32 protein-coding genes, 6 pseudogenes and 1 other annotated feature (1 of these 39 cut by a window edge) are annotated in these 45337 nt (G+C 59.2%); of the genes and pseudogenes, 23 read left to right on the top strand and 15 right to left on the bottom strand.

What is annotated here, in order from left to right; all coding sequences use genetic code 11:
- The 3 genes from AC0L2J_RS16200 to tnpC all read left to right on the top strand — a co-directional run.
- On the top strand, positions 1-299 hold a 299-nt coding region (locus tag AC0L2J_RS16200), incomplete at its 5' end, for a hypothetical protein (protein ID WP_473391857.1).
- Between the two features lie 23 nt (positions 300-322).
- Positions 323-643 (top strand): IS66 family insertion sequence element accessory protein TnpB, encoded by a 321-nt coding sequence (tnpB, locus tag AC0L2J_RS16195; protein WP_425304745.1) that lies wholly within the window; start codon positions 323-325, stop codon positions 641-643.
- A 45-nt stretch (positions 644-688) separates the two neighbouring features.
- Complete coding sequence (gene tnpC, locus AC0L2J_RS16190; protein ID WP_473391854.1) at positions 689-2353, top strand: IS66 family transposase; 1665 nt, start codon at positions 689-691, stop codon at positions 2351-2353.
- A 340-nt stretch (positions 2354-2693) separates the two neighbouring features.
- Here the strand turns inward: tnpC and ectB are convergent, their stop codons facing one another.
- The 4 genes from ectB to AC0L2J_RS16170 all read right to left on the bottom strand — a co-directional run bounded on the left by ectB (position 2694) and on the right by AC0L2J_RS16170 (position 6088).
- Complete coding sequence (ectB, locus tag AC0L2J_RS16185) at positions 2694-3956, bottom strand: diaminobutyrate--2-oxoglutarate transaminase (protein ID WP_473391851.1); 1263 nt, start codon at positions 3954-3956, stop codon at positions 2694-2696.
- Between the two features lie 366 nt (positions 3957-4322).
- Positions 4323-4463 carry a hypothetical protein gene (locus AC0L2J_RS16180; RefSeq protein WP_158091512.1) on the bottom strand — a complete coding sequence of 47 codons (141 nt, stop codon included), beginning with the start codon at positions 4461-4463 and terminating at the stop codon, positions 4323-4325.
- Positions 4464-4984: 521 nt separating this feature from the next.
- Complete coding sequence (locus tag AC0L2J_RS16175) at positions 4985-5374, bottom strand: response regulator transcription factor (protein ID WP_085348748.1); 390 nt, start codon at positions 5372-5374, stop codon at positions 4985-4987.
- A gap of 84 nt (positions 5375-5458) precedes the next feature.
- Positions 5459-6088: a response regulator transcription factor gene (locus AC0L2J_RS16170; RefSeq protein WP_088941395.1), complete on the bottom strand. Its 630-nt coding sequence runs from the start codon at positions 6086-6088 to the stop codon at positions 5459-5461.
- A 1975-nt stretch (positions 6089-8063) separates the two neighbouring features.
- On the opposite strand from AC0L2J_RS16170, the pseudogene AC0L2J_RS16165 reads away from it, so the two are divergent.
- The 5 genes and pseudogenes from AC0L2J_RS16165 to AC0L2J_RS16145 all read left to right on the top strand — a co-directional run bounded on the left by AC0L2J_RS16165 (position 8064) and on the right by AC0L2J_RS16145 (position 16076).
- Positions 8064-9409: pseudogene (locus tag AC0L2J_RS16165) on the top strand (IS5 family transposase).
- Between the two features lie 59 nt (positions 9410-9468).
- A complete protein-coding gene (locus tag AC0L2J_RS16160) occupies positions 9469-9615 on the top strand; it encodes a HipA N-terminal domain-containing protein (RefSeq protein ID WP_473391847.1) in 147 nt (48 codons plus the stop codon).
- A 126-nt stretch (positions 9616-9741) separates the two neighbouring features.
- Positions 9742-10041 (top strand): HipA domain-containing protein, encoded by a 300-nt coding sequence (locus AC0L2J_RS16155; protein WP_246648954.1) that lies wholly within the window; start codon positions 9742-9744, stop codon positions 10039-10041.
- Complete coding sequence (locus AC0L2J_RS16150; RefSeq protein ID WP_473391845.1) at positions 10038-10361, top strand: hypothetical protein; 324 nt, start codon at positions 10038-10040, stop codon at positions 10359-10361. The genes AC0L2J_RS16155 and AC0L2J_RS16150 overlap by 4 nt, the downstream gene beginning before the upstream one ends.
- Positions 10362-10511: 150 nt before the next feature.
- Complete coding sequence (locus AC0L2J_RS16145) at positions 10512-16076, top strand: trifunctional serine/threonine-protein kinase/ATP-binding protein/sensor histidine kinase (RefSeq protein ID WP_473391842.1); 5565 nt, start codon at positions 10512-10514, stop codon at positions 16074-16076.
- Positions 16077-16495: 419 nt separating this feature from the next.
- Here AC0L2J_RS16145 and AC0L2J_RS16140 read toward each other — a convergent pair.
- Both AC0L2J_RS16140 and AC0L2J_RS16135 read right to left on the bottom strand, forming a co-directional pair.
- Positions 16496-17121 (bottom strand): annotated as a pseudogene (locus AC0L2J_RS16140) (FMN-binding negative transcriptional regulator).
- Between the two features lie 993 nt (positions 17122-18114).
- Positions 18115-18483 carry a hypothetical protein gene (locus AC0L2J_RS16135; protein WP_473391840.1) on the bottom strand — a complete coding sequence of 123 codons (369 nt, stop codon included), beginning with the start codon at positions 18481-18483 and terminating at the stop codon, positions 18115-18117.
- Between the two features lie 817 nt (positions 18484-19300).
- Here AC0L2J_RS16135 and AC0L2J_RS16130 point away from each other — a divergent pair.
- Positions 19301-20230, top strand: coding sequence for a TauD/TfdA dioxygenase family protein (locus AC0L2J_RS16130; protein WP_473391887.1), 930 nt, complete (start codon positions 19301-19303; stop codon positions 20228-20230).
- A gap of 733 nt (positions 20231-20963) precedes the next feature.
- Here AC0L2J_RS16130 and AC0L2J_RS16125 read toward each other — a convergent pair.
- The 4 genes from AC0L2J_RS16125 to AC0L2J_RS16110 form a co-directional block, all read right to left on the bottom strand.
- Positions 20964-22223 (bottom strand): carbohydrate porin, encoded by a 1260-nt coding sequence (locus AC0L2J_RS16125; protein WP_473391837.1) that lies wholly within the window; start codon positions 22221-22223, stop codon positions 20964-20966.
- Positions 22224-23607: 1384 nt separating this feature from the next.
- Positions 23608-23838, bottom strand: coding sequence for a hypothetical protein (locus tag AC0L2J_RS16120; protein WP_157158633.1), 231 nt, complete (start codon positions 23836-23838; stop codon positions 23608-23610).
- 91 nt (positions 23839-23929) lie between these two features.
- The gene (gene hemN / locus AC0L2J_RS16115) at positions 23930-25294 is read right to left on the bottom strand and encodes an oxygen-independent coproporphyrinogen III oxidase (protein ID WP_473391834.1); all 1365 of its coding nucleotides are present in this window, start codon (positions 25292-25294) and stop codon (positions 23930-23932) included.
- A 1508-nt stretch (positions 25295-26802) separates the two neighbouring features.
- Positions 26803-27051, bottom strand: coding sequence for a GcrA family cell cycle regulator (locus tag AC0L2J_RS16110; protein ID WP_231190940.1), 249 nt, complete (start codon positions 27049-27051; stop codon positions 26803-26805).
- 408 nt (positions 27052-27459) lie between these two features.
- Between AC0L2J_RS16110 and AC0L2J_RS16105 the strand changes: the two genes are divergently transcribed.
- The 4 genes and pseudogenes from AC0L2J_RS16105 to AC0L2J_RS16090 all read left to right on the top strand — a co-directional run bounded on the left by AC0L2J_RS16105 (position 27460) and on the right by AC0L2J_RS16090 (position 30592).
- Positions 27460-28698 carry a cytochrome P450 gene (locus AC0L2J_RS16105; protein ID WP_473391831.1) on the top strand — a complete coding sequence of 413 codons (1239 nt, stop codon included), beginning with the start codon at positions 27460-27462 and terminating at the stop codon, positions 28696-28698.
- Positions 28699-29423: 725 nt separating this feature from the next.
- Positions 29424-29842 (top strand): annotated as a pseudogene (locus AC0L2J_RS16100) (IS3 family transposase); the annotation flags it as partial.
- Positions 29721-29833, top strand: a sequence feature (AL1L pseudoknot). Its footprint overlaps the pseudogene before it by 113 nt.
- 3 nt (positions 29843-29845) lie before the next feature.
- Positions 29846-30058, top strand: a pseudogene (locus AC0L2J_RS16095) (helix-turn-helix domain-containing protein); the annotation flags it as partial.
- A gap of 318 nt (positions 30059-30376) precedes the next feature.
- Positions 30377-30592 carry a hypothetical protein gene (locus tag AC0L2J_RS16090; RefSeq protein ID WP_085348737.1) on the top strand — a complete coding sequence of 72 codons (216 nt, stop codon included), beginning with the start codon at positions 30377-30379 and terminating at the stop codon, positions 30590-30592.
- Between the two features lie 523 nt (positions 30593-31115).
- On the opposite strand, the pseudogene AC0L2J_RS16085 reads toward AC0L2J_RS16090, so the two are convergent.
- Positions 31116-32281 (bottom strand): annotated as a pseudogene (locus tag AC0L2J_RS16085) (diaminopropionate ammonia-lyase).
- Between the two features lie 689 nt (positions 32282-32970).
- Complete coding sequence (locus AC0L2J_RS16080; protein ID WP_473391827.1) at positions 32971-33456, bottom strand: LysE family translocator; 486 nt, start codon at positions 33454-33456, stop codon at positions 32971-32973.
- 486 nt (positions 33457-33942) lie between these two features.
- Here AC0L2J_RS16080 and AC0L2J_RS16075 point away from each other — a divergent pair, with 486 nt between their 5' ends.
- Together AC0L2J_RS16075 and AC0L2J_RS16070 are read left to right on the top strand one after the other, a co-directional pair.
- On the top strand, positions 33943-34161 hold the full coding sequence (locus tag AC0L2J_RS16075; RefSeq protein WP_007600162.1) for a rubredoxin: 219 nt from the start codon (positions 33943-33945) through the stop codon (positions 34159-34161).
- 62 nt (positions 34162-34223) lie between these two features.
- The gene (locus AC0L2J_RS16070; protein ID WP_473391823.1) at positions 34224-34868 is read left to right on the top strand and encodes an FMN-binding negative transcriptional regulator; all 645 of its coding nucleotides are present in this window, start codon (positions 34224-34226) and stop codon (positions 34866-34868) included.
- Positions 34869-35149: 281 nt separating this feature from the next.
- Here the strand turns inward: AC0L2J_RS16070 and pdxR are convergent, their stop codons facing one another.
- The gene (gene pdxR, locus AC0L2J_RS16065) at positions 35150-36682 is read right to left on the bottom strand and encodes a MocR-like pyridoxine biosynthesis transcription factor PdxR (protein ID WP_473391819.1); all 1533 of its coding nucleotides are present in this window, start codon (positions 36680-36682) and stop codon (positions 35150-35152) included.
- Between the two features lie 682 nt (positions 36683-37364).
- Between pdxR and AC0L2J_RS16060 the strand changes: the two genes are divergently transcribed.
- Both AC0L2J_RS16060 and AC0L2J_RS16055 read left to right on the top strand, forming a co-directional pair.
- Positions 37365-37607: a GntR family transcriptional regulator gene (locus AC0L2J_RS16060; protein WP_473391881.1), complete on the top strand. Its 243-nt coding sequence runs from the start codon at positions 37365-37367 to the stop codon at positions 37605-37607.
- A 56-nt stretch (positions 37608-37663) separates the two neighbouring features.
- Positions 37664-37966: an aminotransferase class I/II-fold pyridoxal phosphate-dependent enzyme gene (locus AC0L2J_RS16055; protein ID WP_473391814.1), complete on the top strand. Its 303-nt coding sequence runs from the start codon at positions 37664-37666 to the stop codon at positions 37964-37966.
- Between the two features lie 810 nt (positions 37967-38776).
- Here AC0L2J_RS16055 and AC0L2J_RS16050 read toward each other — a convergent pair.
- On the bottom strand, positions 38777-39505 hold the full coding sequence (locus AC0L2J_RS16050; RefSeq protein WP_473391810.1) for a TetR/AcrR family transcriptional regulator: 729 nt from the start codon (positions 39503-39505) through the stop codon (positions 38777-38779).
- Positions 39506-39652: 147 nt separating this feature from the next.
- Here AC0L2J_RS16050 and AC0L2J_RS16045 point away from each other — a divergent pair, with 147 nt between their 5' ends.
- Positions 39653-40852 carry a cytochrome P450 gene (locus tag AC0L2J_RS16045; RefSeq protein ID WP_473391806.1) on the top strand — a complete coding sequence of 400 codons (1200 nt, stop codon included), beginning with the start codon at positions 39653-39655 and terminating at the stop codon, positions 40850-40852.
- 241 nt (positions 40853-41093) lie between these two features.
- Here the strand turns inward: AC0L2J_RS16045 and AC0L2J_RS16040 are convergent, their stop codons facing one another.
- Positions 41094-41234 (bottom strand): hypothetical protein, encoded by a 141-nt coding sequence (locus tag AC0L2J_RS16040; RefSeq protein WP_231189001.1) that lies wholly within the window; start codon positions 41232-41234, stop codon positions 41094-41096.
- A 288-nt stretch (positions 41235-41522) separates the two neighbouring features.
- On the opposite strand from AC0L2J_RS16040, the gene AC0L2J_RS16035 reads away from it, so the two are divergent.
- From AC0L2J_RS16035 to AC0L2J_RS16015, 5 genes and pseudogenes are all read left to right on the top strand, one after another.
- Positions 41523-42725 carry a cytochrome P450 gene (locus AC0L2J_RS16035; RefSeq protein WP_473391802.1) on the top strand — a complete coding sequence of 401 codons (1203 nt, stop codon included), beginning with the start codon at positions 41523-41525 and terminating at the stop codon, positions 42723-42725.
- A 94-nt stretch (positions 42726-42819) separates the two neighbouring features.
- Positions 42820-44109 carry a cytochrome P450 gene (locus AC0L2J_RS16030; RefSeq protein ID WP_473391799.1) on the top strand — a complete coding sequence of 430 codons (1290 nt, stop codon included), beginning with the start codon at positions 42820-42822 and terminating at the stop codon, positions 44107-44109.
- Position 44110: 1 nt separating this feature from the next.
- A pseudogene (locus AC0L2J_RS16025) lies at positions 44111-44418 on the top strand (ferredoxin).
- Complete coding sequence (locus AC0L2J_RS16020; RefSeq protein WP_473391876.1) at positions 44405-45250, top strand: SDR family oxidoreductase; 846 nt, start codon at positions 44405-44407, stop codon at positions 45248-45250. Before AC0L2J_RS16025 ends, AC0L2J_RS16020 begins: the two are co-directional and overlap by 14 nt.
- Positions 45250-45337: the start of a cytochrome P450 gene (locus AC0L2J_RS16015; protein WP_473391795.1), read on the top strand. Its footprint extends 1256 nt past the window's final position; only the first 88 of its 1344 coding nucleotides appear in the window; the start codon lies at positions 45250-45252; its stop codon lies beyond the right edge, outside the window. The genes AC0L2J_RS16020 and AC0L2J_RS16015 overlap by 1 nt, the downstream gene beginning before the upstream one ends.

The raw sequence follows: 45337 nt of genomic DNA, 5'->3' as shown, positions 1-45337 counted from the left end.
ACCTTCACCCAACCGATCATAGAGCTCGCTCTGCCCGCGCGCATGCGTCAATCTGGCGGTCTTCATCGTATGCGTACGTTGTACCATCTTTTACGCCGATGCAGATCGCCGCCGTAGCGGCCTCGACTGAAGAAACTGCGAAGCTTTTGCCTACGGTTGATGGCCGAGTTCGCTCGGCGGCAGCCGCGCGTACTGGATTGATAGAGATCGATCTCGGCAACCGACGGTGCATCCGGGTGGATGCGCACGTCGATCCGGAGGCGCTGGCGCGGGTCCTCGATGTGCTTGGACGCCGATGATTGCTGTACCAGGGAATGTGCGAGTGTGGCTGGCGACAGGCTACACGGATATGCGCAGAGGCTTTCCGTCGCTGGCCCTCCAAGTGCAGGAGGTGCTGCACAAAGAACCGCTCAGCGGTCATTTGTTTGTCTTCCGCGGTCGCCGCAGCGATCTTGTGAAGGTGATCTGGCACGATGGTCAGGGAGCCTGCTTGTTCACAAAAAAACTCGAGAGAGGAAAGTTTATCTGGCCATCGGTTGCCGGTGAAGCGGTAACGATCTCGCTGGCGCAGTTGAGCTATCTGCTGTCCGGGATCGATTGGCGCAATCCGCAAGAAACCCAGCGGCCGACGCGGGTCGGATAATCGTTTTGGGTTTGAATCTGATGCTCGATCTGATTCAATGGCGTCATGACATCGAAGCCGGACGATCTTCCGTCGGATCTCGCGAGAGCCTACCTTGCTCTGCTGGCCGAGCGCGAGGCGTTGCAGGCTGAACGCGATGTGGCAGTCGCGGATGCCGCCAACGCTCGGGCGGAGCTGTCGGACAGCGAGGTGCTGATCGCTCATCTTGAGCTACGGATCGAGAAGCTCAAACGCGAACTGCACGGGCAGCGCTCCGAGCGCACGGCGCGGTTACTCGAGCAGTTGGAATTGGAGCTCGAAGAACTCGCCACCACGGCGACCGAGAATGAGCTTGCCGCGCAGGCCGCAGCAGCGAAGACGCAGAACGTTCGCCCCTTCATGCGCAAGCGGCCGGTTCGTCAGCCATGGCCGGACGACATCGAACACGAGCGCGTCGTCATTGAGGCTCCAACGAGCTGCGCCTGCTGCGGTGGATCTCGGCTGGCGAAGATCGGAGAGGATGTAACCAAGACGCTGGAGGAGATCCCGCGTCGCTTCAAGGTGATCGAGACGGTACGCGAGAAGTTCACTTGCCGCGATTGCGAGAAGATCAGCCAGCCGCCGGCACCGTTCCATGCCACGCCGCGCGGCTTCATCGGTCCGCAATTGCTGGCGACAATGCTGTTCGACAAGTTCGGCATGCATATCCCGCTCAATCGCCAGAGCGTGCGCTTCAAGGCTGAGCGGATCGACCTGCCGCTGTCGACGCTGGCCGACCAGGTCGGCCACGGAACCTTCGCCGTCATGCCGCTGTTCCAGCTGATCGAGCGTCATGTGCTCGCGGCCGAGCGCCTTCATGGCGACGACACCACCATCCGCGTCCTGGCGAAAGGCAGGTGCACGACCGGCCGGATATGGACCTATGTGCGGGATGACCGGCCGTTCGCCGGGCCTGCGCCGCCGGCGGCGGTCTATTATGCCTCGGGCAACCGACGGGGCGAACATCCTCAGAAGCATCTGGCCGCCTTCGCCGGCATTCTGCAGGCGGATTGCTATGGCGGCTTCGAGCCGTTGTTCGACCCAAAAAGGAAAGCAATGCCGATCACGCCGGCATTTTGCCTGGCCCATGCGCGGCGGGGATTCTTCGAGCTGGCTGACATCGAAAAAGCCGCCCGGGAAGGCCGCAAGGGCAAACCGGTCTCCCCGATCGCGCTGGACGCGGTCAGACGCCTGGATGCGTTGTTCGAGATCGAGCGCGCCATCAACGGCCGTAGTGCCGACGAGCGGCGGGCCGTGCGCCAGGAGCGGAGCAAGCCGCTGCTCGACGACATGCACGACTGGCTGCTCCGCGAGCGAGAAAGCCTCTCGCGCTCCGCTGAGGTCCTGAAGCCCATGAACTACATGCTCAAGCGCTGGGACGACTTCGTCCGCTTCCTCGACGATGGCAGGATCTGCTTGACCAACAATTGCGCTGAGCGTGCATTGAGAGGCATTGCCTTCGGAAGGCGCAACTGGACCTTCGCTGGTAGCCAACGTGGCGCCGACCGTGCCGCGATCATGCTGACGATGATCACGACTTGCCGCCTCAACGACGTCGACCCAAAGGCCTGGCTCGCTGAAGTCCTCGCCCGGATCGCCGATCTTCCCGCGTCGCGGCCGCGCGAACTGCTGCCCTGGGAATGGAAGCTCCTGCACCAAGCCGGCAAGTCCGCCGATCAGCAAGCCGCCTGACCTTCCCGCAAGCCATCATATGGCTCGCCGTGCCCGCGCGCACGCGTCAATCAGGCGGTCTTCGTCGTATGCGTACCGCGCAGCACTTTGAAGGCCTACTACACCATTCGACTCCGCTCCGCCAACGAGGTCGCCTTCAGCGGACCTAGGGGGCTCCACACTCACGTGTTGCGGACCAAGCATGGAGCAAGGCGTTCTTCGCGCACCAGCGACTCAGCGGATCACAAACAGCGCTGGCGTTCAGGCGTTAGTGACCGTTTCGGCGCGAAGCAAGGGCCGACGCCAGTGTCGTTGGCGGCGATGCTGTCGCTAGGACCAGTGTCTCTCGTGTGCCGGCAGGTTAGCTTGGTCGGGTCAACTTCAAGGTTTCAGTCAATGAATCCTCGAATATATCGAGCCCTTGTTCCAACGTTTCTTCGGCGATCGTAAGTGCAGGCAAGAACTTGACAACCTGATCCGTCGGTCCGCATCGCTCGATAATCAATCCCTTCACAAATGCTCTCCGTGACGTCGCCTCTGCGATCTCGCTCGTTTTGCAATCGAAGCCGCATACCATGCCGCGTCCACGAACGGCAAACTCGTTTCCGTGCTGATGCGCGATAGCATCGAGTCGACGCCGCATAAATGCACCCAAGCGTTGGATCTGTTGCGAGAACGTCTGGTTGCGCCAATACAGATCCAATGCCGCCTTGCCAGAAACGAGTGCAAGGTTGTTTCCGCGAAATGTTCCCGTATGCTCGCCTGGTTCCCATGCGTCGATCGCTTCCTTGATCAAGAGCATCGACAATGGCAAGCCGTAACCACTCAGCGATTTCGACATCACGACAATGTCTGGCGACAACGCAGCGAACTCGAAGCTGAAGAACTCACCTGTGCGACCACAGCCCATTTGGATATCATCAACTATGAAAATAGCTCCGACCTCTTTTGCCAAAGCCTGCATTGACTGCAGCCATTCCTTGCCGGCGACGTTAATGCCTCCCTCTCCTTGCACGGTTTCGACGAGAATGGCGGCTGGAAGATCAGTACCACTGCTCTCGTCCATTAACACCTTTCGAACGTAATCCGCCGGACTGTACGAGGAGCCAAGATACCCATCATAGGGCATGAAAGTTGTGCCGGATAAGGGAATCCCGCTGGCTTTACGGTAAAAGCGGTTACCGCTCGCGGCTGTGGCTCCCAAGCTTTGGCCGTGATATCCGTTCGTGAAAGAAATGACGTTGTGACGCCCTGTGATTTTACGCGAGAGCTTTAGAGCTGCTTCAACGGCGTTAGCTCCTGTAGGCCCGGTGAATTGAAAGCGATAGGAAAGATTCCGTTCCCGAAGAATAACAGAGCTAAAGGTCTCCATGAATTCGACTTTTGCTGGAGTGGCCATGTCCAAGCCGTGGACGACCCCGTCCGACTCCAGATAGTCGCTGATTGCTGCTTTGATCTGCTGATTGTTGTGGCCATAGTTTAGCGTTCCAGCGCCAGACAGAAAGTCTATGACCTTTCGGCCGCCCTCTGTGAACATAATTGAACCGCGCGCCCCATTGAAGACAGCAGGAAAGGAACGTGAGTACGCACGCACATTGGACTCTAGCGTTTCAATTGTCTTCATTCGGCTCCCCTGTGTACTCCAACCATGCGGTCGTCGCGTCGACCAGACAATCTGCCCGATGAAACAACGCGGGCCAACATCGTGCAGGACTGGCAGGCCATGACCGCGGGTTCCGCGCCTCTCGGCATCGTTTGGGTTGCGCGTAGCGCATCTAAAAATCAGCTCCAACGGGTTACCTGAGAACCAGGCGGAACAAAGCTACCATCTCTAGTAGCTTCGTCCCCATCCAGCGACGGCCCCCGTGTTAAGTCATCTTTCGCGAACAGGTTTACCTAGCCGCGCGGGAAGACGTTGCGCATGCGTGCGGTACCTTGCGTCAGGATACCGCGAGCCGGAAGCGACATGCTCAGGCCACGGTCTCAGGGACTAGAAGGACACGCCCGCCGCCCGACCGGTTTTGGCCTTGCGCTTGGTCGACACAATCGCCGGGCAGTCGTCGGCGTGGATGCGTTCGGCAGCAAAGGCATGGCTTGAGATCGAATCTGCCAGCGGCACTTGTGTTGCCATTCCAACGGATGCGTAAGCTTCCGGTGCTTCAGTCCGAAGAGTTGCTGGGATCGAACCGAATTTAGCGGATCTGGCGGTGCAAACCGTTCGATCCGCCAACATTCGATCTGCCAACATACGTCTTTGCGGCTTCTCGGAATTCCGCAGCGAACGTCTTGACAAACTCCGTGATATTGGCCGCGATCGCCGCCTCCTTTTCCCCCCACTCGGCGGCCGGACCCGTGGCGCTTTCGCGCCGAACTCAGCAATGGTTGTCGCACTCAAGATCGCGCGCTCCTGGGTTAACGCGACGAGCGCTTCGGCCTCGTCGGATTACGCGATCATACGAGAGGCATATTGTCAGCGGCCCGAACTAGCAAGTGCTTCAACCAGACGTCGAAAGTGGACAACAGCGACAGGAGTACGGCTACATGGAAAGGTGATGGTTGCCACTGGCACGTGGTAAGCACGAGCAATCGCGCGTTGATCGACATCGTGAGTGCCGCGCGGGCGCGGCTTGGTCCAGATTGCTTGCCCCGCTTTCAGGCGTTTGTTCCGGGACGGTGCTCGCGGAGTACTTCATCGACGCAGGCCATCAACTCCAGAGCGGGAAACGGTTTAGCGAAAAAGCCGGTCACGCCGGCGCTCAAAGCGCGGGCTCGCGTGCGATCATCCGCGAAGGCAGTAATCAAAATGAATGGCGCAGCGTGGCCTTGGGCCCGCATCTGTTCTAAAAGTTCAAAGCCGCTCATCGTGGGCATCTGCACGTCTGCAATTACACAGGACGTGCCGTTCAATTGAGACGACTCCAGGAATTCCTCAGCCGAAGCAAACGTATGAACGATGTGGCCCTGTGATTTCAAGAGGTTGTTCAGCGCGACACGAATTGAAGGATCATCGTCGACAACGGAAATAGTGTTAGACAAGACCACCCGTCCTGGTTGGGCGAAGGCACTGGCCGAAGCATGGCGGCCAGCTGAAGGGTGCGCGTGTACGAAGAAATTGTAAAATCATACTTAGGTTTGTACTCTGAAACGGTCGGTCCCAATTCCCAGCCTCTCCGCCATTCTAATCAAATCGGCTAGTGATCGAGCACCCATCTTCTTCATCACGTGCCCCCGGTAGATTTTGACTGTAATCTCGGCAAGCCCGAGTTCCGCGGCTACCTGTTTGTTCAAGAGGCCCGTGGCGACCAGTCTCAAGACATCCTGCTCTCGTGGACTTAGAGCCTCGAACAAGGACTGCAGCTTCGTGACAACCTTGTCTATAGCTCGTCTCTTGCGATCCTGTTCGATCGCTGCGACCACTCCATCGAGCAGTTCCTGATCGCGAAACGGCTTGCCGAGAAAATCGATTGCTCCATTCTTCATCGCTTTGACGGTCATCGGAATATCGCCATGAGCGGTGATGAAAATAATGGGAATGTGAACCTTCAGTTTGGCTAATTCAATCTGGAGCTCCAGCCCGCTCAAGCCCGGCAGTCTGATATCAAGCACAAGGCAGCTGGGAACATCAGGAAGCTCGCTCTGGAGCAGTTCTTGGGCCGATCCGAAAGCAACAACGTCTAGACCGATCGAACGAAACAGGTTGACGAGCGATTCGCGCATTGAGAGGTCGTCGTCGACGACCAACACGCTCGGTCTCACCTCCGGCCCTTCGACAGTTGCGGCTTGCTTCCGCGGTTCAGAGCGCTTGGTCACGATAAAAGCCTCACTTTTGAAATCGTGGTAGAAGTTCAGTGGGGCCACGACCAAAGGTTGCTCGTGGCGGCCTTCTCAGGAGCTTTCGCGCAGTGCAAATCTCTGAGATCTTCCAGGTATGCGAACGGCCAGCCGTTTGCGTGCGTAAGACATTATCACGAAAGTCTAGCAAAAAGGGCCCGAGTGGTCGAGAACTGGCTTCCGTCTGTCCGCCGTCCCGTTGGAACGGCCCGGCGGCATTGATCAAATCAATCAGCAGCCAAGTTGAGGCGCTCGCTCTAGCTGGCGGCGGATGCCGCTTGGCATCCCCGTTCAGGCGCATGAGGCGTCGGCGGACTCTCGTTAAACGGCAGGATCAAAATGCCCGCCGCCTCGGTAGCTGCACGCGGGGGCGCGAGCTCAGCGAATTGGGGCCAATGTGCCTGTGCATGCGCCGATCCCGCCGGCGTTGTTGAGATCGGCATGCGGCGTAGACTATCGCACCCGCAGTAAAGAAAATGGACATCAGAACGAGTAGCAGCTGCATAAGCACATAAATTCTTTTTTGCGTCGTCAGAGCGCCTGTGAGTTGCGTCTTTAGCGAGCTTGGGAAAGCACCTTGCATCGGTTTCGTACAACCTGACGCATGGTGCGATTCAAGTCCTTTCGGTCGTGCTTTGTAGGAAATGTAATCATCTCGAGCTGCGGGGCCGCCCACGTTCGTGCGTCCTGCCGATTGCTTCGCTGCTCGTATCCGAGGATGATGTGTGTAATTCAAATGGAGAGGGCGCATTCGCGGGATTGGCGGGCACCATAGGTGCGTATCGAGCACGCTGATTCGAAGCTTAGCTCCTCAATGCCGCAGTATAGGGCTCAAACTGGCTCGAGCGGTCCGCTTGGAGCAGCCGCCAACCGCCCACTAGCTCATCAATCTTCCGACGCAACTCATTAAGGCGGCCCGGCGCACTCCTTTGAGAAGAAGTGTGCCGGGTTCGCCCCACATCGCCAGTACATCCGTGGTGATGGTGTCCCAGATGATGTGACCCGCGTGGCAAAACTGAGACTCGTTTAGCAGCCAAAGTAGATGGTGACTCCCTGCTACTTCACACAGACGGGAAAGGCTTGAATCGTACGTAGGGTCACGATGTACATGTCTTGTAGATTGATCGAGTTAGCATCTCTCGAGCCGACTAGGTGGAGTTCGTAGTTGGCAAGTTAGATCTGTCGCAGCGCGACTGGGACGAGAAGGCGTTCCGCTGTTCTCCAGTGGCTGGGATCTCCAGTCGGAGGGTTTCGGAAGCTTCATGCGGTGTTTGGAGTCGTCCGTTGGCCTGCGTCCTGGCCCCGGGTGGTCGAGCGTGAACGAGACCGTCTTAACGGCCCACTGTCATGCTGACATTGCGGGGTTGTTCGCCAATCCAAGGCTGGTGGCCGGCCTTGGTCAGGGCAAGGAACACGTCGTTCAGGATCGCAGCCGTCTCCGTTCGAAAGGGCTATCGAAGAAGGGCTCGCTGGAACCCAGCTTGTAAGGAGCGTCGCTGGGTTTTAGGCAGCGCACCCATCTTCGTCGAGGAGATGACGGATCAAAGTATGTGCCGATCCGAGATTGCCCACAAAGCGAACCTTGTGCTCTCCTCATCCGAAGCCGGTGAACGCGCATTGCAGAACACGATTCGTCGGCGCAATCGACTTTCAGTACGATCCGTCCTGGCTTGCCTGGGAGCATGCGCTGCCCGTGTCGCTATTTCTGCTCTGCGTGAGGGACCGCTATATCGTCGTCCGTGAACAAGGCTCTAAGCGATTGAGCAGGAGTCAGTTTTCCGGTTGCGGCGGCATTTGAGATTGCAGGGATTGGGGGCTTGAGGCCCCCAAATCTTGCAATTGTCGTTTGTGGATTCCCTTTCGCTGCGGACCATGATTCTGTGGTGCATCGGAGGGGCCGATGCGACCGAAGAAGCACAGGACGACGGGATCGAACGATCTGTTCCGGGCGCGGCTGGACCAGATCATCAACATGAAGCACGAGCTGGTTCAGCTCGCCGGCAAGATCGATTGGGACTGGATCGACGGCGAGGTCGCGCCGCTCTACAGCGAGAATGGCCGGCCCGGGATCGAGACCCGGTTCATGATCGGGCTGCTGTTGCTCAAGCACACTTACGGGCTGTCCGATGAGGGCGTTTGCGAGCGCTGGGTTCACGACCCGTATTTCCAGTTCTTCACCGGGCAAGAGTTCTTTCAGCATGCCTTGCCGCACGAGCGCTCGGACCTGAGCCATTGGCGCAAGCGGCTCGGCGACAAGTTGGAGCTGCTGCTGGCGGAGAGCCTGCGGGTGGCGCACGAGGCCGGCGCGTTACGCGGCCAGGACCTCAAGCGCGTCACGGTCGACACCACGGTGCAGCCGAAGGCCATCACCTTCCCGACCGACGCCAAGCTGCTTCATGCGGCCATCCAGGGCCTCAACCGCCTGGCGAGAAGGCACAGCGTCAGGCTCCGGCAATCCTATTCTCGCGTGGCCAAGGCCGCTGCGATGATGGCGGGCCGCTACGCCCATGCCAAACAGTTCGGGCGGCATCAGCGGCAGTTGCGCATTCTGCGCAGCCGGCTCGGCCGCATCATCCGCGACATCCGCCGCAAGATCGAGGGCCAGCCGGCACTGGAGGAGGCATTCGCCCTCCCGCTTGGCCGGGCCGTGCAAATCCGCTCGCAGCAGCAGCGCCAGCGCGGCTGGAAGCTTTATTCCTTCCATGCCCCGGAGGTGGAATGCATCGGCAAAGGCAAGGCCGCAGCCCCTTACGAGTTCGGCGTGAAGGCCTCCATCGTCTCCAACAACCGCCGGGCGCCCGGTGGCCTGTTCGTACTGCACGCCAGGTCGCTGCCCGATAATCCCTACGACGGTCATATCCTGCGGGACGTCATCGACCGCACCCAGGCGCTCACCGGCTGTCCGATCGAGCGGGCCTATGTCGACAAGGGATATCGCGGCCACGACACGAAAAATCCCCGTCGCGTCTTCATTTCGGGCCAGAAGCGCGGCGTGTTCGGCACCATCAAGCGCGAGCTCCGGCGCCGCTCCGCCATCGAGCCCATCATCGGACATCTGAAGGCCGAAGGTCACCTTGGCCGCTACTATCTCAAAGCCGCGCCGGCGACGCCGCCAACGTCGTGCTCTCAGCAGTCGGCCACAACTTACGCCGTATCCTCGCCTGGCTCAGAGAACTCTTGTGCCTCTTCCTGATCCAGCTATCGCATACGCTTGCCTGTCCGCTCCCGCTCAATTCGGCTTCTTAACGGACGACTATATCGGTGCCGCTGTCGTCGCCGTTTCCGACAATCTCCTGCCCGACAGCATGCCCATCCGCCATCGTATGGCGGAGCGAGTCCACGCTCAGGGCATCGACGCTTACGACCTACTCACTGGTGTCGGACGGGACTGCGTCGGCCCATTGCAATTCCTGCCGGACGGCATCGAACCCGGGCGCTGCCGCGGCTGTTGACGGCAGACCCGTTGACGACGAGAATCGCCCGGCTTCTCGGCGACCTTTGCATCGGCTCTCCTTGAGCTTGGTGAGGACGAGGACTTTCGGATCTCGATCGCCGGCGCCCAGGAAAAGACCGCGCTCTTGTTCTGGAAAGGGCGTTGGTACAAGCCGCTGGCGACTACAGCCACGACGCACATTCTCAAACCGCGGATTGACCGACTACCGAACGGCCTCAATCTTTCCTACAGCGTCGAGAATGAGTTCTTCTGCCAGCTGACAGCAGCTCTCGGACTTCCGAGCGCCGCCATCGCGATCGAGGAGTTTGAAGGCAACCGTGTGCTCGTGGTTGAGAGGTTCGATCGCCGCTGGACCGGCGACAACCGTCCCCTACATTTGCCTCAAGAGGATTGCTGCCAGGCTTTGTCCGTGCCGCCGCCTTGAAATACGAATCAGAGGGCGGCCCAGTATTCCAGCTATCTTTAACCTTTTCGTGGCAACCCAGCGGCACCACGCAGTTTCGGGCGCTCCAGCCGGGCGAGTTGTTCCTCTTCAAAGTAGACGTGCCAAACAACTTCATTGTTAGTGGCGGCATTTTCGGCCTCACGTCAATCGAGCCGCTGTCCTTGGCGTGGGAAGCCTTCGGCTTGAGTCGCTCTATCGCGAAGGACTCCTTCCGCGCCGGCGCGCTGCGTAGTCCGGAGCCGCCGCCCGGGCTCGAGCTGCGCGCAGGGCTGCGCTCGATCGACACGATCGGGCTCTAACATACAGCTTGCGTCCGTTATATTGTGCTTGCTGCGGGCTCTCTTTGGCGGCCATGATCCGGACCCTGCAGCGAATTTTGTGAAGTTCCTTCACAATGGCGCCTCTTATGTGTCAGATTTGGCGCGCGTCTTCTTAGTCTGGTCAGGCAAATGCCGCGCGCCCCTCCCAGCCGAAATGTGTTCGGCTCAAATCTCGACAACGACATCCAGCCCCTGTGGAGGGACGGAGGTCGTGTGTTCTGCCGTGCGTGCCGGCAAATCAACGGCAGCAAGGCTGTCGTGCTTCTCGTGCGGCCCACCGGGGAACACCCCGCCACGATCGAGTGCCTCGCCCACGAGTATGAGCTGAGAGACGAGCTAGATGAGGCATGGGCGGTGCGGCCTCTGGAACTCATCCGGGAAGCTGGTCGTACCATGCTGGTCCTGGAGGATCCATGCGGCGAGCCGCTGCTAAACTTAGTTGGAGTCGGCATGGAGCCTCAGCGCTTCCTGCGCCTTGCTATTGGTGTCACGAGGTCCGTGGGCAAGCTCCACCGCCGCGGCTTAATCCACAAGGACCTGAAACCCGGTCACATTCTGGTCAATTGTCCTGACGAACAAGTGCGACTCACCGGATTCGGGCTGGCGTCCCGGCTTTCCCGCGAGCGGGTGCCGCTTGAGCCTGCCGAGTTCATCGCCGGCTCGCTGCCCTACATGGCGCCCGAGCAGACCGGACGAATGAATCGCTCGGTCGACTCTCGCAGTGATCTCTATTCACTTGGGGTGATATTCTACCAGATGCTGACCGGCGCGCTGCCGTTCACGGGCTCAGACCCGTTGGAGTGGATTCATTGTCATATTGCAAGAAAAGCAACACCGCCCCTCGAGAAATCGCAAAATGTCCCGGAGCCAATCTCTCAAATTGCGATGAAACTCCTCGCGAAAACCGCCGAGGAACGCTACCAGACTGCCGCTGGCCTTGAACACGATCTGCAACACTGTCTGGCAGCATGGGCCAACCATGGTCGCATCGAGCCTTTTGAACTTGGCGCAGACGACACACCTGATCGGTTGATCGTCCCCGAGAAGCTCTATGGGAGAGCCCGCGAGATCGAGATCTTGCTTGGCTCTTTCGATCGAGCGGTGAAGAGCGGCGCGCCGAGGTTGGTGCTGGTTGCCGGTTATTCCGGCATCGGTAAGTCTTCGCTCGTCCAGGAGCTACACAAAGTACTCGTGCCCTATCGCGGGCTCTTGGCATCAGGCAAATTCGACCAAGTGAAGCGCGATGTGCCATATGCGACACTAGTGCAGACCTTTCAGAGCCTTGTGCGTCCTCTTCTCAGCAAAAGTGAGGGCGAACTCGCGACTTGGCGGCAGGCGTTCCGGGAGGCGCTCGGTGGGAATGGACGGCTGATGGTCGAATTGATCCCCGATTTGAGCCTTGTTATCGGCGAGCAGCCCGCGGTTGCTGAGCTTCCAGCCCGCCAAGCGCAAATCCGTTTCCAGCTCGTGTTTCGTCGCTTTATTGGCGTGTTCGCCCGGCGAACCCATCCATTGGTGCTCTTCCTCGATGATTTGCAGTGGTATGACGCCGCAACACTCGACCTGATCGAGGATCTGCTGACCCAGCCGGATCTGCACCTGCTGCTTATTGGAGCTTACCGCAGCAACGAAGTTGATGCAGATCATCCGCTCAAACGCAAGCTCGAGTCCATCGGGAGAGCCGGCCTAAATCTACAGGAGATCACGCTATCGCCGCTCAGCGCAGACGACGTCGGGCAGTTGGTCGCGCATACCCTTCGCTGCGGACCAAAACGCGCTGCCCCGCTTGCGAAGTTGGTGCATCAGAAGACGATGGGCAATCCGTTCTTCGCCGTTCAATTCTTGTCTGAACTAGCCGGAGAGCAGCTGTTGACGTTCGATCACGTGTCGGCGCGCTGGCGTTGGGATCTGCAGCGAATTCACGCAAAAGCGTACACCGAGAACGTCGTCGATCTGATGCTCGGCAAGCTCATCCGGCTGCCCAAGGAAACGCAGGAAGCGCTGCAACAGCTGGCCTGTTTCGGCAACATCGCCGGGACGGCGGAGTTCGCGATTGTGCTCGAAATTCCAGAGGAGCAAGTGCACGCGACCGTGTGGCCGGCAATCCGGCAGGAACTGATCGTGCGGCATGGGACAGCCTACCGCTTTGTCCACGATCGCGTTCAAGAGGCGGCCTACTTGCTGATGCCGGAATCCTCGCGCGCTCCTTCCCATCTGCGGATCGGTCGGATGCTCGCGGCACACATCCCTGCGCACAAACGCGAAGAGGCCATCTTCGACATCGTCAGTCAGCTCAATCGAGGCGTCGCGCTCATCGCTTCCGGTGAGGAGCGAGAGCAGCTCGCCGAGTTGAACTTGATCGCAGGGCAGCGTGCCAAGGCCTCGGCGGCCTACGCCTCGGCGCTAGCATATTTCACCGTCGGTGCTGCGCTGCTCGCGCCCAATTTTTGGCAAAGGCGCCGCGAGCTCGCGTTCGCACTCGAGACCAGCCGGGCCGAATGCGAATTCTTGGTAGGCCAGCTGGAGATTGCAGAGCGTCTCTTGTCCGCACTGTCGAAGCGAGCTTTGAACGGGCCACAACGAGCAACGGTCGCATGTTTGCGGGTCGATATTTACTTGACGCTGGGTCAGCACGGCCGGGCAGTGCTCATAGGTCTCGAATATCTTCGCGACGTCGGGATCGAGTGGTCGCAGCGTCCGACGGACCATGAAATGCTGGCCGAATATCAGCGGATGTGGTCACAGCTGCCCGACGCAATCGAGGATCTTGCTGGTTTGCCTCGAATGACAGACCAGGCCAAGCTTGCCACGCTCGCCGTGTTGACGCGGATTCTTCCGGCTGCAGGTTTCACAGACGCCAATTTATCCGCTTTAGTGATCTGCCGAGCGGTCAGCATCAGCCTCGAATACGGCAACACTGATGCTTCCTGCGCCCATTACGCATGGTTAGGCCGAATCTCGGCCGGACGCTTCGGTGACTACCAAGCGGCCGATAAATTTGGTCGTCTTGCTTGCGATCTGGCTGATCGCGGCGAGTTCTCTCGTTTTCGGGCTCACGTCTATTTGGCCGTCGGAGCCACCGTGATCCCGTGGACGAAGCCGCTTAGAGAGGGCCGAGTTTTGATCCGGCGAGCCCTCGAAGCCGCGGTCAGTAGCGGTGATGTCATCTATGAGGCGTACAGTTCGGTCCATCTAACCGGAAGTATGATGATGGCCGGAGATCACCTGAAAGAGGTACAGAACGAGTTAGAGAAAAGCGCTGCTATGATCCGGAACAGAAAGGTACAATTTGCTGCTGAGGCGGTAGCCGCTCAGCTCGCAATCGTCAGAACCATGCGCGGCCTCACGCGCTCGCTCGGTTGCTTCGACGACCAACAATTTGACGAGCTAGACGTTGAACGATCGTTGGCAGGAAGTCCGGAGTCACCTAGCGAAACCGTTTACTGGATCCGCAAACTTCAGGCGCGCTTCCTATCCGGCGATTATGCTGCGGCTGTTGAGGCTCGCTCGAAGGCCGAGCCCAAACTATGGACCATACCAACAGAGCCCTTGACCGCGGAGTTTCAGTTTTATGGTGCGCTGTCTCACTCGTGTTATTGCGACAGGCTGGGCGAAGGCGAACAACAGCCACACCGAGATGTCATTGATGCTCATTACAGGCAACTGCAGACATGGGCGACGAATTGCCCCGACAACTTCGAGAATCGGGCTGCCTTGGTCGGCGCTGAAATTGCGAGGTTAGAATGCCGGGATGCAGACGCAATGCGACTGTACGAACACTCAATCCAAACCGCAGGACGTAACGGTTTCCCCCACCACGAGGGGATCGCTTGTGAACTTGCAGCGCGCTTTTATGCTGCACGCGGTTTTGCCAGGATCTCCCGGGTTTACCTGCAGGACGCGCGGCGCGGCTACCTTCGTTGGGGAGCGGATGGTAAGGTGCGTCAACTCGAGGAGCTGCATCCGCATCTCATGCATCAGGAGCCCCCGCTTGCCGTGAATGGCATGACGATCGGAGCTCCGGTTGAGCAACTTGATCTGGCGACGGTGATCAAAGTGTCGCAGGCGATTTCCGGCGAGATTGTGCTTCAGAAGCTAATTGACAAGCTTATGCGGACTACCATTGAGCAGGCCGGCGCCGAAAGAGGTGTGTTGATTCTGCTGCATGGCGACGAGCCACGGATCGAAGCGGAAGGCAAAACGGTAGCAGATGCGCTCGTTATAAAGGTGGATGAACAGCCCGTAACTCCGATGGCTCTTCCCGAATCCGTGCTGCATTTCGTGCTACGTGTCCGCGAAAACGTGGTTCTCGAAGACGCTGTCGTCCAGCCTTCATTTGCCGAAGATCCTTATATCCGCGAGCGCAAAGCGCGTTCTATTCTTTGCCTGCCACTCATCACGCAGGGCAAGCTGATCGGCGTACTTTATCTGGAGAATAATCTCGCCCCGCGCATATTCTCGGCTGCCCGAACATCAATGCAGAAAATGCTTGCCTCTCAAGCTGCAACAGCGCTCGAAAACAGCCGGTTGTACAGCGAAGTTCAGCAACGGGAGGCGAAAATCCGGCGCTTGCTCGACGCTAACATCATCGGAATCTTTATCATTCACGAAGGGGGCGAGATCATCGAAGCAAATCAAGCCTTCCTCACGATGGTTGGATACGAGCAAGAAGATCTCCTCGCAGGCCGAGTGAACGGTCTCGATCTGACGCCTCCGGAATGGCTCGAGCGCACAATGGATGCTCACACAGAAGCAAAAAGGACCGGAGCTGTTCAGCAGTTCGAGAAAGAGTATGTTCGGAAGGATGGCAGTCGCGTGCCAGTGCTCATTGGCCTCGCCGTGTTCGATGCGCGAGAGGACCAAGGTGTTGGCTTCGTCCTGGACCTGACAGAACGAAAGAGAGCGGAAGCGGAGGCCCGCGAAAGCGAACGGCGCTATCGCGAGACTCTGATGGGCCTTGCACATGCCAATCGGATCACGACAATGGGACATCTGGCCGCCTCGATCGCGCATGAGGTGAACCAGCCGATTGCCGCGATCAGCAGTAATGCGGGGGCGGGGCTAAATTGGCTCGGTGCTCAACCGCCAAATCTGGAAGAGGTTCGGCAGACCTTCGGTTTGATTGTTCGTGACAGTATGCGCGCGGGAAACGTGATCCGTCGGATCCGCGCTCTTATGAACAAAGCGCCCATGCAAACCGAGCTTCTTGCAATTGACGAATTGATCTTAGAGGTGTTGGCCCTAGTCCGCGCGGAACTTGCACAAAATGACGTGTGGGTGCAAACCCGAAGGCCTGAGGCTTTGCCGCTCGTTCGGGCAGATCGCGTTCAGGTACGGCAGGTGATTCTCAATCTGATCACGAATGCCATCGAGGCTATGAGCGAGATCAACGAAGGCGAACGCGAATTACTGATCACGACGCGCACAGATGGCTCGAATAATGTACTGGTCAGCTTTCGGGATACAGGTCCAGGACTCGATCCAAACAGCGCAGACCGTATGTTCGAGGCGTTCTACACCACCAAGTCAGAAGGCATGGGCATGGGGCTGGCCATTTGCCATTCCATTATTGAGGCGCATGGGGGCCGGATCTGGGCGGGCGCCAATGATCCTCACGGGGCCTTCTTTCAGTTCAGCATACCCGTTGCGCCGGAGGGCGTCGAGCAGGCGAAACAGGTCTCTTGGACGTCTTAGGCCGAATTCGAGGTCGAGCAGGTGGTCCGGGAGCCCCGATCATTGTGACAGAAGTGAGCTGCGCGACCTTGCAAATGTGAGACATTCGCGTTTCTTGCTGCCCGTCGGGAGTGTGCGCGACCGCAGATTGTCGTGAAGTGTCAGAGAGTCTGCAATCTGACCGCAATGTCAGATTCCAGACGCTTGGAGGGCTCCTTGCAAATCTCTTGAGACTTGCACGCCATAAAAGCTGGAGTTGGCCTAGCGGCTTGGGCGTTCGCGGTGCCGCTCGCGGACGCCGCGCGTTCCTGTGCTGTGTAAAGCACCTGCCGCGAGCAGAAACCCGCCGCCCGCGCGTGGTTGTGCAGATGGACAGCAGTCGAGGAAGTGGAGGAAGTCCACGTGACACCGGTTCGTTTACAATACCTCGCTCGGGTTCGTCATCCTTTCGGAATGAGGTGAGCCGCACGACGGTCTTCCTCACGGTTGCTCTTGGATAAGCCCTCGATGACGCCGGCGCGATCCGCGGCATTGCGGTTCTGGCTCATCTTCCGTGAGCCATCTAGCCGTGTAATTTGCAATCGCAGGCCGATAATCCCCTCGAGCTCCGCTTTGATGAAATCGGCAGGTGCGTCCGAGACCGCCCAGCGGTCTTTGCTTGAGCGCTCATGTACATCGGTCAGCCGCGTGACTACCTCGCGGAGCCGATCGGAATCCTCGAAGAACTCAACTTGTCCGTAGGCATGCACAGCGACATAGTTCCACGTTGGTACGGCCTCGCCTCTCTCGTGCTTGGTCACTACCATGAAGGGCTGATATAGGCCTCCGCCCCAGCGAAAATTGCCATCGCCTCTCCGGTTGGTGTCAGCTTCCACTGCGGATTAGCACGCGCCACGTGCGCGTAAATCGTGCCCATCGAGCCTGCGCTCTCGTCGAGTACTACGGGCAGCAACGTTCCAACAAGCCCCTCGTGAGTGGCGGTGACCAGTGTCGCTGTCCGTGCCTCGCGCATTGTTTGTTGAAGGCCGGCGATATCGAGAACTTGGAAGCAGGACGGCGTGTACATCAGTGAAGCTCCGAGACAGCCCGACGGAAGCCGGGCGTCTCATGATTTGAACTGCGGTACGCCTCATTCGGGATCACAGGAACAGCCAGGTTTGATAGTTGCATTCCAGGGCCTTAGGGCAGTTAGCCCATCAAGCGTCGAAGGCGCAAATCAAAGAGCGCGGTTGCAAGCTGGTCCCGCCGTTGCCTTCGAGCCGTGCGCGTTACGGTGAAACGTGGGATAAGATGTTGCTTTCATTCTGACCGCGTTCTCGAAGCATCGACCGCTGTTTCATCAGTCGTGAGCCGCTCAATGGCTACCCAGGTCGATTCCATCTGGCACGGTGCCTGCGGCTGCACACCTCGACCGTTGTTTAGCATGCTTCCGATGTTACCAGCCTGCCTTATTGACGACGATCTAATGGCGTTAACGCCGCATGCTGATGGCCCCGTCTAGTTCAGCATTTCGGCTCGAAAAATCAGGTTGTCGTGCGGAATTGCGGAGGTAAGAGGGAGCATCATATGCCTATGAAACACACGATGGAGCACATCAAGCGTTCGTTGCGCGTGCTCTGCGGACTTGCTGCCGTCCTCGGCGTCTCGTCCCTCCTCGGACCGAACGATGTGCGATCGGAGGCCATCATGGGCTTTGGCTCTGCAGCGACGGGCGGGCTGGGAGGCGAGATAGTTCAAGTCAGATCAACCAGGCTCTGAATTATGAGTTATGTCGGTGGTACAGCTTCGGCCAGTGCAATGACGATAGTTCGCGCGAGATCCAGGTAATCGGAACCATAGACTTTACCGGTACGGAGGGGCGAGGCGAAGGGCAGGGGTCCCAATACGGCCGTGCCTGTTCGGCACCTTACAAGCGTGAGTCCCTTCTTCTTATCGATGGAAACGACGCGCATTGCGATGGCAAGGAGAAGACGTTGGTCGCATTCGACAGGGCCGGCAAGCGCCCGCTTGGAAATTGGCTCAAACAAAACGGTGATCGGCATTGGCTCGGCCGCTACAATCAAAGTGAAGGGGTGGGGTCAGCAACGTCGTTATTCGCAACCTGACCATCAGTGATATCAATGAAGGCGTGATATTTGCCGGTGATGCTATTGCAATTGCACGAGCCGACCTGGTGTGGATCGATCACAACCGATTTCACAATATCGGGCATCAGATGATTGTCGGCGGCTTTTTCCCCACGACGAATATTACGCTTTCCTGGAACGACTTCGATGGCAGCGATGTCTATTCCTCCTATTCTAACGGGAAACACTATTGGAACCTCCTGTTTCTTGGTGTCCCGGAGACGATCACTATCGCAAATAACTATTTTCATGAGATCTCGGGGCGGGCGCCGCACATTGACGGCGCGCAGGCCATTATCCATCTCGTTAACAATTACTTCCCACAACACGAATGCGCAACACAGCTGCGGAGTTTTCCATGCAGTGGTTGCTGGATCATCTGTGCAAGCACTCGTCGAGGGTAATTACTTCGACAACATTGAAACACCTATAACGACCGGTAGTGGACATATCTTTGCCGTCTTAGGCAAAGCCACCGGGACAATGCCGAGCATCTGCCTCACCGCCCTCGGACGTCGGTGCATCGAGAACATCGCGATCCCAGTGCCGCAGGTCAATGGCTTTCGCCTGGATGAAACCGTAGTTCAATCGTTTGGGTCTCTTCCAAGGTCATCTATTCCTCTTCCATTTCCAGCGGATGAAGCCGGTAGTGATCGCGGCGAGGGCAGGTCCCGGACACCTTCAGAGCCGGTGATGGCTCGTTCGCAGACGCGGCCCGTATTTGGCCGATTGCTGCAAACAGTTGGGCAGGTGCCATACTGGACGAGAACGGCACGCACGGCTCGCTGCTCAAAGTTGCACGAAGGCCGTATGGCGCGTTTCTGTTCGGGTACCGAGCGGTACAATTCCTCTCGGTGTTGCGTGCCTTTCGCCCCGAACCGGGGCGCTAGCCTCAGAGTTTTCACCTCTGGTGTATTTGCGGGTTCGGATTGCAAGAGGATTGGAGGTGCCATCGAGCTCCTGGCAAGCTGTTCGGATCATCAACCTGACGTTCACAGCTCGTGTCCGACTGGCATGGTGCTTGCTCAAGAGTACCCGCAGCGCGAGGTTCGTCATCGAAAGCGAGTGAGATGCACCCTCGTCTGCTTGAACAATCCGCAAAACTTGGAAAAAATTGCAATGAAAGAAACGGCTTCGACCGAGCGTGTCATTCCAGCGACCGACATCGTCAAGCGCGCCGCGCGCATCGGTGTTGAAATCAGAGATATCAAACTTTCGGGTGATTTGCCGAGCCAAACCGTCGCTGCAATCAATAGCCTGCTGCTCGAACATAAAGTGATCTTCTTCCGCGATCAGCGGCATCTTGATGACGCGGAGCAGGAGCGCTTTGCCGCTTGTTTGGGAAAGCTGGTGCCGCATCCCACACTCGGTACGATCAATGGAACGACCTCGATCCTCGAGCTTGATTCCGCGCGTGGAGGTAGCCGAGCCGATGTATGGCACACCGATGGAACCTTTCTAGCGGCTTATCCCAAAGCTGCGGTGCTGCGAGCTATTGTGATCCCATCGTCCGGCGGCGATACGATTTGGTCGAATGCTGCGGCGGCCTACCTCGATCTGCCGCGGCCGCTCCAACGGCTTGCCGACGAACTCTGGACCGTTCACAGCAACGCCTTCGACTACGCCGGGACCTGCCGTGTTCGCGACATCGATCAGAAGCATTTTGATGAGGTCTTTACCAAAACAATCTATGAGACGGAGCATCCGGCGGTCCGTGTACATCCCGAGACCGGCGAGCGCGCGCTGGTGCTCGGCGATCTGGTGCAAAGGTTTATTGATATCCCAAAACGCGACAGCCAGAAGCTGTTTCAACTATTCCAGTCCTATATCACGGCGCCCGAAAATACCGTGCGCTGGACCTGGAAAGAAGGCGATGTCGCGATTTGGGACAATCGCGCAACACAGCATTATGCCCTTAACGATTACGGTGACCAGCATCGCGTCGTTCATCGTGCCACACTCGATGGTGACGCGCCCGTCAGTGTCGATGGTCGATGCAGTGTGACGCGCCTCAAGATGACGAAGCACCCGTCCACGAAAGTTGCCTAGCAGTGCGCGGCAAATTCACATAATTGCACTGGCCTTGTCGCATGCTCGCGCGAATAGATGTTTGCGAAGAGAAGTTAAGCCGAGCAGAACGCCACGCGTAATTGGATGGGAGGAGCTAACGCGCGCGCAGACCCGGGAGGCGACCTACTTGCGGAAGTAAGATGCTCAAGCTCATCTCGTCCGGCCGAAAATTATTCAGCGTCGAGTGGCGCGAGTCATCCGGCCGCGTCCGGTTGACTTTCCCACGGAAGGGGGTGCGTTTCCGCCGACCTTGCGCATCGCCTTTCGGACGACGGCACGACCGTCGGACAGACAGAGCGCGATTGCCGGAGCTGGCTGAATTTTGGCATCTGTGTCGCGGTTCCACTTACCAAGTCTCGTCGCGGGAATCTCCGAGGGCACGATTTCGGCGTTGTCATGGCAGGGTAAGAGCTCGGACGCGAGTCTGACGAGCTGCAGGAGCAGCTAACGTGAAACAATGTCGCTCCGCAAGAGGATACGACTTTTGCGCGATACGGCGCCGGTCTATCGCTCGTAGACCGAATCAGCAAAGGCTCCAAGCTACCATTCCCAACAGCAGGCTACCTTGGACATGCCTAAATTCACGCGGTACCCGGCCTCGCGCCAGGAGCACAGAGATAGCAAAACGCCGCGATGACCGGCCCAAGCCGTTGAAAGGGAACGATTGTGATTTCGACTACATGCCGGTGAATTCACGCCCAGTCCTGAGCCCTTAGAAGAATACCGACGTAGATACTAACATATTCAGGGCGTGTCCGGTTTGCGGTGTGTAGGTAATGCTTGTCGGGTGATTGATGTAGGTCAGTCCTACGGTTGTATATATCCCCGGCGCCAGATGCGCCGTGTACAGTCCTGAAATAGCAGTACTGTCACGGTGCGCCAGCTGTTCTTTTGCCAGTGCAGCGTCCACCGCGACATAGCTCCAGATGGTATTGCTGACAACAAGACTCATCTGATCTGTGGGCCGGCTGTCCAATAGGCCCTTCGCATAAAGGCGAATCTCGTAGTATTGATTAGCTCTATTTAGGTCAGGCGGAGCATACATTGCAGAGAGCCCGCCATAGACTCCGCGAGATGCCGAGCCGTGGACGGCAGACTGCCAGAATTGCCTGTCCGCACCTACATAGTAGACGCTGTTGGCCTTGGTCGTCGCTTCTGTCGGATGCTGCAGGTCCGTGTAGCGGCTGTTGTTGAAGCCCGCGCCAGCCCGCAGCCAAGTCTCCATTACACCCGGAGTAGGCTTGTTCCTGTAGGAAAGCTCATCAAGCAAAAGAATGCCTGCGTCGCGCGTGCTCCAGTTCAAGCCAGTGGGATTCTCGCTTACATGCGCATATTGTCCTGCTGGACTGACCGAGCGCTGGATTGAGAGCTTGTTATATAGGCGATCATCAAAATTGTACTTCAGATTAAGAGCCGGCGTTGGCGCCCAATTGTTGCTCATGCCAGCTTGGAACAGCATTTTCGATGAGGGTCCGAACACTTTGTCTCCAGCGCCCGCAAACTCATGTTGGTTCCTGAGGTAGCCCACTTTGAGTTCGATCCTTCTGTCGAATAACGTTTGATAGTAAGAAACTGCATTGAGGCCCAGCCGATCTGGCCCAGCGCTCTGCCATGTCCAGTGTTGATGCTCGGCTCCGACCACGATCTGACCATCGGGAATTCCAAGCCGAGCGAGGTCATAAGTAACGATCATAGAGTTGACCGTACTAAATGTCGGATTCTGGCCGACATATTGCTGATTGGCGATGGTGCTTCTGGCGGCATTGCCGAGTTCATTGTCGACAAACGTGTTTAGCGTCCAGCCAGCAAATCCAATCCCGAGATCCGAAAATTGGGATCTGAGAGAAGCTGTAACCTGATCTATCGTGTCCGCAGGACCAGGAGCCGTGAAAGCGCCACCTCTTTCGCGAAGCTTCTCGAATTTTGCGAATGGGTCGATCGGCTTTTCAATTCTGCTCTTGGCCGTCTCCATGGCAACGTCGCGCTTAATTGTGGTCGAAGCTGTTTTTTGCAAGGAGCTCCTAGAAAGGCGCGCTGCTCCCTTGGGCCGCCCGCTTCGGAATGTGATGGCCGGATCCGAAATTGTTCTGCTTGTTGCCTCATCGAGCTCATCGGGGCTGGGGCTTCTTAGGCCAGAGATCTCGCGACTCGGCGCCGCCGAACTGCTGGCGAGACTAGCTATCAGACAAAGGACAATATGACCTCGTGGCTTCGCAGTTGGTCCAGACATGAAAGCAACGACGCCAGCCAGGTATGCTTGCGTGGATAGCGGCGTTATAACGCAACGATGCATGGTGAGTTTCGCGCTCATCGATTTGAATAAAGTGCACTTCCACCTGACGGCCTTAGAGCGGATGTCAAATCTTGTCCCTCAATGTGGTGGGAGACGCTTGACACCAGGCGGCCTCTCTATGTCAGCGAGACCCACCTTGCGCGCTATCACCACAGCGGCGCCGCTTGGCCTACGTGTGGGTACACAGCGCAAAACAACCCAGTCGCTCGATCGCTAATCAAGGCGAGCTTCTGCTGGAGGGTGTCGAGACATTAACGGGCTGCTCGGTGTGCGCGTTCGCTAGCAAGAGATTGGTGGCCGATACACGGAGCCCAGGAACCTTGCGACAAACCCGCTGCCAAAACGAAGGAGAATAGTTTTCAACAGAGAGCAGCGGCAATAGCGGGGCTCGCAGAACAACACGCCCGATCCAAGAAACGCCGCTCGCTGCTCGGTCGATGGGATGAAGCACGGGCAGGCAAAAGGGGCTAACATCCTTGGCGGCCCGTAAGCTCGCCGCCACAAACCCTCGAGTGGCTCTTAGAGGAAGATGGAGGGCACGATTGGAGACAGTTTGATACCTGGGGACGACGAGGCAAGACATTCATCAGCTCCATTGATCGATGAAATCGCGCGGCGACTTCTTATGTGGCCCGAGCGAATTTCACCGCCACTGACTGGCATGTGTCCGTCGTCTCCATCAATTGCTAGGTTTGGTAGTTGACTGAGCGGGAGGTCGGCTGTCGCTGCGTGAATCGTAGCTAATGTGTCGCTCGACTCCACAGCCCCGGCGTTCCCGGCCGATCGGTATCGCAGCGTCGGCGGGTGAATTCTAGGCGTTTGCTTCGATCCACGTCGCGCGAAGCTCTTACAGGGAACGATCTTTTCGAAGACCGTGATCCCGCCGGATCTGGTTGTAGTTGTGGCGCTCGAATATCCTTTGCGCCGTATCACGCATGATTTCGGCTGCCACCGCCGGAGCCAAGGGTCAGATGTCCTTGTCCATCCGGACGAGCTCGATCAGGGTTTTCGATCCGGAAGTCCCTAAACGTCGAGATGGCATCATCTCGACGACATAAGATGATCAGTTCTCGATCTCCAGTTGGTTGGCGGCGTCGCGCAACCAGTCGTCGTCCCCATCGAGATCCTTGGCTACACGGCTAATGGCGGTGATGGGATGAAACTTGTCGAGATGTAGGGTCACGCTGCTTGAGCGAGGAGCGTTGTTGTCGGGGCGTCCAATTCCCGGCAGCAGTGCGTCCAGCTTGTCTTCGCGGCGCGGGTCAGGGCGACTCTCCGCCGCACAGCTTCGCACGGCGTCGTTGATCGATTTGGAGCTGGTTGTGAGTGTGCCAGATGAGCGAACGCATTCCTCAGGCTTCCTGGCGCGTGCAGCAAAACGTGATTCATTTCATCCAATCATTGCGTTGGCTGGTCTGAACAGAGGGGGCGCGAAAGTAACAATCGAATGCGGCTGCCACAGCCCGGGTGAGAAAACGATGCTCCGGCCTCACGCGGAGGAATCCCTTTTTCATTTCGACGATCCCATCCTCAGCGAGCATTGCCAAGCGTTCGCCTGAACCGAGCAAGCCGATCGGGTCAAATCCATGAGCAGCGCAAATTGCCGGCACGTCCACCTCGAAATCGCACATTAGCCGCTCAATGATCGCGGCCCGGACGCGGTCTTCAAGGCTGAGACAGTAGCCCTTTGACGTCGCCAGACGGCCGGCGTTGATTTGGCCGCTGTAGGAACCCGCTGTAACTTCGTTCTGGACGTAACCCTCGCCAAGCCGGCCGATCGCCGACGGTCCGAAGCCGATCACTTTATTGCAGGTGTCGGCGGAGTAACCGAGTGAATTCCGCCGCAGGCGACCGGCTTTCTGCGCCAGCGCGAGCTCATCGTGCGGCAAGGCGAAATGGTCGAGTCCGATCTGGCGGTAGCCCGCTGCAGTCAGTGTATTGGCCATCGCGGCTGCTTGTTCTGCACGGGCATGGCTGTCTGGCAGCGCTGCCTCGTCGATCAGGCGCTGATTCTTCTTGAAGGAAGGAACGTGCGCGTAGCCGAACACCGCAAGCCGGTCTGGTCGCATTGCCAGCGCCGTTGTCGCGGTCTGAACGCAGGACTGCACCGTCTGATTTGGCAGCCCGTAGATGAGGTCGAAGTTGACGCGCATGATTCCATGCTGCCGCAGCGCCTGGACAACGCGCTCTGTTTGTGCCTCACTCTGGACCCGGTTGATGGCTTTTTGGACAATTGGATCGAAGCTCTGGACGCCGAGGCTCGCGCGGTTCACGCCGGCAGCCGCCAATCCTTCGCATGTGGCGAGCGTGAACGTGCGCGGGTCGATCTCAACAGCAATGGCGGCTGTGTTCGAAATCGCAAAGCGTCGGCGCAGAAGCCCCATCAACCGGCGGAATTCCGTTGGCTCGATGAGGGTCGGCGTTCCACCGCCGAAGTGGACGTCGCTCACAGGCAGCGGTTGCGCAACCTGCGCCGCGACCAAATCGATCTCCTTACGAAGAACCCCCAAAAAGTCGAGGATAGGAGACTGCCGGCGAGTGATGCTTCGAGCGAAGCCACAATACCAGCAAATCGATCGACAGAACGGAATGTGGAAATAGAGCGACACCGATTGATCAAGCGGCAGCTGCTGCAGCCATCTCTCACAGGCGTCGCCGCCGACTGCTTTGGAGAACTGGGCTACAGTTGGATAGATGGTGTACCAAGGAAGGCGAGCATCGTGATACGTGCTTAAGATCGAGGTCTGCAAGGATTGTTATCCCATGTTTACGAAGTTTTACGTCGCAAGCGAATTGTCCTGCATCCCTTTGCTTGCCAAGGGCGATCGGGACTGTCGCTAGGCAATTGGGAGCTTGCGTGACGGCCGATCTGCGGAAGAAACGCGCTGTCGGATGACGATCCGCTCCCCTCGGACACAGAGAACAAGTTCTGCAAGCGAGATACTCGAATCAACACAGCCACGGCGGGGTCCCCAATTCGTCCGCCTTGATAATCTTTGATCTTCGGCAACGAGACACCCACCAGGGCCGTTTAAGCTGCTAGACCTCGAACTGCTCCACGATTTGACTCGTGCGAGGTTCAATGACCAACATTGATACGGTCCCGTATTCTCCGTCAACTGACAAGGTTGGTAGTTGATTCTGCGTGGCGTATTCCCCATCGGTCCAGGAATAATGGGTCCGCTTGGCTCCGTCCCGGTATGTAGTGAAATTCGCCAATGAAGGGATTGTCGGTGGGCGTCTTCATGGATCCCTCGCAGAAGAAGTCCTTTCATGCGTCCGTTACTCGGCGGCAATATCGCTACGAGCGAAACTCTCCTATCGGCGGCTCTCGCGCAGCTGGCGTGACGAAATGAGCCGGGTAGGCGAGCGAGAACGGATGGGTGCAATTGAACAGCCGGCCGCCTCAGAGGCGCCGCCGGTTTTGCGCAGACGTCAAGGCACCTACGTTGGTGGTAGCCGTTTTCGTGTGTCTGCGCACCGCAGGAGCCGACCTTTTAAACGACGTCAGGCAATATCCCGCGAGGGCAGCTCGTCAAGCCGCTCCAAGGCTAAGCATAGCGCCGCCCGACGACAGGCGATTCTATCGGAGGTTCTTTCGGGAGAACAGGCGAAGATCGAATAGTGGAGCTATCTGGTACTCACCGCTTCACCTTCTTCCGTTTCATCTCCGCCGTCAGCTCAAACCTATCGAAGCCGGCGAGGAAACTCGCGCCTTCGTCTAAACCCAGAAGGTCCGATCACAGTCGGAGGGCCACCGGGCTCACCCCCGGAAACGTCGTACCTCGATGATTTGCCGAGTGTTCAGTCCCAGTCCAGCTCTCCACACGCCTGTCGCAGATATCGAAAGTGGTTGAGGATCAAGCGGCTTCACCCGGTCTCGTGTAGTTCGTTGAGCGCGGTGTGCCGAAAGTTCCGAACACCGCGCAAACTAGGACGGCGGGCGCTTCCCAAAAACGCATACCCGGAAAACTCAATAAGCAGAACGCTCTCTTCTCTCCAATTCAGCGCATCCGGCCTCTTGAGATTGGATGACTTGATGTACGATCGAGCCCTCCTGCCGCGAACGTTCTACTGGACGCCACTGTTCGTCGGATAGGCACAAATCGCGAAACCAAATAGCCCGAATGAACCGACTACGGCGGCCTAGACCCGGGAGATCGCGGCGCCGATAGCTCTAGACGGTATTCCTGACCGCCTCAGCTAGGATTGCGTAAAGCTGCCGCTTGCTCATTTCCTGAGGCCGCGTTTTTAGCGCCTATTGCAGCAGCTTCTTTCGGACGCGATCGCGGCGGGCAGCCATCAACGTCGGCCCTCCGCTTGGGCACCGATCTAATCTTGGGTTTTGTGCTGTTGGTGGCTTGTGACCTCGAGTGAGACCCAACCGAGTCGGCCTGCCGCAAACGGCGTTGCGACTGCACTCGAGATGACCCGCGATCTGCGCGGCACTCTGTCCCTCGGACCAGAGCTGCTTCAGCTGTGCCAATTCTCTTCTATTCCAGCGCATGGAAGATACTTTGTTGCCAGTTCGGACGTCCGTCGCCTCGGCAATGTAAGTGGTCGAGTGGCAAAGGGGCTGCCTGCCCGAGAAAATGACGATAGCCGGCTGGGTGCCACAGCTGCGAGTGCTTGCGGCTTGATGTTGAGTACCACAAAGGGCGCGTTCGCGCGCCTCCCAATCCTGATAGGGGAGCTTCGCTCGCCTTTCCATTATTCTTCGTTGACGGGGACCAAACCAAAGTCCGTAACATGATTTCAGATTTCGGACCTCGCGCGAAGTCCAGCCATGATCATGCGTGACACATCGTTAGTGCACCGCCCAAGCTCGTCGTGTTTCGAGCGCGCTTCCCCCGAACTCTAGACAGCGCACTCAGCTGATCCAGCAAAAGTGCAAGCCAATGTCAGCGAGACAATCATGACAGCGTTATCGACAGAAAGCGCCTGCGAGAACACTGATATCCCGCTGAGCCGCCTTGATGTAAGCGAACCCAAGCGCTTCGAGGATGATACCGTTTGGCCTTATTTCGAGCGGCTGCGAAGGGAAGATCCCGTTCATTATTGCGAAAACAGCCCATACGGACCATATTGGTCGATAACAAAATACCGCGACATCATAGCCGTGGACTCAAATCACACAACATTCTCATCAGAGCGAAGCGTCACAATAGTCGACCCGCCGGAGGAGTATTGGACCCCCAGTTTTATCAAAATGAATCCTCCTCTCCATGCTCAGCAACGTAAGACTATCAGTCCGATAGCGGCATCGGAGAACTTGGCAAATCTTGAAGGCTTGATCCGCTCGCGGGTTCAGAAGATTTTGGACGGTTTGCCGCGCAACGATACCTTCAACTGGGTCGACAGGGTCTCGATCGAGTTGACGACCCAAATGCTGGCCACGCTGTTCGATTTTCCATTTCAGGATCGGTGGTTGCTGACCTACTGGTCGGACGTAGCTGCCTTGACTCCACAAATGGGCGACCAGATCGACAGCTGGGAAAAGCGAAAGGTGGTGCTGTCGGAGTGCCTGGACTATTTTACGCGGCTTTGGAGCGAACGGGTCGATTGTGAGCCGCGCGGTGACCTGATCTCGATGATGGCGCATTCACCGGCGACCCGAAACATGGAGCCCCGCGAGTTCCTGGGCAACCTCATTCTGCTGATAGTTGGAGGTAACGATACTACGCGCAACTCAATTACCGGGGGCGTCTTGTTCATGAGTCAAAATCCATCCGAAATGCAAAAACTCCGGGATGATGCTTCGCTGGTGTCCGGCGCGGTATCCGAGATTATACGATACCAAACCCCCATTGCACACATGCGCCGGACCGCTGTGGACGATTTCATGATAGGCCACAAGCGAATCAGGCGAGGCGACAAAGTTGTGATGTGGTACATCTCTGGCAACCGAGATGACGAGGTCATTGCGAGAGCCAACAGCTTCATCATCGATCGGGAAAATGTACGGCAACATCTCTCTTTCGGATTTGGGATTCATCGCTGCGTGGGTAGGCGCCTTGCCGAGCTGCAGCTGAAAATCCTGTGGGAGGAGATGCTGAATCGATGTTTGGAGGTAAATGTGGTCGGCGAACCGGAGCGAGTTCAATCGAATTTTGTGCACGGTTATTCCGCACTGCCGGTGCAGATCCCAGGTTAGTCTCGGCTGCGGCCGACCTTCAACACTGTCATGCCGTTCAGAGCCGGCGGTTAGGACAATGACTTTCTGGAGACCAGTTTTCTGGGTAAGTTCACCGGCGTTGCGTGACGGGCTTACGGTTGTTTCGAAGGTTGCGGGCAGGGGCCGCTATCGCGTCGAGGATTTTGGCCGGGCGGCTACGATACTCATCACGGCCTGCTGGAGCCGTGCCAGCGTTCAAAGTCTAGGGAAGCAGTCCGTCCAGTCGATGAACTGAATGACCAGAGACTGGCCATACGAGGGGGCTTACTTCATGTGAAGACGAGGACAAGCAGGCTCGAGCAGAGTAGCGCAAATCCGACTGCGGTCAGCCCGAGGAAACTGCTGGAGACAAGATCATGACTGCCCATGAACGACCTCTGCGGCCAGGAATAGAGATCGGCAATCGCCGCTCCGCTTCCCTTTCTGGCCAATCTCGGCATTGTTATTCAAATGAGCCGCATAATTCCTGCCGGTCTCGTGGCAGAGCGCACTTTTCCAGCAAGATCGAGCGACAGTTCGCCGCGTTCCGGCGGGCATCCTCGTTAGTGCTCTCGTGGTTGCAAACGGATCGCTCCGCCAGAAGCTGAGTAGACCAGAGCATCTTGACAGCAAAACTCACTCAATCGTGCCGTCCGCGTTTGAGCGCTTGCAGGATTGAGCGCCCATCTGAACCGCCGCCGCGGATTTGGCGGAGGCTCCAAGTCTTGAGAAGGTGGAGCCATGACAAGCAAGACGACGAGAAATGTTCACCCGAGGCCCGAGCCCGACGGGGTCGTATAGCTCTGTATCAGGCCAACGAGCACAGGTCGCGCTGGACGACGGTGACTTCCATTGCGGCCAAGATTGGCTGCACGCGCAGACCTTGCATGACTGAGTCAAGTAGGTCGAGATCGACAGTGGGCAGCGGGCCGGCGTTCCGACCGAGCTGGCCGAGAAGCCCAAGGCTCTGGAACGGAAGAACCGCGAGCTTCGCCAGCCAACGAGATCCTGCGGAAGGCAAGCGCTTATTTTGCGACGGCGGAGCTCGACCGCCGGTCCAAGCCATGATCGCATCGACGATGATCGTGCGGCGCGTGGGGTTGAGCCGATCTGCAAGATGTTGCCGATCGCCCCCTCGACCTACCGCGGAAGCAGATTATTCCCAAAGGCGGGCGACATGCCACCAGCGATGTTCAGATCTTCGGCAAAGGCGATCTCGGGGCAATAGCTCTCATTGGTAGAGCACGAAGAGATCGCGCCTCTCAAGGTGCAGGGCCAATCGATCCAACAGATTGGACGTCGCCTGGGGCGGGCTGATTCGACAGTCTCGCGTGAACTGCGGCGCAACGGCCGCCCGCGCCGAACCAGAGGGCCATGGCCGCCCATGTGAGGACCATAGCGCCCGCATGAGGCCGGCCCGGCGCTCAGGGAAATGCGAGAGCCCGGAAATCCGAGCCGTACGGGACGATTCCGTCCTCCTCGCAACGAGACGTTTCGAACGCGGCGCGATCGTTTCAAACGCAAGCGCCGCGCGAATTGCGAGGATACCAAGCCGCGTCAAACCATGAATTCACTTCTGCACGCGAGAGGCCTTTAACCGCTCGGCAAACGTGCGCTATACCGAGTGCAAAGAGGGCACTAGCCTTATCGCATTATCCCTCGAAAGGAGAGATGGAGCGTGAGCGAATTTACGGGAGAGGTTCAAGCGAACATGGGCCTGGTCTTGGATCAGGTCTGTGCGGGGCTGCCGAATGGCGGTGACCACGAGAGCCGCCGGTATGTCGCTGAGCAACTGATCCAAGCGGTACGGGCGGGAAAAACGACTCTGGGGGAGCTGACCTCTGCGGGACGTCGCGCTGTCGTCTATCTGAAGAATGCGCCGAAATCAGCCTAGCAGTCCCTTGTTGCCGGCCCGATCTGCCCTGCGTTCGCTCGCAGGCAACCGCGTACCCGACAGACCTCGTGGTGTTAGGGCACATTGACGGGTGGCATGGGCGCCGTCGGGCGCGGCATGAACGCGCTTTGGTGGTGGCCGCGTGCCGCCAATATGATCGCGAAAGCCGTGAGAACGATCAGGAGTCCACGCATATCGACAGATTACTCGGAGAGCTGTATCGCAATTATGAAACGGCTCATAGCCGGTGTGCCGAATCAACAAGAAAACGAAGCTGTTGTATCATTCGATGAGGCGAACGCGGTTGGACTGCAAAGCGCCAAAGTCATAACGCTTGGTCTTGCGGCAAGACGGCAAAGTCATGCCTTTTGTGCCGAAAACGTGCGTACGGGCCTCGTTGGAAGCAGGAATCTGCGGCGGATTTCAATCGTAGGATCAATCGCTGGATGCCTTCGTTCTTGGCCTTCTCTTGGGCTTGCGTCCCCGTCACGAGTTCACCGAACGGGCCGCGGATCATGAGCGTCTAGGCCTCCAAGCTTCTCCTGACCACTTGCGACAGAGACTGACCCACGAGCTGTTCGTAAGCGCCAGGATCCGTCGCGCCCTCGGTATTGATGAGGAAGACCCGTGCGTCAGGTTCAAGACCAGTCAAGCGCGCGAGGTCGAATCGGCCGCAACTTTCAGCAACCCTGCCAGACCAACCCCGCCACTTTCGCCTGCAACGATAGCCGGATCACCGTCCCGGGGATTGGCCAAACGGTTCATAATCCCGACGGCCTCCTCGTCATCGACAATCATAAAAGCGTCGGCTGCGCGCGAAAGGATGCGCCAAGCGACGAGCGAAGGTTCGTAGCACTCTAGCATCGCCATCACTGTCGACTGCCCATGAGCTACCTTGACGCAATGCCCGGTTCGAGCGATGGATCGACAACCGTGAAGGACGGGCGACTATCACCTAACGACACCGAAAAATGTCCAAGACCGCTGCGGCAAGTCCACCGACTCCTGACTGGACGAGGACGTGGGTCGGAGGTTCGGGCAACTGTCGTAGTGCTTCAGTCAGGAGCGCGGAGATCCCTGCATTACCAGACCAGGGATAGCCCGGCCAGGACCTGTCAGACACCGTGATTCAGCCGTTCTCTGCGGCAACTCGGGATGCTTCGGCAACGGAGTCATCGTAGTTGCCGCTGACGCGGATCATCTGCGCGCCATGTGGGACGATTGCTGCGCTACGCTGATCGCTGACGCCCGAGTGAATGAATATAGCGCAGTTCGCCCCCACGAGCTGAGCGCCGTGCGCTACGGACCTGCCATGATTGCCGTCCGTTGGCGCAGGATACCGTCTCCCCCGTGCTAGGGCCTTCACCTCAGGTGCGTGAAGCTCCGAGATGTCAACAGCCCTGCCGAGGCGCGGAGTTGCTGCTTCTAAGACGAGCCGGATGACGGCATAGAAGCCGCCCAAAGCCTTGAAACTGCCAAGCCCGAGCCGGTGACCCTCGTCGTTGACTTGGACCGAGCCCACGCCAATCTCGTGGGCGAGGCCCGGCAAGGAAATCAGCGCTGTTTCCTTGTGGCCATTGCGATATCAAGAAACCGTTCCACCTCGCACGCAGCTTCGCGACTCAGCATGTTGGCATCCGCACTATCCAAAGGCGCCCGGTGGTCAGTGCGATGGTCAGGAAGCAACATGGTTCGAGTTGGCGCCGATCTAAGCATCGCGGCGATGCGCTTGCCGAAACACTAGCGGCAATCCCAGCGATGTCACGCCTTCTCGCTAATCCGCAAGAAATGGGAGGCCGCTCTCGATGACGACCCCGACGGTGCTCAGGCTCGGGCGGGTGATGCTGATGTTTGAAGATCCGGCAGGAGGGCGTTGCGGCCATCGCTCACCCGTTCCCGGCTGCACTCCTCGTTTTGAGCACGAGGAAGGATGACGATTTCTAGGCCGTGGACACGAACTCGGTCCTCATCACGTACCCAGATCCAGCAGCACGAGAGCAAAAGGCAGCAGAGGCAAGCGCGTTGGATTGCAGTGGCGGGCCTTGCTCCCAGCCGGTTGATGCGTGCCTTCATGTTCTGCCGGCCCGGACGGCCAAAGCGCGGCCGAAGTCGAACCAGCATCGACGCTGGTCGTGATCCCGTTGCACGGTGAAGCAAGGACCTCCGATGGCAAGGCGTCCTTCGTAGCCGAATGGAGACTCTGCGCGCTATTCGAGCGCGGAAATTCGGCAGCGTGAACTCGTGCGCCGTGCGAAGAGTAGCGTTGGCCCCAGCCCGCAGATGATGGCGCCTGATGCCTGTCGCGCCTGAACGAAGAATGAGGGCGTTTTTTGCAAAGCCATCCCTCGTCTTCTGTCCCCAATAGGTCACAATCAGGTCTACGCTCGTGTTGAGTGCGAGCGAAATGAACCCAGGACGATGAACTGCATGCTGACACTCCCAGATGGGTCGACGAGTTGCGGGATGAACACGAGAAAGCATGCGGCTGTCTTGGGGTTGAGCGCCTCTATGACGATGCCCTGGCGAAAAGCAGAATGCGCATCTGTCGTCTGCAATTCTATCGGATCGACGCTTGTCTCGCGCCACGCCTTAATCCCGAGCCAGATGAGATATAGGCCTCTGGCGATCTTTAGGAAGGTGAACGCTTCTGCGCTTGCGACAACACGGGCAGACAGACCGACGGTGCCGCCGAAAACGTGGACAAGCCCTCCGGTACCCAGGCCAACGCTCGATGCGAGCCCTTCACTTCTGCCGCCAGCAAGCGTGCGGGCCACAATATGAAGAGACCCTGGCCCGGCGTGACCACCACAACCAATGCCACCACCAGGAACAAAAAGAACGTATGCGAGTTGAACATCGCTCAACCCGATTATCGTTTCAACTGGCGTTAGCGGCGCCAATCTTCTTGCATGATGGCTAGACCCGTTTCACGCCCGAGTGCAATTGCAGAAAGCTCAGGACTGCAGCGGCCGTTTGGCTCGCTAGAAAGCCATTTGTAACGCCGCCGGCCGGCCGCTGGACGGTTCTGGCTCATTTGCGCTCTTGTCGGAAGACGGAATGCACAGCCGACGCCTCGCAGGCCTTTGCGCCGACGAAAGCGGCGGCGCGTGACTGAGCGACCCATGGCTTCGCGGTCATGGTTGTCCAACAGTCGGATGACCAGTTTCGGCTGCTCGAAGAAGGAATGCACGTCTTCTCTGAGAGATATTCCTACTGCCGGGTTGACGGCCTTGACCAGAACCAGAGGACGTCAATCTGGTACAGCAAGAATCCCGCAGACTGGCTCTATGGAAGGAACCAGTTCTAGCCTACATCGGTGTCATGAATGCTCCACAGCACAGGCCACCGAGATGAGCAATGAAAGCGCTCACCTGCACTCTGACACAGCGATCGGCGCACCGGTTTACAAGACCTGGATGTGCGCGCTCTGCGGGGTTGTTTACAGCGAGCGGGAGGGATGGCCGGACGAGGGCATTCCGCCGGGCACTCGCTGGGAAGACGTTCCCGACGAGTGGATCTGCCCCGATTGCGGCGCAGACAAGAGTGAATTCCAGATGACTGAGGTCTGAACGAAATCCCGTTGATGCTGCGAGCAGCATGCGCGGCATTCATCAATTGCCAGGGAGCTAGCATGTACGTCCCCCCACATTTCGCCGAGTCGCGCCCTGAGGCGCTTCACGATCTCATCAACAAAAATCCTCTCGGCATCCTCTTTACTAACGGGAAGAGCGGGCTCGACGCAAATCACCTGCCATTCGAGTTGCATGCGAAGGAAGGGCAGCAGGGCGTGCTTCATTCACATGTGGCTCGCGCAAATCCCATTTGGCAGGATATCGCGACGGGAAACGAGGTGCTGATCGTATTCCGCGCCGGGGATGCCTACATCGCGCCGAACTGGTATCCGAGCAAGGTCGAGTTCAAGAAGCAGGTCCCGTCCTGGAACTATATGGTGGCTCATGTGTACGGACGCGTGACAATCCGCGACGATGAGCGTTACGTTCGTGGCATGGTCGCGCGGCTGACGCGCATCCATGAGGCGAAGCACGCCGATCCTTGGAAGATGACTGACAGCCCCAAGGACTACATCGATATGATGCTCAAGATGATCGTCGGAATCGAGATCGAGATCACACGACTCGTTGGCAAGTCGAAGCTTAGTCAGAATAAAGAGGTCCGGGACATTCTCGGTGCAGGGAACGCGCTCAAGGCCCAGGGCAAGGATGTGATCGGCGATGCAATGCTGGCCGCCGCTGTGGCCAAAGCGGAGCAGGCCTGACTCATATCCGACGGAGCGACATGCTCGGAGAAATCGTGGCGCAACGACCTACTTGTGATCCTCGGGTATGACGGGGCCAAACCCATCGGCGGCCCTGCGCAAGCATGGATAATCTCATTCGCCCTACGATCGTCTGCCGCTGGCGAAAGCTGTAGTTGGACTCAAAAACTGGAGATCAGTGCGCGTTCTTCCCGGCGCGCTGCGGAGCACCCAACCCAATGTTCAAGTTCGCGGCGAGCGCCGATTGCCGCGAAAGAGACCTGAGCGCGGCCATCCAGATATTATCTGGCAGTTTCCATACGTGGGCGCTTGGACAGTTTGGCCTTTCTGTTCGCGCGGACCGATGCCTCAAGGACACCTTTCAGGCGGACTGCGGCCGCCTGCAATTCCGCGACGGAAAAGCCGCCGAAGCCGAGCATTAGACCGAACCGAGCAGGCGCATTTTGGTACATGGGCGAGATCGGTCGCACAACCAGCCCGGCCTTGTGTGCTTGCTCGGCAAGCTTGACGTCGTCGAGGCCGGCAGGAAGCCAAAGCACCAGGTGCATACCTTGGTCGCTGGGTTGGAGCGCTGTCCAGGACGGCAGCTCCGTCTCAATGGCGGAGATCAGGGCCACGCGCCGTTCTGCGTAAGCGCCCCGGATGCGCCGTATGTGAGCTTCGAAATAGCCCTCGCGCATATATTGCGCGAGCACATATTGATCGGCTGTCGGAGAATGGCGGTCAATAAGAGCACGGGCGCCCGCGAACGCATCCACCAGCGGAAGGGGAACGATGGCGTATCCGATCCGCATGGATGAAAACAGCACTTTGCTCATCGTCCCGAGATAGACGACACGTGTAGGATCGAGTCCCTGCAGGGACGGAAATGGATGTCCCGCGTAGCGAAGTTCGCTGTCGTAATCGTCCTCGACAATCCAGGCATTGTTTTGACGGGCCCAGGACAGCAGAGCCGTGCGTCTCCCCATGCTCATCGGCATGCCGAGCGGATATTGATGCGATGGCGTAACGAACGCGACCCGAGCCTTCGGGCATCGGACGAGACCTTCGTGGACGTCGATGCCCTGCGCGTCGACGGGAATGCGAGAGGTCTGGACGTTGAAGTTTCCGAGAACCGCGACAATACCGGGATAGGCGGGGTCTTCCGCCCATACTGCGTCTCCGTCCGCAAGAAGAACGGTTGCAGCCAGAAAAAGACCCTGCTGCGTACCCGCCGTGATCACGACCTGGCCGGCCTCGCATTTCACTCCACGGGCTTTACGAACGTAGTCAGTAATCGCGAGCCGCAAATCAGGCAATCCTTTCGGGTCGATGTATCCCGACGGGGCAGCCACGCGCAGCGCTCGGACGCGATTACCGAGACGGCGCCACTTGTCATCCGGGGCGATCGCGCCTGCCGGATGAGCGATTGCAAATGGCGCCGTCCCTTGCGGCCGAAGAGCTTGCGCGACCTCTGCAAGACGGGCGACGTTCTCCCGCAACACAGGGCCGATCCGCGGCGGCGCAATAAATGCCTGCGGTGGGCTGACGAGTTCGCGACCGCCGTTGACGTTGGCGACGATCGTGCCGCCTCTGGCGCGCGCCTCGAGGTAGCCTTCCGCATGTAGCTGACCGAACGCCTCGATGACCGTACCCCTCGCGAGTTGGAGCGATGCCGCGAGGGCGCGGGTGGACGGCAGCCGTTCGCCCGGCTTCAACATCCCGTTTGATATCGCCTCGCGAAGTGCCTGTGTAAGTTGTTGTCCGACCCGGCCTGCGGCCTTGTCGAGAGAGCCCAGCGAGGGAATTGCGATGATGTTTCGGCGCCTTGCCATTGCCGTTCTGGTCTACCTGTCCGCTCGTACTTTGAAGTCCAGAATAGACCAACTCTGTGAGTCATTGAAAGAAATCGTCACATACCGCTCTACCGCTCGGTTTCGACATCCAACCCGCCGAGCAGCGATGGCCTTGCGGGTCAACGACCATTTCCCCACGACGTAGGTAGCTCGGCCCGAGGCCGTGGAAGATCGCCTCGTTGAATCGACGGGCTGAGCATCTTCGTTGTTGAGAGGCTATCCAGTTTCGAAGCCCGTCGAGAGTGTGAAATCCATCGGCCGCGTAGCAGCGGACGTCCGGAAGGAAAGCCTGCATCAATTCGGCGAGCGCATGTCCCGGATCGAGGTCCAAGCACCCTGCTGGCCCTCAGCTCTGCCAGGGCCTCCGGGGTCCCGACCGCTCGATGAGGCGCGCGAGCTGCAAAGTGAGCTTCACTGTTGCATCGCTTGCGGAGAAGATGCGCTCGCCGTCGCCTCCTGCGATCAGAATCCGCTGGCTTTCGATCGGCCTCGCGCCTGCTGGCGGCGAGCGCCTCTTGCAAGGGTTTGCGGGCGCGCGCGAGCCGTGACGTGCGGGAAGTGATCTCAATGCGTGTCTATATGTTGAAGACGGCTTCGGCGCTCAGGCGCTACATCGCGCCGGCCGCGGAAACTCGCGTCCGAGGGGGCGCGCTAGCTCGCCCTGGTCAGTGCTCTGGAGCGGGACATCGCTGACGGTCGGCTGTCCGATGGCGACTGCCTTCCGCCGCACCTTGAACTGGCACGAGAGCTCGGCCTGTCCGTCGGCACCGTCAGCAAAGCCTATCAGAAGGCCGAACAACGCGGTATCAGCGGACATGTCGGGCAGGGCACCTTCGTCCGGCGTCATTCGCCGCGCAGGCCGAGGTGGCCATGGCATGACATGAACCGGTCAATTTATCGCTGAGCGTGCCCGGCCACGGAAGCGAAACGCAGGTCCTGTCCGCGTTGTTTGGCGAGGTGGTGCGCGAACCTGATCTTGCACTGCTGTTGGGCTACCATCCTCACGCTGGCCTTTCCCAGGAACGTGAAATCATCGCAGCCTCGCTCTCTGACAACACCTTTACGGTCGCGCCGGCACAGCTGATTCTGTGCAACGACGCCCAGCACGCGATCGATGTCGCCCTGCACTTCGTGGCAAAACCCGGCGACAGTGTCTTGGTGGGTGCTTTCACTTATCCCTGCTTCAAAGCCATCGCCGCGCCAGCCACCTTAATTTGGTGCCCGTGGACATGGATGAGGACCGAATCGACCCTGAGGCGCTGAAAAAGCCTGCCGGGCGTCCCGAGCGCGAGTGCTCTATTGCCTGCCGACGTTGCAGAGCCCCACGGCTCGCACGCTGAGTCTTGACCGCGGGGGCGCATCGGTGAATCCGCCGAGGAGCTCGATCTCGCCATCACAGAAGATGACGTTTACCGCTTTTTCTTCCCCGAGCGTCCTGTGCCGATCGCCTCATTGGTGCCGGCCCTCTCCTTCTAAATCACGTCCTACTCCAAATACCTTGCGCCAGCCTTCAGGCTCGGGACAGTGACAGTCCCGCCGGCCTACATCGCTCAAACTCAGCTCCTCCTGCACGCCTGTGCCTGGTTTGTTGCTCAGGTGTTAGGCGAGACTGTGGTGCGGTTGATTGAGAGCGGAAAGCTGGAAGAACTTCTGCGTGAGCGGCGGCGTCAGGCGCACGAACGTTACGGGGTGCTCCTGGACTTTTTCCCAATGCCGCAAACTTCAGTTCTCAGCCTTCTACGGATAGTTGCAGTTGCCGCAAGAGTGGTCGCAGATCGGTTTACGGCCGCTGCGTCAGGACAAGGCATACTTGCTCCCCCCGCATCGCCTCAGCGGTGGGAAAGGGGGATCCTGGCGCCATTCGCATCTGTTTTGGCGCCCCCAGCGATCCTAAAGAACTGTCCGATATATTTCAGATACTTCGGGACATTATGGCTCGCCGGCCAGTAAACGTCGCTTCTCACGCGTAGGTGTCCGTCTTCGTTTCGGTACGCGTGGCGAATCCCTTCGCACGACAGCCCCTTTTCTTGGCTGCGACGATAGATCGGCTGCCATCAAGCCGGTGCTGCCGAACTAAAGAAGATCACCGATAAAAATTCTCGGCCAGGTCTCGGTCTGCCGAGCGGCTTTAATCTTCGCCGACCAAGCGTCGATGAGACTGTCGAGGACCAATCGTCCGTTGCCACGAGTATCCGGCCATTTCATCGTTGGTGTTCCCAGTGGCAGCGAGATCACCCCATGCGCCGCCGATAGCAGGGCGGTCGCGAGGCGCTCCGTCAGCCTTGGCGTCGCCTCCACCCCTAATTCGGAAAGATACTCCGCCATCGAGGTCACAAATAGCCCGTAGCCCTTTCGTGCGATCTCAGTTTCACCGAAATAAACCCCGTCGGGAAAACGCCTGTCCTCGACTGTGCCGGCCATCGAATAGAGCGATCGAAAATGATCGGGGTTATTCACCCAATACTCGATATAGGCCTCCATGACACGCCGCAGCCGGACCTCACCGCTGGAATGAAGCGCGCGGACTTGGTCGAGCCGATCCGCCATTTCCTCGAGATTCCTCTCCTTCACTGCCAGCAGCAGCAGGATCTTGGTCGGAAAGTATTTGAGAACCGTACCCTTCGAGTAACCGAGCGCATCGGCGATCTTCTGGATCGAAACGGTTTCGAGTGTGCCGCTCGCGAACTCCTTTCGCGCTGTTTCCAGGATTCGAGCCTGCAACGCGCGCTTGTCAGCTTCTTGGCGTGCGCGCTTCTGAAAGCGTCGCATCCCCTTGGAGTTTCCTGATCTCTCGGCCGACATCCAATCTCCGCCCGGTCTGTCCTGGTCTGTCCTGCAGCTACATGGCTGTTATCACGAGCAAAAAACGCCACTCCATTCCCAGCTTGCCATCTTCTGCAATAAATGACTATAGTCAATTAAGTAGAAGCGACCAAACGGAGGCAAACAGTGGCAACTTCGGCACGCGAGTATGCCTGCAGCGATTTCGATCCGTTCGACTGGGACACTCGCATCGACCCCTATCTGGCCTATGCCGAGCTTCGTGCGAAGGCACCCGTCGTCAGGCTCGACAAATACGGCATCTTCGCCGTGCCGTGTTTTGCCGAGATCAAGGCGGTCTTTGCTGACCATGTGAACTTCAGCAATGGCGGTGGTGCTGGCATCGTCAATTATTTCAAGGAGAAGCCGTGGCGTCCGCCGAGCATCGTCCTCGAAGCTGACCCACCGCTACATACACGCACCCGAAAGGTGCTAGCTCGGATCATGTCGCCGGGTGCCATGCGGGGCCTCGAGAACGGTTTCAAGGCCAAGGCCGCCGCGCTGGTCGACGAACTCATTGAAAAGAGATCATTCGACGCCGTCCGCGATCTTGCCGAAATATTTCCGGTGACTGTATTTCCGGATGCCCTGGGCATCGACAATGAGGGCCGCGAAAATTTTCTGACCTACGGCGCAATGGTGTTTGCCGGCATGGGGCCGGAGAACGATTATTTCCGATCTCTGATGGCCAAGGCACCTGAGGTTTTGCCTTGGGTTGCCGCGAAATGCCAACGGGACGCCTTGGCTCCCGGCAGTTTTGGCGCACAGGTCTACGAGGCCGCCGATAGCGGCGAAATTACCCATGACGAAGCGCCTCTGCTCGTCCGGTCCTTTCTTTCGGCGGGACTGGATACGACTATCAGTGCAACAGGCATGGCCCTCTTTAGTTTGGTCCGTCATCCGGAGCAGTGGGCCATTCTGGCCGCCAATCCTTCGCTGGCGCGCGGCGCGTTCGATGAGAGCCTGCGCTATGATTCCGCCGCACCTTACGTCTTTCGGACCACACCGCATGAAACCGAGATCGCAGGGGTGCCGATCGGTAAGCACGAGAAAGTATTGCTGCTGATTGGTTCTGCAAATCGCGACGAAACGCGGTGGGAGCAGCCCGACCAGTTCGACATCACCCGGCGCGTCTCGGGCCATATCGGCTTCGGCACCGGGATCCATGGCTGCGTGGGGCAAATGGTCGCGCGGCTCGAAGGCGAAGCCGTTCTGGCCGCCTTGGCGGCGAGCGTCGCATCAATCGAGATAACGGGCGAGCCGGTATACCGCGACAGCAGTGGATTGCGGGCCCTCAGCTCACTGCCGGTACGCGTTACGACGAAATAGCGCCAGCCCGGGCTCTTTGCGGCGGCTGTCATTGCCCGCCAGGACGGCTGGCGGACCTGCTTCCTTTGCGAGCTTATTGCCCGAAAGGTGTTGTCGTGCAAGCGGTTCGACGTAGTTGCTATAGTTCAGCACGCCTTTCGCATGGAAGTTCGTTGAGCCGAGGAAGGGATCTTGTTCTTGAAAAGGAGCTCCCAAGGGCCCGAAGGATCAACGATCGCCTTGATAACGTTTGCATCGAGAATCAACGCGGGCCCTCTATCAGCCTTGCGAAATACGCCATCGTCATCGTGGCGAACCCCAGGCAGGTCACCAGATCAATGCCGGCGGCGAGCAGCGCATCGCGCTGCAAGTCCGTGCTCTCGCCGTCGGAGTCCGACGACACGCATGTAGCCAACCAACATAGGCGGATACGCATCGGAAATAGGTTTCCGTATTGCAGCGCGTGGCGGCAGAGTTTTCCGCATATTTTTTGCGCCACCAAGCGTTTAGTTTAGGACGCTACTACAAGATTCGGTAGTTGGCTAAAGCCACTTTGAGGCCCTAGGTTCCGGCCGCCGTCCCCGCCGATCATCATCATCGACGAACAGAAGCGAACGCAAGCGCACGTGAAGCCCGCACCGTCTGCCGGTCACCTTCCGCCCTTCCATCGCGTAGAGACTGAAGTGTCACCATGTCCGAACAACCCTTGCCGACGCTGCCGATGTGGCGCGTCGATCACATCGAGCCCTCGCCCAAGATGTTGGCGCTACGCGCCAACGGTCCGATCCACCGCGTGCGCTTCCCGTCCGGGCACGAAGGCTGGTGGGTGACAGGCTACGACGAGGCCAAGGCGGTGCTGTCCGACGCGGCGTTCCGGCCCGCGGGAATGCCGCCGGCGGCATTCACCCCGGATTCGGTAATTCTGGGTTCACCGGGGTGGCTGGTCTCGCACGAGGGGGGCGAGCATGCCCGGTTGCGCACGATCGTGGCGCCAGCCTTCAACGACCGCAGGGTGAAGCTGCTCGCGCAGCAGGTCGAGGCGATCGCCGCGCAGTTGTTCGAGACGCTGGCGGCCCAGCCCCAGCCCGCCGACCTGCGGCGCCACCTCTCCTTTCCGCTTCCGGCCATGGTCATCAGCGCGCTGATGGGCGTGCTCTACGAGGATCACGCGTTTTTCGCCGGCCTGTCCGACGAGGTAATGACGCACCAGCATGAAAGCGGCCCGCGCAGCGCGTCGCGCCTGGCTTGGGAAGAACTGCGGGCCTACATTCGCAGCAAGATGCGGGACAAGCGCCAGGATCCGGGCGACAACCTGCTGACGGACCTGCTCGCGGCGGTCGACCAGGGCAAGGCGACCGAGGAAGAGGCGATCGGTCTGGCCGCGGGCATGCTGGTGGCGGGGCACGAGAGCACCGTCGCGCAGATCGAATTCGGCCTGCTGGCCATGTTCCGCCATCCGCAACAGCGCGAACGCCTGGTCGGCGATCCATCCCTGGTGGACACGGCGGTGGAGGAAATCCTACGCATGTACCCGGCGGGCGTGGGCTGGGACGGCATCATGCGCTATCCGAGGACCGACGTGACCATCGCGGGCGTGCATATTCCCGCGGAGAGCAAGGTGCTGGTCGGACTGCCTGCGACGTCGTTCGATCCGCGCCATTTCGACGACCCGCAAATCTTCGATATCGGGCGCGCCGAAAATCCGCACCTAGCGTTCTCCTACGGTCCGCACTACTGCCTCGGCATGGCGCTGGCCAGGCTGGAACTCAAAGTGGTGTTCGGTTCGATCTTCCAGCGCTTTCCCGCGCTGCGCCTGGCCGTGGCGCCCGAAGAACTGAAGTTGCGCAAGGAGATCATCACTGGCGGGTTCGAAGAGTTGCCGGTGCTCTGGTGATGCGCGGACGCCCCCGGGAATCGCGATCTTCTCCGCAATTTGCCGGCGCGCCTGGCGCGCGCCGTTCAGATCAGCCAGCCAACAGTTAAGCAAGATGGACGTGCAAGAAACCACAGCAGCATGCCGGGACGCCTTCGCCGAACTGGCTTCGCCAGCGTGCATCGATGACCCGTATCCGTTCCTGCGATGGTTGCGCGATCACGATCCGGTGCATCGCGCGGCGTCGGGCCTCTTTCTGTTGAGCCGCCACGCCGACATCTACTGGGCGCTCAAGGCCACGGGGGATGCGTTTCGGGGACCGGCGCCCGGCGAACTGGCGCGCTATTCCCCGCGCGCGGCGACCAGCCTGTCGCTCAATCTGCTGGCGTCCACGCTGGCGATGAAGGACCCACCGACGCATACGCGTCTGCGCCGGCTGATCTCGCGCGATTTCACCATGCGCCAGATCGACGACCTGCGGCCGAGCATCGCGCGCATCGTCGCAGCGCGCCTGGACGGCATGGCGCCCGCGCTGGAGCGCGGGGAGGCGGTGGACCTGCATCGGGAATTCGCGCTGGCCTTGCCCATGCTAATCTTCGCCGAACTGTTCGGCATGCCCCAAGACGACATGTTCGGGCTCGCCGCCGGCATCGGCGCCATTCTGGAAGGCCTAAGCCCGCACGCCAGCGATCCCCAGCTCGCCACGGCGGACGCGGCCAGCGCCAGCGTGCAGGCCTACTTCGGCGACCTTATAGAGCGCAAGCGCACCGATCCCCGCCACGACATCGTGTCGATGCTGGTCGGCGCACACGAGCACGATGCCGACACGCTGTCGGATGCGGAGTTGATCAGCATGCTGTGGGGCATGCTGCTGGGCGGCTTCGCCACCACTGCCGCGACCATCGACCATGCGGTCCTGGCGATGCTGGCGTATCCCGAACAGCGGCACTGGCTGCAGGGAGACGCCGCGGGGGTGAAGGCATTCGTCGAAGAAGTCCTGCGCTGCGACGCGCCCGCCATGTTCAGCTCCATTCCGCGTATCGCCCAGCGCGACATCGAACTAGGCGGCGTGGTGATCCCGAAGAACGCGGACGTGCGGGTGCTGATCGCGGCCGGCAATCGCGACCCGGACGCCTTCGCCGACCCCGACCGCTTCGATCCCGCGCGGTTCTACGGCACCAGTCCTGGCATGTCGACCGACGGGAAGATCATGCTGAGCTTCGGCCACGGCATCCACTTCTGCCTCGGTGCGCAACTGGCCCGGGTGCAATTGGCCGAGAGCCTGCCGCGGATCCAGGCGCGCTTCCCCACGCTGGCATTGGCCGAGCAGCCCACCCGGGAGCCCTCCGCGTTCCTTAGGACATTCCGCGCGCTGCCGGTGCGGCTGCATGAGCACGGTGGCTGAGATGCGCGTCGTGGTCGACCAGGATCTGTGCGGAACCACCGGGCAGTGCGTGCTGACGCTGCCGGGCACCTTTCGCCAGCGCGAACCGGACGGCGTGGCCGAAGTGTGCGTGGCGACGGTCCCGCAGGTGCTGCACGCCGCCGTGCGGCTCGCGGCCAGCCAGTGCCCGGTCGCCGCCATTCGGGTCATCGAAAGCGACGCTGGCGATGACGAGCGCGCCAGCGCCGACCCCGCGCCTTCTCCGGCGAGGCCGAGCGGCAGGCCGCGAAAGACCAACGCAATCCACGAGGACACGATCGGACGGTTTGAAGGCAAGGTGGCCGTGGTGACCGGCGCCGGCGCCGGCATCGGCAAGGCATGCGCCATAGCCATCGCGCGCGAGGGCGGCAGAGTGGTGGTGGCCGACATTGATGGCTCGGCGGCCATCGCCTGCACCGCGCAAATCGCGGCCGAAGCGGGCCACGCGCTGGCGCTGGCGATGGACATCGCCGATGCGCGGGCGGTGGCAGCGCTGTTCGAGACGGCGGAGCGGCACTTCGGTGGGGTCGACCTGCTGGTGAACAACGCGAGCGCCATGCATCTGACCCCGCGCGACCGAGCGATCCTCGACCTGGACCTGGCGGTCTGGGATCAGACCATGGCGACCAATCTGCGCGGTAGCCTGCTCTGCTGCCGGCAGGCCATCCCACGGATGATCGCCCGCGGCGGCGGCGCCATTGTCAACATGTCGTCATGCCAGGGGCTCAGCGGTGACACCGCGCAGACGTCCTACGCCGCGTCGAAGGCGGCGATGAACATGCTGTCGGCCTCGCTCGCCACCCAGTACGGTCATGCGCAGATCCGCTGCAACGCGGTTGCGCCGGGTCTCATCATGACCGAGCGTCTCCTCGCCAAGCTGGACGAGGGCATGCAACGGCATCTGCGCCGGCACCAGCTCCTGCCGCGCGTCGGCCGTCCCGAGGACGTGGCCGCGCTGGTGGCGTTCCTGCTTTCCGAGGATGCTGCGTTCATCACCGGCCAGGTCGTGTGCATTGACGGCGGCATGCTGGCGCATGTGCCGACGTACGCCGACGGTGGCAACAGCCGCGCCGCGCGGCCTGCCGGCAACACCGCCGAAGCGGCTGCGGCGCCGCGCTGCTGATGGACATGCTGCTCAACCCGCTGGCGCGTCGGCACCGGCTGCGGTACGACATCCCGATCGTGCCCGGCGCTTTCCCCCTGGTCGGGC

It is taken from the genome of Bradyrhizobium sp. MV1.5 (assembly GCF_055807615.1).
The sequence above is the reverse complement of the archived record's forward strand: the minus strand, read 5'-3'. Positions and strand labels throughout refer to the sequence as shown.

Excerpts from the sequence above, each read along its gene's own strand:
- tnpC (WP_473391854.1), top strand. The coding sequence starts at position 689 with ATGACATCGAAGCCGGACGATCTTCCGTCGGATCTCGCGAGAGCCTAC.
- ectB (WP_473391851.1), bottom strand. The coding sequence starts at position 3,956 with ATGAAGACAATTGAAACGCTAGAGTCCAATGTGCGTGCGTACTCACGT.
- AC0L2J_RS16180 (WP_158091512.1), bottom strand. The coding sequence starts at position 4,463 with ATGGCAACACAAGTGCCGCTGGCAGATTCGATCTCAAGCCATGCCTTT.
- AC0L2J_RS16160 (WP_473391847.1), top strand. The coding sequence starts at position 9,469 with ATGCCCATCCGCCATCGTATGGCGGAGCGAGTCCACGCTCAGGGCATC.
- AC0L2J_RS16145 (WP_473391842.1), top strand. The coding sequence starts at position 10,512 with ATGCCGCGCGCCCCTCCCAGCCGAAATGTGTTCGGCTCAAATCTCGAC.
- AC0L2J_RS16135 (WP_473391840.1), bottom strand. The coding sequence starts at position 18,483 with ATGGATAATGGCCTGCGCGCCGTCAATGTGCGGCGCCCGCCCCGAGAT.
- AC0L2J_RS16130 (WP_473391887.1), top strand. The coding sequence starts at position 19,301 with ATGAAAGAAACGGCTTCGACCGAGCGTGTCATTCCAGCGACCGACATC.
- AC0L2J_RS16125 (WP_473391837.1), bottom strand. The coding sequence starts at position 22,223 with ATGGAGACGGCCAAGAGCAGAATTGAAAAGCCGATCGACCCATTCGCA.
- AC0L2J_RS16110 (WP_231190940.1), bottom strand. The coding sequence starts at position 27,051 with ATGCGCTGGAATAGAAGAGAATTGGCACAGCTGAAGCAGCTCTGGTCC.
- AC0L2J_RS16105 (WP_473391831.1), top strand. The coding sequence starts at position 27,460 with ATGACAGCGTTATCGACAGAAAGCGCCTGCGAGAACACTGATATCCCG.
- AC0L2J_RS16075 (WP_007600162.1), top strand. The coding sequence starts at position 33,943 with ATGAGCAATGAAAGCGCTCACCTGCACTCTGACACAGCGATCGGCGCA.
- AC0L2J_RS16070 (WP_473391823.1), top strand. The coding sequence starts at position 34,224 with ATGTACGTCCCCCCACATTTCGCCGAGTCGCGCCCTGAGGCGCTTCAC.
- pdxR (WP_473391819.1), bottom strand. The coding sequence starts at position 36,682 with ATGGCAAGGCGCCGAAACATCATCGCAATTCCCTCGCTGGGCTCTCTC.
- AC0L2J_RS16050 (WP_473391810.1), bottom strand. The coding sequence starts at position 39,505 with ATGTCGGCCGAGAGATCAGGAAACTCCAAGGGGATGCGACGCTTTCAG.
- AC0L2J_RS16035 (WP_473391802.1), top strand. The coding sequence starts at position 41,523 with ATGTCCGAACAACCCTTGCCGACGCTGCCGATGTGGCGCGTCGATCAC.
- AC0L2J_RS16030 (WP_473391799.1), top strand. The coding sequence starts at position 42,820 with ATGGACGTGCAAGAAACCACAGCAGCATGCCGGGACGCCTTCGCCGAA.